General features: G+C 57.7%; 43 protein-coding genes and 4 tRNA genes (1 of these 47 cut by a window edge). 20 read left to right on the forward strand and 27 right to left on the reverse strand.

Annotated elements, in window-relative coordinates; genetic code table 11:
- From ACP7EW_RS03340 to ACP7EW_RS03350, 3 genes are all read left to right on the forward strand, one after another.
- Positions 1–591 carry the 3' portion of a heavy metal response regulator transcription factor gene (locus tag ACP7EW_RS03340; RefSeq protein WP_033901736.1) on the forward strand. 81 nt of this gene lie to the left of the window's left edge, so only the last 591 of its 672 coding nucleotides appear in the window; the start codon falls outside the window, past its left edge; its stop codon occupies positions 589–591.
- Entirely contained in the window at positions 588–1,988 is a 1,401-nt protein-coding gene (locus tag ACP7EW_RS03345; protein WP_426215286.1) for a heavy metal sensor histidine kinase, read from the forward strand. Before ACP7EW_RS03340 ends, ACP7EW_RS03345 begins: the two co-directional genes overlap by 4 nt.
- 125 nt (positions 1,989–2,113) lie before the next feature.
- Complete coding sequence (locus ACP7EW_RS03350) at positions 2,114–2,338, forward strand: hypothetical protein (protein WP_033901738.1); 225 nt, start codon at positions 2,114–2,116, stop codon at positions 2,336–2,338.
- Positions 2,339–2,353: 15 nt separating this feature from the next.
- On the opposite strand, the gene pcp is transcribed toward ACP7EW_RS03350, so the two are convergent.
- The 3 genes from pcp to ACP7EW_RS03365 are packed head-to-tail and all read right to left on the reverse strand — an operon-like array spanning position 2,354 to position 4,666.
- Complete coding sequence (gene pcp / locus ACP7EW_RS03355) at positions 2,354–2,995, reverse strand: pyroglutamyl-peptidase I (protein ID WP_426215288.1); 642 nt, start codon at positions 2,993–2,995, stop codon at positions 2,354–2,356.
- A 7-nt stretch (positions 2,996–3,002) separates the two neighbouring features.
- Positions 3,003–3,953 (reverse strand): DUF979 domain-containing protein, encoded by a 951-nt coding sequence (locus ACP7EW_RS03360; RefSeq protein ID WP_033901740.1) that lies wholly within the window; start codon positions 3,951–3,953, stop codon positions 3,003–3,005.
- Positions 3,950–4,666: a DUF969 domain-containing protein gene (locus ACP7EW_RS03365; RefSeq protein ID WP_426215290.1), complete on the reverse strand. Its 717-nt coding sequence runs from the start codon at positions 4,664–4,666 to the stop codon at positions 3,950–3,952. Before ACP7EW_RS03365 ends, ACP7EW_RS03360 begins: the two co-directional genes overlap by 4 nt.
- Positions 4,667–4,990: 324 nt before the next feature.
- On the opposite strand from ACP7EW_RS03365, the gene ACP7EW_RS03370 reads away from it, so the two are divergent.
- The 9 genes from ACP7EW_RS03370 (at position 4,991) to ACP7EW_RS03410 (ending at position 12,602) form a co-directional block, all read left to right on the forward strand.
- Positions 4,991–5,536 carry a hypothetical protein gene (locus tag ACP7EW_RS03370; protein ID WP_426215292.1) on the forward strand — a complete coding sequence of 182 codons (546 nt, stop codon included), beginning with the start codon at positions 4,991–4,993 and terminating at the stop codon, positions 5,534–5,536.
- Between the two features lie 9 nt (positions 5,537–5,545).
- Complete coding sequence (locus tag ACP7EW_RS03375; protein ID WP_426215294.1) at positions 5,546–5,731, forward strand: hypothetical protein; 186 nt, start codon at positions 5,546–5,548, stop codon at positions 5,729–5,731.
- Between the two features lie 207 nt (positions 5,732–5,938).
- Positions 5,939–6,895, forward strand: a complete 957-nt coding sequence (locus ACP7EW_RS03380; RefSeq protein WP_426215296.1) for a tyrosine-type recombinase/integrase — start codon at positions 5,939–5,941, stop codon at positions 6,893–6,895.
- Positions 6,896–7,589: 694 nt separating this feature from the next.
- A complete protein-coding gene (locus tag ACP7EW_RS03385; RefSeq protein WP_426215298.1) occupies positions 7,590–8,135 on the forward strand; it encodes a hypothetical protein in 546 nt (181 codons plus the stop codon).
- Entirely contained in the window at positions 8,132–8,539 is a 408-nt protein-coding gene (locus ACP7EW_RS03390) for a hypothetical protein (RefSeq protein ID WP_426215300.1), read from the forward strand. Before ACP7EW_RS03385 ends, ACP7EW_RS03390 begins: the two co-directional genes overlap by 4 nt.
- Positions 8,536–10,761 (forward strand): hypothetical protein, encoded by a 2,226-nt coding sequence (locus ACP7EW_RS03395; RefSeq protein ID WP_426215302.1) that lies wholly within the window; start codon positions 8,536–8,538, stop codon positions 10,759–10,761. The genes ACP7EW_RS03390 and ACP7EW_RS03395 overlap by 4 nt, the downstream gene beginning before the upstream one ends.
- A 56-nt stretch (positions 10,762–10,817) precedes the next feature.
- Complete coding sequence (locus ACP7EW_RS03400) at positions 10,818–11,144, forward strand: hypothetical protein (protein ID WP_426215304.1); 327 nt, start codon at positions 10,818–10,820, stop codon at positions 11,142–11,144.
- Between the two features lie 638 nt (positions 11,145–11,782).
- Positions 11,783–11,950: a hypothetical protein gene (locus ACP7EW_RS03405; protein ID WP_426215306.1), complete on the forward strand. Its 168-nt coding sequence runs from the start codon at positions 11,783–11,785 to the stop codon at positions 11,948–11,950.
- 22 nt (positions 11,951–11,972) lie between these two features.
- Positions 11,973–12,602: a DUF6945 domain-containing protein gene (locus tag ACP7EW_RS03410; protein WP_426215308.1), complete on the forward strand. Its 630-nt coding sequence runs from the start codon at positions 11,973–11,975 to the stop codon at positions 12,600–12,602.
- A 52-nt stretch (positions 12,603–12,654) separates the two neighbouring features.
- Here ACP7EW_RS03410 and ACP7EW_RS03415 read toward each other — a convergent pair whose 3' ends face one another.
- Positions 12,655–13,524, reverse strand: a complete 870-nt coding sequence (locus tag ACP7EW_RS03415; protein ID WP_426215310.1) for a HEPN domain-containing protein — start codon at positions 13,522–13,524, stop codon at positions 12,655–12,657.
- Between the two features lie 147 nt (positions 13,525–13,671).
- On the opposite strand from ACP7EW_RS03415, the gene ACP7EW_RS03420 reads away from it, so the two are divergent.
- From ACP7EW_RS03420 to ACP7EW_RS03440, 5 genes are all read left to right on the forward strand, one after another.
- Complete coding sequence (locus ACP7EW_RS03420; RefSeq protein WP_426215312.1) at positions 13,672–13,998, forward strand: hypothetical protein; 327 nt, start codon at positions 13,672–13,674, stop codon at positions 13,996–13,998.
- A 314-nt stretch (positions 13,999–14,312) separates the two neighbouring features.
- The gene (locus ACP7EW_RS03425) at positions 14,313–14,690 is read left to right on the forward strand and encodes a hypothetical protein (protein WP_426215314.1); all 378 of its coding nucleotides are present in this window, start codon (positions 14,313–14,315) and stop codon (positions 14,688–14,690) included.
- A gap of 154 nt (positions 14,691–14,844) precedes the next feature.
- Positions 14,845–15,384 carry a recombinase family protein gene (locus tag ACP7EW_RS03430; RefSeq protein ID WP_426215316.1) on the forward strand — a complete coding sequence of 180 codons (540 nt, stop codon included), beginning with the start codon at positions 14,845–14,847 and terminating at the stop codon, positions 15,382–15,384.
- A 282-nt stretch (positions 15,385–15,666) separates the two neighbouring features.
- A complete protein-coding gene (locus ACP7EW_RS03435; protein WP_426215318.1) occupies positions 15,667–16,491 on the forward strand; it encodes a metal-binding protein in 825 nt (274 codons plus the stop codon).
- Between the two features lie 75 nt (positions 16,492–16,566).
- Entirely contained in the window at positions 16,567–17,271 is a 705-nt protein-coding gene (locus ACP7EW_RS03440; protein ID WP_426215320.1) for a hypothetical protein, read from the forward strand.
- 284 nt (positions 17,272–17,555) lie between these two features.
- Here ACP7EW_RS03440 and ACP7EW_RS03445 read toward each other — a convergent pair.
- Positions 17,556–17,632 (reverse strand) — tRNA-Val (locus ACP7EW_RS03445).
- A 184-nt stretch (positions 17,633–17,816) separates the two neighbouring features.
- Between ACP7EW_RS03445 and ACP7EW_RS03450 the strand changes: the two genes are divergently transcribed.
- Positions 17,817–19,100: an NAD(P)/FAD-dependent oxidoreductase gene (locus ACP7EW_RS03450; protein ID WP_426215322.1), complete on the forward strand. Its 1,284-nt coding sequence runs from the start codon at positions 17,817–17,819 to the stop codon at positions 19,098–19,100.
- A gap of 157 nt (positions 19,101–19,257) precedes the next feature.
- Here ACP7EW_RS03450 and ACP7EW_RS03455 read toward each other — a convergent pair.
- From ACP7EW_RS03455 to leuC, 19 genes are all read right to left on the reverse strand, one after another.
- A tRNA-Asp gene (locus ACP7EW_RS03455) sits at positions 19,258–19,334 on the reverse strand.
- 106 nt (positions 19,335–19,440) lie between these two features.
- A tRNA-Asp gene (locus ACP7EW_RS03460) sits at positions 19,441–19,517 on the reverse strand.
- A gap of 55 nt (positions 19,518–19,572) precedes the next feature.
- Positions 19,573–19,648: transfer RNA gene (locus ACP7EW_RS03465), tRNA-Val, on the reverse strand.
- A 107-nt stretch (positions 19,649–19,755) separates the two neighbouring features.
- On the reverse strand, positions 19,756–20,520 hold the full coding sequence (locus ACP7EW_RS03470; protein WP_033901791.1) for an SDR family oxidoreductase: 765 nt from the start codon (positions 20,518–20,520) through the stop codon (positions 19,756–19,758).
- 11 nt (positions 20,521–20,531) lie between these two features.
- The gene (locus ACP7EW_RS03475) at positions 20,532–21,743 is read right to left on the reverse strand and encodes an O-succinylhomoserine sulfhydrylase (protein WP_033901792.1); all 1,212 of its coding nucleotides are present in this window, start codon (positions 21,741–21,743) and stop codon (positions 20,532–20,534) included.
- Positions 21,744–21,808: 65 nt separating this feature from the next.
- Positions 21,809–23,314 (reverse strand): amidophosphoribosyltransferase, encoded by a 1,506-nt coding sequence (gene purF / locus ACP7EW_RS03480; protein ID WP_015884965.1) that lies wholly within the window; start codon positions 23,312–23,314, stop codon positions 21,809–21,811.
- 41 nt (positions 23,315–23,355) lie between these two features.
- Positions 23,356–23,913 (reverse strand): CvpA family protein, encoded by a 558-nt coding sequence (locus ACP7EW_RS03485; RefSeq protein WP_426215324.1) that lies wholly within the window; start codon positions 23,911–23,913, stop codon positions 23,356–23,358.
- A gap of 159 nt (positions 23,914–24,072) precedes the next feature.
- Positions 24,073–24,732: an SPOR domain-containing protein gene (locus ACP7EW_RS03490; protein WP_426215326.1), complete on the reverse strand. Its 660-nt coding sequence runs from the start codon at positions 24,730–24,732 to the stop codon at positions 24,073–24,075.
- Positions 24,716–26,023 carry a bifunctional tetrahydrofolate synthase/dihydrofolate synthase gene (gene folC / locus ACP7EW_RS03495; RefSeq protein ID WP_426215328.1) on the reverse strand — a complete coding sequence of 436 codons (1,308 nt, stop codon included), beginning with the start codon at positions 26,021–26,023 and terminating at the stop codon, positions 24,716–24,718. The genes ACP7EW_RS03490 and folC overlap by 17 nt, the downstream gene beginning before the upstream one ends.
- Positions 26,020–26,940: an acetyl-CoA carboxylase, carboxyltransferase subunit beta gene (accD, locus tag ACP7EW_RS03500; protein WP_016976632.1), complete on the reverse strand. Its 921-nt coding sequence runs from the start codon at positions 26,938–26,940 to the stop codon at positions 26,020–26,022. The genes folC and accD overlap by 4 nt, the downstream gene beginning before the upstream one ends.
- Positions 26,941–27,184: 244 nt before the next feature.
- The gene (locus ACP7EW_RS03505; RefSeq protein ID WP_426215330.1) at positions 27,185–27,805 is read right to left on the reverse strand and encodes a phosphoribosylanthranilate isomerase; all 621 of its coding nucleotides are present in this window, start codon (positions 27,803–27,805) and stop codon (positions 27,185–27,187) included.
- A 64-nt stretch (positions 27,806–27,869) separates the two neighbouring features.
- Complete coding sequence (gene truA / locus ACP7EW_RS03510) at positions 27,870–28,694, reverse strand: tRNA pseudouridine(38-40) synthase TruA (RefSeq protein WP_177076726.1); 825 nt, start codon at positions 28,692–28,694, stop codon at positions 27,870–27,872.
- A 141-nt stretch (positions 28,695–28,835) separates the two neighbouring features.
- Positions 28,836–31,403: a FimV/HubP family polar landmark protein gene (locus ACP7EW_RS03515; RefSeq protein WP_426215332.1), complete on the reverse strand. Its 2,568-nt coding sequence runs from the start codon at positions 31,401–31,403 to the stop codon at positions 28,836–28,838.
- A 162-nt stretch (positions 31,404–31,565) separates the two neighbouring features.
- Positions 31,566–32,576 carry an aspartate-semialdehyde dehydrogenase gene (locus ACP7EW_RS03520; protein ID WP_426215334.1) on the reverse strand — a complete coding sequence of 337 codons (1,011 nt, stop codon included), beginning with the start codon at positions 32,574–32,576 and terminating at the stop codon, positions 31,566–31,568.
- A gap of 155 nt (positions 32,577–32,731) precedes the next feature.
- Positions 32,732–33,844, reverse strand: coding sequence for an aspartate-semialdehyde dehydrogenase (asd, locus tag ACP7EW_RS03525; RefSeq protein WP_016976627.1), 1,113 nt, complete (start codon positions 33,842–33,844; stop codon positions 32,732–32,734).
- A gap of 64 nt (positions 33,845–33,908) precedes the next feature.
- Complete coding sequence (gene leuB / locus ACP7EW_RS03530) at positions 33,909–34,991, reverse strand: 3-isopropylmalate dehydrogenase (protein WP_426215336.1); 1,083 nt, start codon at positions 34,989–34,991, stop codon at positions 33,909–33,911.
- 53 nt (positions 34,992–35,044) lie between these two features.
- Positions 35,045–35,809 (reverse strand): class I SAM-dependent methyltransferase, encoded by a 765-nt coding sequence (locus tag ACP7EW_RS03535; protein WP_426215338.1) that lies wholly within the window; start codon positions 35,807–35,809, stop codon positions 35,045–35,047.
- Between the two features lie 147 nt (positions 35,810–35,956).
- The gene (gene leuD / locus ACP7EW_RS03540; protein WP_033901804.1) at positions 35,957–36,601 is read right to left on the reverse strand and encodes a 3-isopropylmalate dehydratase small subunit; all 645 of its coding nucleotides are present in this window, start codon (positions 36,599–36,601) and stop codon (positions 35,957–35,959) included.
- Positions 36,602–36,611: 10 nt separating this feature from the next.
- Entirely contained in the window at positions 36,612–38,030 is a 1,419-nt protein-coding gene (gene leuC, locus ACP7EW_RS03545; protein ID WP_028617121.1) for a 3-isopropylmalate dehydratase large subunit, read from the reverse strand.
- Between the two features lie 140 nt (positions 38,031–38,170).
- On the opposite strand from leuC, the gene ACP7EW_RS03550 reads away from it, so the two are divergent.
- Together ACP7EW_RS03550 and ACP7EW_RS03555 are read left to right on the forward strand one after the other, a co-directional pair.
- Positions 38,171–39,061, forward strand: coding sequence for a LysR family transcriptional regulator (locus ACP7EW_RS03550; RefSeq protein ID WP_033901806.1), 891 nt, complete (start codon positions 38,171–38,173; stop codon positions 39,059–39,061).
- 66 nt (positions 39,062–39,127) lie between these two features.
- Positions 39,128–42,424 (forward strand): EAL domain-containing protein, encoded by a 3,297-nt coding sequence (locus ACP7EW_RS03555; protein WP_426215340.1) that lies wholly within the window; start codon positions 39,128–39,130, stop codon positions 42,422–42,424.
- On the opposite strand, the gene ACP7EW_RS03560 is transcribed toward ACP7EW_RS03555, so the two are convergent.
- The 3 genes from ACP7EW_RS03560 to ACP7EW_RS03570 form a co-directional block, all read right to left on the reverse strand.
- Positions 42,421–44,346 (reverse strand): hypothetical protein, encoded by a 1,926-nt coding sequence (locus ACP7EW_RS03560; protein WP_426215342.1) that lies wholly within the window; start codon positions 44,344–44,346, stop codon positions 42,421–42,423. The two genes, ACP7EW_RS03555 and ACP7EW_RS03560, sit on opposite strands and share 4 nt — an antisense overlap.
- A 65-nt stretch (positions 44,347–44,411) precedes the next feature.
- Complete coding sequence (locus ACP7EW_RS03565; RefSeq protein ID WP_426215344.1) at positions 44,412–45,368, reverse strand: hypothetical protein; 957 nt, start codon at positions 45,366–45,368, stop codon at positions 44,412–44,414.
- Positions 45,369–45,456: 88 nt separating this feature from the next.
- Positions 45,457–46,467 carry a hypothetical protein gene (locus tag ACP7EW_RS03570; protein WP_426215346.1) on the reverse strand — a complete coding sequence of 337 codons (1,011 nt, stop codon included), beginning with the start codon at positions 46,465–46,467 and terminating at the stop codon, positions 45,457–45,459.
- Positions 46,468–46,820: the final 353 nt, after the last annotated feature.

Here is a 46,820-nt window from a genome sequence, read left to right on the forward strand (position 1 = left end):
AGCCTCGCCCGTGATGGCGTGGACGGTTTGCATCAGGCCCTGGAAACGCCGTTCGACGTGATCGTGCTGGATGTGATGATGCCGAAAATGGACGGCTGGGAAGTGCTGCGCCGCCTGCGCAAGGAAGCCGACACACCGGTACTTTTTCTGACGGCCCGCGATGACATTGCTGACCGCATCAAGGGCCTGGAACTGGGCGCCGATGATTACCTGATCAAGCCGTTTTCCTTCGCCGAACTGGTAGCACGCTTGCGCACCCTGACCCGCCGTGGCCCGAGCCGGGACGAGGAACAACTACAAATCGCCGACCTGCAGATCGACGTGCTGAAGCGTCGCGTTACCCGCGCCGGCACGCGCATTACCCTGACCAATAAAGAGTTCGCCCTGCTGCACTTGTTCGCAACTCACCAGGATCAGGTGCTGTCTCGTTCGATGATCGCATCGCGGGTGTGGGACATGAATTTTGACAGCGACACCAATGTGGTAGACGTCGCCGTGCGGCGCCTGCGCTTGAAAATCGACGACCCGTTCCAGCTCAAGCTGATCCACAGCGTGCGCGGCATCGGCTACCGCTTCGATACCCAACCATGAACAAACGTCGCCACTATTCCCTGACGTTGCGCCTGGCGCTGATCTTCGCCCTGCTTGCCTTCGCCTTGCTTGCTACCCTGGGTGTGGCGCTGTACCGCGAGCTGGAGCGAGAGTTGATCAAGCGGGACGATGCGGCCTTGATTTCCCGCGTCGACCAACTGCGCAACTTGCTCAATGACAGCAACACGGTCGACCTGATCAAAACCAAGCCGGAGTTGTTCCAGAACATGCTGGGCAACCGTGAATCGGTACTGAGCATCGCCGCGCCTGGGCAAACACCCTTGCTGACGGTCAATCCCGGTAACATCGACCTGCCTTCCGTTCCCCCGGTGCCCAAGAACCACGAGCTGACGTTTGCTGATGTGCATCACTTCCCCAGCATTAAAGGTGTGCCGTTCGCAACCGTCGCCGCGTCCATCGACTCCGGCGACCTGGGTAGCCTGCAAGTCACCACGGGGCGCCTGATGACCGAGCGCACCGCCATGCTGGCCAGCTATCGCTTGAGCGTTTACATCCTGGCGAGCATCGCCGCAATTATTCTGGCGGTGGCCGGTTATCTGCTGGTGCATCGTGGACTTGTACCGTTACGTCGCCTGGCCCGGCACGCCCAAGGCATAGGCGTCGGCAATCTCGCCGAACGCCTCGACAGCCACGGCGCACCAAAAGAACTGCTACCGATGATTGATTCGTTCAACACCATGCTGGAGCGGCTGGCCAAGGGTTTTGTCCAGCTTGGCCAGGTGTCCACCGACATGGCCCACGAACTGCGCACGCCCATCAACAACCTGCTGGGCGAAACCCAGGTCGCCCTGCAACAACACCGCAGCATCGAGAGCTACCAGCAGTTGCTGGCCTCCAATGTCGAAGAGCTTGAAAGACTGGCACGCATGCTCGACAACATGCTGTTCCTGGCCCGCACCGATCCGGCCAGCGCCCTGCGCCAGCGCCAGGAACTCAATGCTGCAGATGAAGTGGAGCGCATCGCCGAGTACTTCGAAGGCTTGGCAGCGGATAGGGATATCAGCATTCGCGCTGAAGGTGACGGGGTGATCTGGGCGGAGCCGATGCTACTGCGCAGGGCCCTGGCGAACCTGTGTGCCAACGCCATCAAATATGGGGCGCCGAGCACTGAGCTGGTGATACAGGCTAACCCCAATAACGACGGCATTCATCTGAGTGTCAGCAACCACGGCGAGACCATCGCTGCCGAGCATCTGCCGCGACTGTTCGAACGTTTTTACCGGGTGGATGAATCACGAGAACGGTCAGCGCAATCCAATGGGTTGGGCTTGTCGATTGTGGCGACCATCATGCAGTTGCATAACGGGCAATACAGCGTGAGCAGTGAGGCAGGGGTGACGTGTTTTGATTTGTTCTTTCCGAAGCGGGAAGACTGAGCAGCCGCCCCCCGGTGTTATTTTGCAAAGGTTTGTCCCTTACCGCTGGACGAAAGCCACACTACTCTTGCTCCCCACGGGCTCAAGGTAGAGCCGGCAACGGTAAAAACAAGGGAGATTCGGGAATGGAACTACGATTAGGTTTACTGGAAAAGGGGCTGGCTGAAATGAACGAGAAGCTGATCACCGTTTCGAGCAAGGCAGACGCCATGGATAAGCACTTCGCTTCCAAGGCAGACCTGGCAACCACTGAACTCAATCTTATCAAGTGGTATGTGGCGACCGCATTTGCAATGACAGGCCTGGCCTGCGCCATTACCTTCGGGCTCACCCGATTGTTTGCAATGTGAGACTCGTGGGGCAGGTCAGCTGACCTGCCCACCCACTTCCGCTACATCCACAGGTGTTTGCCACGCCGTCAGTAAAGCTGCCTGCAATCCCGTGACCATTTTACCCAGCTCCATTGAAGGCCGCTGCGATCCCGTCACCTGCTCCGGCAGAAAAGGTACATGAATGAAACCACTGCGCACTTGCGACCCGGCGAGAGCATGCTGCAATAGATAAAACACCTGGTTACACACAAAGGTCCCCGCCGTCTGCGAAACGGAGGCCGCGACTCCCGCTTCACGCACGGCCTTGACCATTGCCTTGATCGGCAGCGTCGTGAAGTAGGCAGCTGGGCCATCAACGATGACCGCCGTATCGACAGGCTGCTCGCCCAGGTTATCGGGGATACGCGCATCGTTGACATTGATTGCCACCCGCTCGATGGAGATATCGCTACGACCCGGCCCCAGCCCTGTAGCGATCACCATCGCCGGGTGCAATTCGTCGACAAGCCGGGTCAGGCACTCACCCGCAGTGGCAAATGCGCAAGGCAATTGACGGGCAACAATCTGCACACCGGCCTCCAGTTGCACGCCGTCCAGTTGGCGCACGGCCTCCCAGGAAGGGTTCACCATGTCTTGATCAAAGGGCTCAAAACCCATCAGCAATACGATTTGCATCTATGCCTCACATCAACAAATACAGCAGCACAATATTGACCACCAACATCATCAACGCCGTGGGCAGTTGCGCCTTGATCACCGCGTTCTTGTCCGGCAGCTCCAGCAACGCAGCAGGCACGATATTGAAGTTGGCGGCCATCGGCGTCATCAATGTGCCGCAGTAGCCGGAGAACATGCCAATCGCCGCCATCACCGCTGGATTCCCGCCGTAGATACCCACCAGCACCGGCACGCCGACACCGCCCGTCATCACTGGGAATGCCGCAAAACCATTACCCATGATCACCGTAAACAAAGCCATGCCCAATACATAGACCATCACTGCCACCAACTTGAAATCGAGGTTGATGTAGGTGGTGGTGACATGCGCAACAGCCGTACCGACCCCGGCCTCATTAAACAGCAAGCCGAGCATCGCCAGCATTTGCGGAAGAACCATCGCCCAGCCAAGGGCTTCAGTGAGACGGCGGGATTCGCGCAAGGCTTGCACCGGCGTATCACGGGTGAGCCAGCAGGCCAGGCCAAGTGCGATCAAGCAGCCGATACCGAGGGAAACGAAGGTGGTGTTTTTCGGATCCAGCAGTGGCACGCCGCCAATCTCGGTGTGCTTGAGCAGCACCGAGCCAATGACCGTGGTCAGTGGGATGGCGAGCGCAGGAATGAACAGCTTGTGGCCCAGGCGACCGGCACTGGCGCGAGAGGCCTTGTCATGCAGCTCGACATGCTTGCCACGGCCGACTCCGCCCATGCCGGCAATCAATGCCATCACCACGACGCCAGCGCCGATGGCCACCGACGGCAGGCGTTCGCCGATCAGGAACGGAATAGCGAACAACAGCCAGAACAACGCACTGGACCAACGCTTGGGATGGCTCCGGTCCATCAGAATCATGCCCGCAGTGATCAGCAGCAGAACCCCCGCGAGCCAGTACAGGTATTGAATGGAAATGATCATTGCGCGGCCTCCACTGGCGTAGCAGTAGGCGCCATCTCACGAGTGAGCCTTCGATCAAACCGATGCAGGCGGATCGCATGAATGATGAAGGCACAGATCGCCGTAGGAATGCCCCACACCGCAATATGCAGCGGCTCCACATCTATCCCCGAGCCGAGCAGGAAGGTGTGCATCAACGCGATCGCGCCAAAGGCGACGAAAATATCTTCACCAAAAAACAAGCCGACGTTATCCGTCGCGGCGCACATGGCCAACACCTTGTGACGTAATTTGTCCGGCAGCTTGCCGTAGCGTTTTTCCGCCGCGCCTTCGGCCATCGGTGCGAGCAGCGGACGCACCATCTGTGGGTGCCCACCCAGGCTGGTCAACCCCATGGCGGCGGTGGATTCGCGTACAAACAGATAGATGATCAACAACCGCCCGACCGTGGCGCGCTCGAACCGTGCAATCCAGTTTTGCGCATGCAGGCGCAGCCCATGACGCTCCAGCAGGCCGATAACGGCAAGGGGCAACAACAGAATTAATTGCAAGGCACGGGTTTGAAGGAAGCCATCGCCCATGGTGGCGAGGATTTTTTCCAGCGGAAAGTGGGCTGCAAGCCCGGTGGCGATAGCGGCGGCGGTGACCACCAACAGTGGGTTGAAGCGCAAGGCAAAGCCAACCACGATCACAAGTACGCCGATCAACGGCCATAAGTTCACAACAGTTTGCATGGCGTGAGGTCCTTAAGTGCGCGCTGCGGCGCCATTACAGCAGGATGTGAACAAAGGGTTCACAGCAAGAAGTGGCGTGCAGTCGGCTCGGTTTTTTATTGTTGACCCGAAAGGTCGAGCGTCAGTGGCGGCAACTTTGCTGCCTGGGGGAGGGAGGTGTCCAACAAGAAAAATTGTTGCTGCGAACCAATAAATTTTGTGGGCACTTAGGCGCGGTACACGTAACAAGATGTGGACAGACCCGAAGGGATTCGCGCATCTTAGCGCCGCCCGTTTCTCAGGGCTTTGCAGCCCTCCCGTTAACGTTGTGGATATGGAAATTCAATGAAAACCCCAAAAATCCTGATCGCTATCTCCTGCGCCGTTGCGCTGTCCATGCTGGGTGGTTGCGCCGCCAAGGTGAAAAGTAATGGCAGCGCCACCCTGGCGATCCCGGACGCCGCCAAACACAACTTGGTGGTGAGCATCAAAGGCGAAGGCCAGGTTGAGCAAAACCCGGACTGGAACCTGCTCAAGCGCGACTGGAATAACGCGCTCCAGGTAGAAGCCCGCCAGGCCGGCTTCAATGTCACCGAAAGCTCCGCAGTGGCTCCAAGCGGCAAAGACGGTGTCGGCATCAACATCAAGGTGAGCAAGTTCCGTTACATTGAGCCGGGCTCGCGCTACGTCGCGGGTGCGCTGGTAGGGAACGCCTGGGTATTTTCCCGTGCCGACTACTCTGATCTGAAATCTGGCACGCCAATTGGCTCGCGCACCTATGACACCTCGTCGTCCGCCTGGGAAGGCATTGCCTCGGCCATGACACAGAAGCAGGTGCAGGCGATTGCCAAGCAGATGATCAGCGATATCAAGAACGCCAAGGCCAAGTAAATCGCTACCGTGAGTGAATTTCTGGAATTTATCTGGAGGCTCATCAGCGCGCTGTTCAACCTGCTTGACCTCGCGAGCGATTACACACCACCACGGCGAAAACGCGTGTTCTCATTCGGGTTCGTGATGTTTTTGCTGTTGGTGGCGCTGGTTGAACTGGTGTTGTTGCAGATGTTTCTTGGCGAGACCGGCTGAGGCGGGGCTTCACAAATCGCAGACAACAAAAAAGGGCCCACCTTTCGGTGAGCCCTTCTAGACCGCCCAGCAGAGCGGATTTTGTTTGGTAGGCGCGATTGGACTCGAACCAACGACCCCCACCATGTCAAGGTCTGCTTGAGCAAGCTGCAAGCCTTGCTGCTCTTGGTTTCCACAGAACGCCCATTCACATCATGAGGCGTCAAAATGGCCAACATCCGCTCCCTTCCCTCTGGTAACTGGAACGCCCAGGTACGGATCAAAGGTAAAGCCCCACAATCGAAAACCTTCAGCACCAAAGCTGATGCAGAGTCATGGGCGAACCAACTCGAAGCCGTAACGATGGACCGCAAGCATCACACCATTTACACGCTGGGCATGACCTACTGCGAAACCATGCTCAAGGGCAAAGGTAGCTACGATCATGCGTTGAAGATTGTGGAACATCTGGGCAAGCACTTCACCCAGCCTATTCACGAAATCACGCCGCAGATGATCAATGACTTCAAGATTATGCGATTGAAGAAGGTGAAGCCATCTACGTGCAGGACGCAGCTTGCATTCATGTCACGGTTCTTTCGATTCGCCAAACGTGGCCTGCTGATTAACATCCACAACCCTGTGAGTGATATCGCTCTACCCAAACCGGATCGCTCCTCCGACAAGGTGATTCATAAAAGTGAGCTTGACCGACTACTGGCGAAGATGTCCCCGACAATGCAGCTCATCGTTGAACTGGCCTATGAGACGGCCATGCGGCGATCTGAAATCCTGAAGCTGACGAAAGACTGTCTGCACCTCAGTGATCGTATAGCCGATGTGATCGACGGGAAGAACGGCACTCGTTCAGTCCCCCTAACCCACCGTGCTGTTGAAATTCTCCAACTTGCCCAACTTTGGGCCACTGTGGAGCGCCATCCAAATGGCATGATCTTCACCGTCACGCCACACGCCGTATCTCAGGCTGTGCGCCTAGCACGCGTAAAGGCTGGACTCGATAGCAGCGTCAGACTGCACCAACTGAGGCACACCCGAATTACCAACGTCGCGAAGAAAGGATTCAACAACGCCCAGATCATGATCGTCTCAGGACACAGAGATACTCGATCCGTAGCGCGTTACTCCCACCTGAACGTCAGGGATGTGCTGCACCTGATCGACTGATTGACCAAACGAGAGGAGCCGTTCGCCACACTTCTAACCGGGAGGCTTGGCGAACGGAAATTTAAGGCACGATTCATGCCAACTATTGACAAAATGACATTTCAGTGATATAATAAGATACAGAAGATAAGAAAAATCCTCCTCTGCCCCCCCCATTTCTCCTCTACTTCCCCAAGGGAGTCACTGGCCCGGTCTCCATGCCGTCCGAACGTTAGCAGTCGTCGAGCCACAACTGTTAGACAAGCTGGTTACTTGTCGCATCGCAGCCCCTCGATCTAGGAATGGGGCAACTAATTCAGCACCAACTGAAACCAAGCATCGGCTACAACTACGGCGGGGCGCCTTCAAGCTAACCCCGCCTTTTTTGTACCCGCGATTTATTCCCACACGTTACCACCTCAACTTTAAGGAAAGCCGAATATGGCCCACGTTACACGCACGTGCAAAAACCCTGCATGCAAGAAAGAGTACCAAAGTAGAACGAGCCGTTCTTTGTACTGTTCCCCCAAGTGCAACACCGAGTACCACCGTCGCAACAAGAACAAGACAGTCATCATTGGATTATTGTCTGTTGAGTTTCGCGATGTCGAAGATAAGACGCTGGAAGAGCTTACTGCGATTGTAGAGGGCTGCCTTACAGGCGACATGAGAAAAATCATTCATACACCCCCAACCCCCACAGGAGACACAACGCATGACATTATTTAAAGCTGTAGACGCAACCGAACTTCAAGCCCGAAAGGCAGCAGCAGAGGAACAATTCCGAGGCCGCAAGAGCGGGATTGACCACTTCGCCGGTAATGATCCCGTAACAGGGCGCCCAGTAGGTGGATATGTCGAGGGTGGCATTGAAGCCGTTCTCGTCAAGTATGCCGAAGACCTCATTCCGGTTTACATTGAATACACTGCAAAGGGCTATACACTTACATCAGTCGGTGTTGTCTCGATCAATTCCAGCACCTGGGAGGTCTACCTGAACCGTCCAGAAGATCAGATCAAGCCGCTACTGGATGCTATCTTGCAGAAAGTTGAAGATGACTACCAGGCCGAGGTGAAAGCCCATAACGAAGCCCTATTGGCAAAAGAAGTTGCCGCACAGATTGCCATCGAACAACGCCGTACTGAGCGGGAAGTAGCCGAGGCTGATCGAGTAAGGTATGCACGTATTGAAGCGGAAGTTAAGGCTGCACTTTCGGCGCCTGCTAAGGAAGCCAAACCAAGCACAAGGGAGAAGAAATGACGAAAGCTGTTGTACCGGAACAACTGGCGGCACGTATCGCCAAACTCGCAAAACCCGCTCCACGCCGCATCATCTTTAGAATCAAATCAGATAGTGCCATTGATATCCAGCACGTCCTTGGTAACTTCAAAACCACAGTAAGACGCATCTATGGTGAACAAGCTTACAGATTGGCTTGGTTCAACTGTTCGGATGGGTCGCATGTCATTGCAATCGCTGGCAGTCGTCCTGTGATCGCTCATGTGCCTCTGTTCTTGTTGGGCAATAATCGCTTGAAACTATTCAATATGAGTGAGGTGCTTTACGAGGGTATCGGCTCTTCTGTGTTTAGCTCCACCCTGGATAACTTGCTTGAGGATTACTCTCCTACATTGGTTCGACACTCCTTTGGGGGTAGCCAATGAGCCTTCAAGAAACGATTGCAGTTCTAACGGGCAAACTCGTCTTTGAAATTGACAGTGGTCCACTTCGCCGCTTTACCGATATGCTTGCCAGTTCACAGAAGCAAATGGCAATGATGGCGAAACAAGCAGATGCCTTTTCAGTCAAGTTGAACAGAGCATTTGGTGTTAAGCAGAATAGCGCACAGCGCACCAAGCTCGATGCTGATCTTAGACGTAGTTTGGATAAAGAACTCTCTGCTGAGTTGAAGCTGTCTCGCCTCAAGCGTTCAAATGTTGCTACTCAACTCGCTTCACAGAAGTTAGTTGCAACTGGTAAGCGAGAAGAAGTCTTTCTCCAAGGCGCAGCTTTAAAGCAGCAGGTTACTAGCGCTGTCTTGGCAGCTAAACAGTATCGCTCTCAGCAGGAGGCGCTTAAAGTTGATCTTGGTAAGCAGAAACTACAAGCGGGACTTGAGCAATCTAAACTTCGTGAAGCTCGCCTAGCTGATCTCTTGCAACGCCGTCAGGAGCGAACTTTACAACTCCAGCAACAACAATCCTTGCAGCAGAACAAGTTTCAACGTGCCGAACTAGCTCTAGTTGCTGCTAGAGAGCGCGGGGCGCGACTCGCTGAGCGTCACAACTTCTCGAAAGCGGCTTCGTCCTTGCGTGAGAGTCGCGCTGCCGCTAGAGCTGAACAAGTTGCAGGTAGATACACGATGGCGACGGAGCGTCATGAGGCTTGGAAGGCTCGTCAGGTTGAGCCGCAAAGCATGGGACTAGGCAGTCTCACCATCGGGCTAGGGACTGCTGGAGCCGCTCTGTACGGCCTTGTAGGTGCCGTCAGTTACTTGGGCGAACGTATCAAAGCACGTCAAGAGGGCGTTGTTGAAACTCAGAGCTTTGATAACTTGTTCAAGGGCATTTCTAAGAATCAGGAGATTGGTAAAAGCTACCGAGAGGCCTTCATTAAGGCACAGAACGATAACGGGTCGGCTATAGATATCGATACTGGAAAAGACTTCCGTACTCTGGCGATGAACATGGCGGCTGCTGGGAAAACGCAAAAGCAAATTCTCGATACTTGGAACACCCGCCAACAAGCTTTCACCGTGGCCGGTAACTCACGGCAAGACAACCAAGAACTCAACAAACAGATGGGTCAGATGGCCGCTGACGGAACAGGGGCGGCGAGCGACGCCAACATTATCAACAACCGTATGCCGATGTTGGTTCCGTACGTAGTGCGCGAGTTCATGAAAGAACACGGCATCAAGGATTATGCCAAGGGGTTGGCTCAATACAACAAAGACCTGAAAGGTGGCAAAGGCGTAAAGTCTGTTTGGTATGAAGAGGGTATGCGTAACCTAGTAGCTGATAACGCGGAAGCTCTTGAGCGTAACCGTAACAGCGTAGCAAGCCAGCAACAGCGTGCAGACAACCAGGTCTACCTCAATACAAACCAGATTAACGCAAGCGACGAACTCTCTAGAACTATCTCAGAAAGGATTCAAGCTGAGCGTGATTTAAATATGGCAATGGTTCCACTCCAGAATACTATTGCAACGCTTGAAGTGGGCCTGATCAAGTTGAACACTGTAATCCTTAGGCTTTTATCTGGGCGAGATGCTAACGGCGCTGAGAAGTCCCAAGCTCAACAACTTCAAGATCGAATGTCTACGAATGACATGGCAGTCGATACAAGCATGGTGGGTGTTGGCGACTACAGCAAGATCGATGGTGGCACCCAACATCAAGGCGGCTGGATTGGTGAGTTGTACAACAAGTTGTTTAATGTGAAGGACTACCGTGCAAATACTCCTGAGAGTCGAGATACTTGGAAAGATGTCGGCTTTGATCAGGAACATGCACCTTGGTCTATAACGCCACCCGCGCTAGATCTATCGAGGTTGAACACAAAGGGATTGCCGGACTTCAATAAACATCTTGAACAGTTGCTTAGTCAATCTGACCCAAGTAATGCGGTCGCCAGACTCGCCGCCGGAGCTGCTGCTACTGCAAGTCGTGCAGCGCCGGGATCACGTGGTGAAATGTCATCGGATGAACCACCTGTGAGGGGTGGAACAGTCGTGAACAATACGACTAACTCAACCGCTACTGCTCCTACTACAGTAACGAACAACATTAACGTCAATGTGCGAACAGACGCTGATGCTAATGAGATTGCAAAGGTAGTCACCGACAAGATCTTTGGCGAGTATCTCCCAAAGGAAAACAAGTAAGCCTGCTGACAACAGGCTTCACCCTCTCATATATCCAGAAAGATCAAGGAGGGCATGTGCCCGAACTAAAACCAATCAAGCAACTACTGGCAGCAACGATAATTGTAGCCCTGTTGAATCTCGGTATTACGGCGTACGGAATCACTCGCAACGAGAAGATGTACGCCCAGACGGCGGAACAAGTGACGAAATACGCCATCCATCGGGAGAGCATATTATCCACCCAGCTACGTGAATATATTGAGCATCAGGCAACTAGCCAAAGAAACAACTGGTACGACTGGCAACAGGAAGACCTTGCCCGCTCAAGGAAGTTTGCAGAGCTTGAAGTTGCACGCCAACTACACGGGCATACACGCCAATCATTCGGAGACCAACAATGAACCAAGTTTACCGTGATCCAAGTCTAGCGTTACATGCTGCTTATCAACTCTCGCAAAGGCTTCGCAAGCCCGTGTGGCGTCATCAGGGCGTCGATAGTCGTGGTGCCCCGGTATGGGTGGTAAGTCTTGAAGGTGACGCTGCAATCGCACTACAGGGGCTGCTAGCCTAGCCCCATACAGCAACTTGTATAGCTCGATACAACTTGACAAAACAGGGTCATCTGGCGTATATTCGCCAACTTCCCAGCAAACCAACACCGAACGTTTCCGACATGCCCTAGTGCAGCGTCAGGCGTCGGTTTTGTGCTGCCTGGAGATTGGTCGGCCACTTGTCAGTAGCTCACATAGGGCACGGTGCCCCCTGTACATAGGGCATTTTGCCCCCTGTGACAGAGGGCGTGCTGCCCCCTTAGTAAGATAGATCTATAACAAGAAAGAAAATAATAAGACTGATGCAGTCCCTGCACCCTTCGGGATTCTTGCAAGGTAAAGCAGAAGAGCTTTCTGATTGCTCAATCTTATGAATTGATCGTGCAAGGATCTTAGGTCAGCGGCTCTAGCACCCTAGTCAAGTTAGATAGAGTCCACATGGGGCATCCTGCCCTCTGTGAAGTTTCACCGTGCAAGGAGAAAATGAAATGAACATTCAATTCCGGCAACACAGTCGTGAATGGCTCAAGGCTTGTAATGGCAATGGTGGTCCAAGTGCAGCAGCTCGCGTTGCTCACATGATCGAAATGATAGCCCTCTTCAGAACTGGGTCTATGGAAGAATCCAAGTTCCTAGAACATATCAAGAATCTTTAAGAGTAAACATACGAGGAATACGATGACCGAAACATTTTGCAAGCTTACACACGAAATCATGAAGGCAACACACTGGACCAGCAGAACAACCGGCGAACAATTCAAGCTTACCGGCGATCAGAAAATAATGTGGGTATGGATGGAGAGTCGTTACCGGTTCTTCCAGTCAATCGGCAAGGATTGGTTTGATAACCAAGAGGACATTGCGCTGGCAACTGGATGTAATCCTAGCACAGTCAAACGCTTTATCACCAAGCTCACTCAACATGGCTACATCGAAGTGCAACGGCAGAAAGGTAGAGGTTTCATTAGCTCTAACAACTACAAGATTCTAGCTCCACTTCAAGTATGTGCCGGCAAGGCGTCTACAAGCTCCTCTAGAGTAATTGGCGAGATTGCTTTGCCTGATGTGGCGGATAGCTATAGCAATCCTGTGATCGCCTCTCAGGAGCTTGCAGGCGATATGAGTCCTGTTCTTGAAGATGTACCACTTGAGGCATACATAGACACACCGTCCCAAGCTCCTGTAGTCGTGCATAAGCACCTACAATTGTTCGTGGATACATTGGATGAAGTGGTAAATGTTACCGTCCCTGTAATCGGACAGGACAGGAAAATCGAATACGTATGTGACGACCCTCTGCCCTGGTAATGGCGGCAGAGGGTTGAAAGCAGCAATGTCGTTAATGCAGTGCATTCACGCCCTACAATGGTGGTCGAGATACTCTCTCGCTAGCTTCAACTTGTCCTGCTAGATTTCTGTCAGTGATCCTGCGGACTGCTTCAGCGGTAATGAATAACGCTCTCATTGCCAATGACATGAGTTGCAATCTGGTGAGACCGTGGTCTGAATACCGACTGTTTACGTAATTCGGAAAGCCCTTGCTCGCTTCAAGTAAGCGTTCATCGTTGCTGTTTGAGTAATATTTCACTAGGCTCTCTGCGAGCTCAACTAGGTTGTGATTGTGTTTCCTCACTTCTTTTTCATCTACCCCAAGGCGTAGTAGTGCACCTTTCATAGCCAGTTCGGCAGCCAAGCAACAAGTCTGGATTGCAGAGTCTGTGTCTGTAGCCTGAAAAAGCGTGCGTGCGGTTGATGAAATAGCTGACTTCGCATTGTTCAGGTGCTGAACTGCTGCGCTATCTTCAAATCGTAAGTCATCAACCCCATATGCCAAATCCCAAAGGTCACAGGCGCTGTAAAGTGCCTTCCAACCTAGTTCTGGGTAGTGCTTGAAGATGTTCTCAAGCTCAGCTTTGGTGATTTCAATTATATCCAGAGGTGTGACGCCGAAGGTTCCAAATCCGACATTCACCCTGGCAGGGTACATCGTGTCACGGATTGCAACCCCTGCATCTACAAGGCCGGGTATTGAAAAATCCCCGCTGGGGTATAGGGCTCGGTAGTCCTCCATGAGCGGGGTCCAGATACGCTCATCTAGAAAGTTACCTTCTATGTTGTTGCTCTTCATCCATTCCGCCACGACATGGAAAGGGCGCTGATGCAGGCTTAAGCCCTCGCCCATCAACTGGTCATCCAATCGCCTTAGGAACTCCTTGTCTATCCTTTCCATTTTCACTCTCCTTGATCTGTAGGGTGGCATGCGTGCCAAGACACGATCATTCGTCATCACGGCATTGCCCTAAGCCTAACCTCCCTGCCATGCTAATGGCGAACTGATTCCACATCCTGTGGACAGTCTCCTTAAAGGGAATTTCGAATGTTGTACGTGATGCTGTCTCTCGACCTTTCAGGCGCTGAAAACCAGCGGTATGCTTTCAATCAACAGCTAGAGGTCGAGGGCTTTCAGAAACTTACGAATGTGGACACGGTTTGGACAACCTCGATCGAGGGTTATGACGATAAGGAAGGCCTAGTCGCGCGGGGATTCAAAAAGTTCTTCAAAGATACAGCTGTCAAATTTGAAATCCCGAAACTTACCTACGTGGTACAGATTGGTAACAGTGAGGCTCTTGGTGTGTTGATCGAGCTGAGGTATGGCGCCTATGAAATTGAAGACTTCGACCCGACTCAGCCAGCTACGTAATCTACTGCTTCCCATGGCCGAGACTCAAAACCTCGGCCATATCCTCAATTATCCCAGGCTAAACCCACCCAATTCCCGTGGTCGCTGAGGTCATCCCTTCCAGACATAAGTCTTGTGGCACGTCTGTAGCTCAGTGTTTCCGTGGCTTGTAGGGGGGGCTTGGTTTAGTAGGTTGTGGTGGTTGTACTCGATTGAGGTTTTCGCAACAAAACGCTCGAAATGGGCCTGAATCGCTAGTTTTCAGCAAGATGGCAACACCCGGCCCTAGGGCGGAATGTTAGATACTGCACCAACCTCAATCAGAAGGAATAACCATGGATCTTAAGGACTTCATTGCCACTAGCCTCAGCCAAATTGCAGAGGGGATTTTGGTTGCAAGTGAAACGCTAGCTGATACGGATGCAGTTGTTAATCCAACTCACCTTGCGACTCACTCTCGCGACTCCCAAGGCTTCGGCCGAACTCTCCTTGATCAGTCGGAACGGGGACGCCTTGTCGAGCGCGTGAACTTTGACGTGGCCGTCACTACGGAAGACTCCACGGCAGGAAAGGCGGGTTTAAAGGTGGGCGCAGCTTCTTTCGGCCTTAATGCGGGCGGAGATATGAGCAGCAAAGCTGGACAAGCCTCAAGGATTCAATTCGGAATACCGATGGTGTTCCCGTCTAAGCGTGCCAGCACGTCAGGAAAGTAGTTCGGGCAATATTTTGGTTGTATGTGTTCATCTGGGTACACCCTGTTGACCACTGGTCGGATGAATACAGTTTCGTGGGCTCCAGCGTTGTTTTCACCGGGCATGAGGGCCAGAATGGCATGATCTAGACCCAGATGAACACAGGAACAAGGAAATGGCAGATGTTGGCTACAAGCGCGTTTCAACGGTAGACCAGACTACCGCTCGCCAACTGGATGGCATGACCTTCGCCCAGGTGTTTGAAGACAAGGTGTCAGGTTCCACAACTGAGCGTCCCGCCCTACAGGAAATGCTTCGCTACGTTCGTGAGGGTGACACGATTCATGTCCACTCGATTGACAGGCTTGCCCGTAGCTTGGTTGATTTGCTTGGTCTGGTGAGCGACCTCAAAGCCCGAGGCGTCAACGTCCATTTCCACAAAGAGAACTTGCTGTTCACCAACGAGCAGAACGCTAACCAAGACTTGATGTTGAGCATGATGGGCGCCGTCGCTCAGTTCGAACGCTCAATGATCAAAGAACGCCAACGTGAAGGCATTGCCGGGGCCAAGGCGAGAGGCGTCTACAAAGGTGGAGTGAAGACCACCAACGCCGATGCAATCCGTACACACGTCGCCAACGGGGCCTCCTACCGTGATACGGCCAAGGCACTTGGCGTCAGCCTTTCCACTGTGCAGCGGGCAATGAAGGAATGACATCCTGTTGACTGCACCCAATGCCCGCCAGGAGCGGGCTCAGCGGCACCCAGCCCAACACTTATTTTGGAATCAAGAACGGTTTGTATTTGACCTGTTGCGGGTTGTTAAGCCGTTCTGCTGGATATCTGACTCCACCAACTTACTTTTTGGATGAAGAATTCGAACGCCTTTCGAGCTGCCTTCTTTTTTGGCGGCGGGGCAAAAGCCCGTCCACAGATAGATAGAACATCAAGCTCGTGCTACAAACAAAACACACAAGGATTTGAGAGAGAGGTCGTCATGGGTGACTTTGCGAAATCGCTATCTGAACGAAGCAAACACACCAAGATCACAACCGGTCATTGCCTGATCTGCGGCACATATGGAACTCTCTCCCAGGATCATGTCCCTCCACAAGGGAGCATCACGGTAACTGCGGTGGAACAGGTCCACCTCACCGAAGCTTTCGACCTTCAACTCCCAAAAGTAAAAGGCGTACGATCTCCGAATGGCAGCAAATTCCGCACAATCTGCCGAAACTGCAATATGACGGCACTGGGTCAGAATGACGGAGAAATCGCCGAAGCCTGCAAGTCTTTCACCCGCAAAATCAACCATTTCTTCAAGTATGCGAACAGCCCCGTTTCGAGCGTTCACACGCCGGTAAACGCCCTGAAGTACGCACGCGCCATGGTTGGTCACGTCCTATCTGCCACGTCGGTACAGGAATGTGTTAAACCCGGCCAATCCACACCCTACTTCGATCCACTGAAGAAGTTTGTGCTAGGCGATGATCACGCCATGAGCGATACACACGACATCTTCTACTGGTTCTTTCCACACAAGTATCATCAAAGCATCAAGCTCTTCAGCGTGAAAAACGGGCAGAACATATGCTGCATGAGCCTCCTTTCCTTCTTTCCACTGGCGTTCCTTGTCACAGAGAAAGAAAAGGGAATATATCCGGTAGGAGCGGTGAAGCTGGAGCTAACTGACAAGTCGCTGTTTTTGGATCTTTCAGGCCGAAATGTTCAATTCTCCAGTTTCCCTGCGGTCGAGTTGCAAGGGGATCAGATGGTCGCACTGACTGCCCAGATGTCTATTGTTAGCTATCCAATCAGGTAGAGATGCTGGGCATGACACCTTGTCCCTAGAATCCACCCACCCAGTCATCACATTGCCACATACCAAGGAACTTACATGAGTATTCCACAGGATATTTTGAATACGGTTGGGGACAATCCGATTGAGGGCGCAATCGCTATCTGCCGCTTCGCTCTCGATTATTCTAAAGAGTCATCTGACTGGACAGAGGAGATTCATGGCGCTCTTCTAGAAGCCACTGCCGCGATAATGAGCCTACAGGAGCACAACCTTATCGCTAACAGCAACCCAAACCCCGACGTGGAGGGGCATATGGGTTATGTGTGCAACAACATGGCCCGATTCCTTCGTGACAGCTTGGCTGATTTTGTCGGGCAGTCCTCCGCCAAGAAGCTAGAGGCACTAAAGAAGAGCTTCGGCATCTCGCTCGCCAATGGTTTTGCGTATGAGTTCACCGACGGCGACCTGAACAGAATCCAGGAAATCATCAACGAGCTGCGAGACTTACTGAAAAAAGACTCCGCGCTAGATGACGGCCATAAGAGACGCCTGTTGAAGCGCCTGGAAGAACTGCAAAAAGAACTGAACAAGAAAGTCTCCAACCTCAGCCATTTCTACACCCTAATGGGAGATTTTGGCGTCGCTATTGGAAAGCTGGGCAAAGATGCCAAGCCATTCACAGATCGCATTGGTGAGCTGCTTGGCTTCGCCTGGAAGGCCCAAGCTCGCGCGGAACAACTACCGAGCAGCGCTGAGAATCCGATGCTGGATCATGACGTCAAAACTCCACGCCTGGATTGATACTCTTATTTCCTTGCCCTGTAGACCACCAAGCTTTTGCTGATTTGGTGGCTTTACAGGCCGCCACTACCCGCTGACATCACGTGATACGCTCGCTCGACACAACGATTACCAACCCGGCCCATCTCCAAATCCTTTCAAAGCTAGAGCGCAAACCGGTGTTCACATTGCCCAGTGTGAACGAACCAGATATTTTGTGAATGTTCTGAAAAATTCCAAGACAACAAAAAAGGGCCCACCTTTCGGTGAGCCCTTCTAGACCGCCCAGCAGAGCGGATTATGTTTGGTAGGCGCGATTGGACTCGAACCAACGACCCCCACCATGTCAAGGTGGTGCTCTAACCAACTGAGCTACGTGCCTGCTGTGAGGCGGCATTCTACGGAATTCCGGAGGGGTGTCAACATCTTTTTTGCAGCTAACCCTATGAATATGCGAATTTTTTATTTGCGCGGAGCACGCCCGTGGATTTCGGGTGGCTGGCAGGCAATTTTCAACTCAGGTAGGATCGACGCACTCGTAAAAAATATAAAACAGAGGTTCCAGGATGGCGAACACCCCCTACCCCCAGTCGTATTACGCCGCGTCCGCGAATGCCGTTCCACCTCGCCCGGTGCTGCAAGGTGAGGTCGAAACCGATGTATGCGTGATTGGTGCCGGCTACACCGGCCTCTCCAGCGCGCTGTTCCTGCTGGAGAACGGTTTTCGCGTGACGGTGCTGGAAGCCGCCAAGGTGGGGTTTGGCGCCTCGGGCCGCAACGGTGGGCAGATCGTCAACAGCTACAGCCGTGATATCGATGTGATCGAGCGCAGCGTCGGGCCCAAACAGGCACAACTGCTGGGAGAGATGGCGTTCGAAGGCGGCAGGATCATCCGCGAGCGCGTCGCCAAGTACCAGATCCAGTGCGACCTGAAGGACGGCGGTGTATTCGCCGCGCTCAACAGCAAGCACATGGGCCACCTGGAGTCGCAGAAGCGCCTGTGGGAGCGCTACGGTCATACGCAGCTGGAGTTGCTGGACGAGCGCCGTATCCGCGAAGTGGTTGCCTGCGACAACTATGTGGGCGGTTTGCTGGACATGAGCGGCGGCCACATCCACCCGCTCAACCTGGCGCTCGGCGAAGCGGCGGCCGTGGAATCTTTGGGCGGCACAATCTATGAGCAATCGGCAGCCGTGCGAATCGAGCGCGGCGCCAACCCAGTGGTGCATACCGCTGAGGGCAAGGTCAGGGCTAAGTTCGTTATCGTCGCGGGCAATGCCTATCTGGGCAATCTGGTGCCGGAACTGGCAGCCAAGTCGATGCCCTGTGGCACGCAAGTGATCACCACAGCGCCTCTGGGTGACGATCTCGCAAAGACGCTGCTGCCGCAGGATTACTGCGTCGAAGACTGTAACTATTTGCTCGACTACTATCGACTCACCAGCGACAAGCGCCTGATCTTTGGTGGTGGCGTGGTGTATGGCGCGCGTGACCCGGCGAACATCGAAGCGATCATCCGTCCGAAGATGCTCAAGGCCTTCCCGCAGCTCAAGGACGTGAAGATCGACTACGCCTGGACCGGTAATTTCCTGCTGACCCTGTCGCGCCTGCCGCAGGTGGGACGCCTGGGCGAAAACATCTACTACTCACAGGGCTGCAGTGGCCATGGCGTGACGTATACGCACCTGGCCGGCAAGGTACTGGCGGAGGCGCTCAGAGGTCAGGCAGAGCGTTTTGACGCGTTTGCCGACCTGCCGCACTACCCGTTCCCGGGCGGGCAACTGTTGCGCACGCCGTTCGCGGCAATGGGCGCCTGGTACTACGGGTTGCGGGACAAGCTGGGTTTCTGACAGCGCGATGGGTGCCGGCAAGTCGGCGCCCATCATGAACCACCAAATCGCAGACACAAAAAACCCCGGTCTTTCGACCGGGGTCTTTGCTATCGGATCAAAGTAGCCAGAGGCTTGCTTTGTGCTTCAAGGCGTTCAGCGGGCCTTGAGACAGATATGGCGCAGCGGACGGGACTCGAACCCGCGACCCCCGGCGTGACAGGCCGGTATTCTAACCGACTGAACTACCGCTGCGTATCGCTTGACCGGATGAGCATAAAACCCTCAACCGTCTTTAAACATCTGATTGATCAGTCTAGGCTGTTCAATCTCAAGCCCGACGAATCAGACTTGGAAAATATGGCGCAGCGGACGGGACTCGAACCCGCGACCCCCGGCGTGACAGGCCGGTATTCTAACCGACTGAACTACCGCTGCGCGTCGGTGCAACCTTTAACGTTGCGTCTTGCCCTGGGGCAAAACTCTCAGGAAGTGGTGGGTGATGACGGGATCGAACCGCCGACCCTCTGCTTGTAAGGCAGATGCTCTCCCAGCTGAGCTAATCACCCTTTGCTTCGTTGAGGCCGCGAAATTTACGCAGGTATCGGACCTAAGTCAATAGCCTGCTTGAAGTTTTTCTGAAAAAGACAAAATTGCTTCAAGACGGCTACCCGCCCTACTCGCTGTAAATCATCTTCTTGCTCATGCCACCGTCCACGACAAACTCTTGCCCGGTGACAAACCCCGCCTGGCGCGACAGCAGCCACGCCACCATCGCCGCCACGTCTTCTACAGTGCCTACCCTGCCCGCCGGATGTTGCGCATGATCAGCATCACTCAACGGCTCGGCGCGACGAGCGGCCGGATCACGCGCATCGATCCAGCCAGGGCTGACCGCATTGACCCGCACTTCCGGGCCCAAGCTCATTGCCAGGGCGTGCGTAAGGGCCAGCAGGCCACCCTTGCTCGCCGCGTAGGCTTCGGTGTCCGGCTCAGACTGTCGAGCCCGGGTGGATGCCAGGTTGACGATAGCACCGCCATGGGCGCGCAGATAAGGCGCACAGTGCTTGGCCAGCAACATCGGCCCACTGAGATTCACCGCAAGCACCCGATTCCAGTACGCCAGATCGAGGCTTTCCAGGGTGATATTGCGCGGGTCAGCCACCGCCGCATTGCAGACCAATGCGTCCAGGCGCCCAAACTGCCCCAACACCTCGGCAACACCTTGGGCCACCTGCTTCTCGTCGGCCACGTCCATGCTGATAAACCAGGCGTTATCACCCAGCACCTTGGATACCTTGGAGCCACGCTCACGGTCCAGGTCGGTCAACACCACCTGCCAACCTTCGCTGATCAACCACGCAGCAATCCCAAGGCCAATGCCCCGCGCCGCACCCGTCACCAGCGCGACGCGCCCGTTACTGGCTGCCGCAGCCTCCATGGACCACTCGATCACAAGGCCGCCAGCCCGCGAGCCAGGTCAGCTTGCAAGTCAGCAACATCCTCAAGGCCGACCGCAATGCGGATCAGGCTGTCACGGATACCGGCCGCTTCACGTTCCTGCGGCGCCAGGCGACCATGGGAGGTGGTGCTCGGATGGGTGATAGTGGTCTTGCTGTCACCCAGGTTGGCGGTGATGGAGATCAGACGGGTCGCATCGATAAAGCGCCATGCGCCCTCTTTGCCACCCTTCACCTCAAAGCTCACCACCGCTCCGAAACCACGCTGCTGACGCTGGGCCAACTCGTGTTGCGGGTGGCTCTTGAGACCGGCGTAATGCACCTTTTCGATACCGTCCTGCTGCTCCAGCCACTCGGCCAAAGCCTGGGCGTTGGCGCAGTGGGCCTTCATCCGCAGGTTGAGGGTCTCAAGCCCCTTGAGGAAGATCCACGCGTTGAACGGGCTCAAGGTCGGGCCAGCGGTACGCAGGAAGCCGACGACTTCTTTCATCTGCTCGCTGCGACCCGCAACCACACCGCCCATGCAACGACCTTGGCCGTCGATGAACTTGGTCGCCGAGTGCACGACAATGTCCGCACCCAGCTTCAACGGCTGTTGCAGCGCCGGGGTACAGAAGCAGTTGTCTACGACCAGCATCGCGCCTTTGGCATGCGCCACCTCGGACAACGCAGCGATATCCACCAGCTCGGCCAATGGATTGGACGGCGACTCGACGAACAGCAATTTGGTGTTGGCCTTGATCGCCGCATCCCAACCGGAAAGATCCGCCAGGGGCACGTAGTCCACTTCGATGCCGAAGCGCTTGAAGTACTTCTCGAACAGGCTGATGGTCGAACCGAACACACTGCGCGATACCAATACATGGTCGCCCGCACTGCACAGGCTCATCACCACCGCGAGGATGGCCGCCATGCCGGTAGCCGTGGCCACTGCCTGCTCAGCGCCTTCCAGTGCCGCGAGACGCTCTTCGAACGCGCGCACCGTCGGGTTGGTATAGCGCGAATACACGTTACCCGGCACTTCGCCAGCAAAGCGCGCAGCAGCATCGGCCGCCGTGCGGAACACATAGCTGGAGGTGAAGAACATCGGGTCACCGTGCTCAGCTTCCGGGGTGCGGTGCTGGCCGGCGCGCACAGCCAGGGTATCGAAAGCTACGCCATCGAGGTCGCTGTCCAACCGACCGGCATCCCATTCCTGACTCATGCTGCGACTCCTTACTCAATTCTTTATTTAAGATACAAAACCGGCCCCTCAGGGCCGGTTGTCACTCAGTTGTTGTACAGGTCGATGATCGCGCTGACCGCCTGGGTCTTGATCTTCGACGAATCGTTACGCGCCTGCTCAATCTTGTTCAGGTAGGCCTCGTCGACATCACCGGTCACATACTTGCCGTCGAACACGGCGCAGTCGAACTGGTCGATCTTGATTTTGCCACCACCCACCGCCTCGATCAGGTCCGGCAGGTCCTGGTAGATCAGCCAATCAGCGCCGATCAGGTCGGCCACGTCCTGGGTCGAACGGTTGTGAGCGATCAGCTCATGGGCGCTCGGCATGTCGATGCCGTAGACGTTCGGGTAACGCACGGCAGGCGCTGCGGAACAGAAGTACACGTTCTTCGCGCCGGCTTCGCGGGCCATCTGGATGATCTGCTTGCAGGTAGTCCCGCGCACGATGGAGTCATCCACCAGCATTACGTTCTTGCCGCGAAACTCCAGCTCGATGGCGTTGAGCTTCTGACGCACCGACTTCTTGCGTGCAGCCTGGCCGGGCATGATGAAGGTACGGCCGATGTAGCGGTTCTTCACGAAGCCTTCGCGGAACTTGACGCCCAAGTGGTTCGCCAGCTCAAGCGCAGCGGTGCGGCTGGTGTCCGGGATCGGGATCACCACGTCGATGTCGTGCTCAGGACGCTCGCGCAGGATCTTCTCGGCCAGCTTCTCGCCCATGCGCAGACGCGCCTTGTAGACCGAAACACCGTCGATGATCGAATCCGGACGCGCCAGGTAGACGTGTTCGAAGATGCACGGGGTGAGTTTAGGTGCCACGGCGCACTGACGGGTGTGCAGCTTGCCGTCTTCGGTGATGTACACCGCTTCGCCCGGCGCGAGGTCGCGGATCAGGGTGAAGCCCAGCACGTCCAGGGACACGCTTTCGGACGCGATCATGTATTCGACGCCTTCGTCGGTGTGACGCTGGCCGAACACGATCGGACGGATGCCATGCGGGTCACGGAAGCCGACGATGCCATAACCGGTAACCATGGCCACCACGGCGTAACCACCGACGCAACGGTTGTGCACGTCAGTGACGGCGGCGAACACGTCTTCTTCGGTCGGCTGCAGCTTGCCGCGCTGGGCCAGCTCATGAGCGAACACGTTGAGCAGCACTTCCGAGTCGGAGCTGGTGTTGACGTGGCGCAGGTCAGATTCGTAAATCTCCTTGGCCAGTTGTTCAACGTTGGTCAGGTTACCGTTATGCGCCAGGGTGATGCCGTAAGGCGAGTTGACGTAAAACGGTTGAGCTTCGGCCGATGTCGAGCTACCGGCGGTCGGGTAACGCACATGGCCAATGCCCATGTGCCCGACCAGGCGCTGCATGTGACGCTGATGGAACACGTCACGCACCAGGCCATTGTCCTTGCGCAGGAATAACCGGCCGTCGTGGCTGGTCACAATACCGGCAGCGTCCTGGCCGCGGTGCTGGAGGACGGTTAGCGCGTCATACAGCGCCTGATTGACGTTCGACTTACCGACGATACCGACGATGCCACACATGCGACGCAACCCCTACTTAATGAATCTTGACTGAACACAGCTTACTGAGGCGTTTTGGCCGGCAAGAGGTGTTCCTTGAACGGAAGATCAGCGGGTACGCTGATTCCGCTGGCCAGCCACTGACTGCTCCACCCCAAAATGAGGTTCTTGGACCAATCTGCAACCAATAGAAATTTTGGCACGAGTACCGACTCCTGCCACCACGAATCCTGCTGTACCGGCCCCAGGCTCAACAGCCCGACCGCCACGACCACCAGCAACGCGCCACGCGCGGCGCCGAAGGCCATGCCGAGAAATCGATCGGTCCCGGAGAGGCCGGTGACACGTATCAACTCGCCGATAAGATAATTGACCATTGCTCCCACCAGCAGCGTGGCGATGAACATGATGGCGCAGCCCGCGATGACGCGAGCCGAAGGTGTCTCGATGTATACGGCCAGGTAGACCGACAATGAACCGCCGAACATCCAGGCTACGACTCCTGCGATGATCCAGGTCAGCAACGACAGTGCTTCTTTTACGAAGCCGCGGCTTAGACTGATCAAAGCGGAGATGGCGACGATTGCGACGATCGCCCAATCAACCCAGGTAAATGGCACAGTTCAGCCTACGGACAGATGAGGCGGCGCATTTTAGCAGAGCGTCGGGCTGTCGGTAAGCTGTGATTGTCAGTGCCTTGCAAATCAGTAGTTTGGGGCGAGCGAATCCGATCTCAACCCCACATTTGACCCGCATTTCCAACCGGAATCGGCAGTTACTCAGCCGCGCTCAGGCTGGAAACGGGTGACAAACCCCTTGAGGTTCTGCTGGCGATCCAGCAAGTCTCGCAGGCGATCCGCTTCAGCACGCTCGATCAGCGGCCCGATAAACACACGGTTCTTGCCATCGGCGCTGCGGATATAGGCGTTATAACCCTGGCTGCGCAGTTTCTTCTGCAAAGCGTCAGCACCTTCGCGATTGCCCAGGCTGGCCACTTGAATCGACCAACTGATCGGCAGGCCATTCGGATCAATACGGCTCTGCCCCACATCCGGCTTGCCCGGTGCAGCCGGTTGCGGCGCTACTGGCTTAGGTGCGGGCGCAGGCGCGGCAGGCTTGGCCGCCACGATCGGCGCAGGTGCCGGCTTGACCACCGGCACGCTCGGCTGAACCGGCATCGATGGAGCTTGCTGGGCGGCAACCTCCGCATCGCTCGGCACCGGCTCTTCTTCCGGCAAGGCCTGGGGCTCAGGCACCACCACCGGTTCAACCTGCACTTGCGGCACCGCCGGCGCCTGTGGCGCAGACGGCGCTTCGACGACCACTTGGCGCTCTTCGTCCTGACGCGAGAACAGCATCGGCAGGAAAATCACCGCCAACGCCACCAACACCAGGGCTCCGACCATTCGCTGCTTGTATGCGCTATCCAGTAATGCCATGTGCAGCTTCCTCCGTGGAGCGCCGGGCCAACCACTCAAGCGCCTCGGCAACACAATAAAATGACCCGAACAACAGAATCTCATCATCGGGGGTGGCAAGGGCGCACTGTGCTTCAAGGGCAGCGGTCACGCTTGCATACGACGCCACCGACGCACCAAGGTTCTGCAAGGCCACTTCCAGCTCGGCGGCCGGACGGCTGCGCGAGGTATCAAGTGGCGCCACGGCCCATGCCTGGACATTGCCCAGCAAGGGTGCAACCACACCCCCCAGGTCCTTATCGGCCAGCAAGCCAAAGACTGCAAGGCGACGACCGACCGGCGGCGTGCGCGACAGGCGCTGCGCCAGGTACTCGGCCGCATGGGGGTTATGCCCCACGTCCAGCAACAGGTTCAGGCGCTTGCCTTGCCATTGGAACTCACGACGATCCAATCGCCCGACTACACGTGTCGCCAGCAAGGTGGCAGCAATCTGCTCAGCATTCCACGGCAGATCCAGCAGTAGATAGGCCTGCAGTGCGAGCGCGGCGTTTTCCATTGGCAGGTTCAGCAGCGGCAGGTCGCACAGCTCTACGGCCTGGCCGCGAGCATCGTGCCCACGCCATTGCCAGTGCTGCGCACCGATTTCCAGATTGAAGTCGCGACCGCGCAGGAAAAACGGGCAATCCAGCTCGCGCACCTTGTCGAGCAAGGTATGCGGCGGATCCAGATCACCGCACAGCGCAGGCTTGCCCTGACGGAAAATCCCGGCCTTTTCATAGGCCACGGATTCGCGGGTATTGCCCAGGTAGTCGGCATGATCCACACCAATGCTGGTGACCAACGCCAGGTCGGCATCCACCACGTTGACCGTGTCAAGGCGCCCGCCCAGGCCGACTTCCAGCACCACCACATCGAGTTGCGCACGCTCGAACAGCCAGAACGCTGCCAGAGTGCCCATTTCGAAGTAGGTCAGGGAAATCTCGCCCCGACCGGCATCGAGCGCGGCGAAGGCTTCGCAGAGTTGCTCATCGGTGGCTTCGACACCATTGAGCTGCACCCGCTCGTTGTAACGCAGCAGGTGCGGGGAATTGTAGACGCCGACTTTCAGCCCTTGGGCCTGTAGCAACGACGCGACAAAGGCACAGGTAGAGCCTTTGCCGTTGGTGCCGGTCACCGTGATCACACGGGGTGCCGGCCGGCCCAACCCGAGGCGGGCCGCTACCTGTTGCGAGCGCTCCAGGCCCATGTCGATGGCGGACGGATGCAACTGCTCAAGGTAGGCGAGCCATTCGCCCAGGGTACGTTGGGTCATAGGTTTGCAGGCACCGGCGGCACGACGATTGGTTCAACTTTAGGCGCGACGTACACAGGCGTCGGCAGGCCCATCATTTGTGCAAGCAGATTGCCCAAGCGCGGACGCAGCTCACCGCGCGGGATGATCAGGTCAATCGCACCGTGCTCCAGCAGGAATTCGCTGCGCTGGAAGCCCTCAGGCAGTTTTTCACGTACGGTCTGCTCGATCACACGCGGGCCGGCAAAGCCGATCAGCGCCTTTGGCTCGCCGACGATCACGTCACCCAGCATCGCCAGGCTGGCGGAAACGCCGCCGTAGACAGGGTCGGTCAGCACGGAGATGAACGGGATGCCTTCTTCACGCAGACGCGCCAGCACCGCAGAGGTCTTGGCCATTTGCATCAGGGAGATCAGGGCTTCCTGCATGCGCGCACCACCGGAGGCGGCGAAGCAGATCATCGGGCAACGGTTTTCCAGGGCATAGTTGGCGGCGCGGACAAAGCGCTCACCGACGATGGCACCCATGGAGCCGCCCATGAAGGAGAACTCGAACGCCGACACCACGACAGGCATGCCCAGCAGTTTGCCGCTGACGGAAATCAGCGCGTCCTTCTCGCCGGTCTGCTTCTGCGCGCCGACCAGACGGTCCTTGTACTTCTTGCTGTCGCGGAACTTGAGGCGGTCAACTGGCTCCAGGTCGGCACCCAGCTCGTTGCGGCCTTCGGCGTCCAGGAAAATGTCGATGCGGGCGCGGGCGCCGATACGCATGTGGTGGTTGCACTTGGGGCAAACGTCCAGGGTCTTTTCCAGCTCCGGACGGTACAACACCGCGTCGCAGGATGGGCACTTGTGCCACAGACCTTCAGGAACCGAGCTTTTTTTCACCTCGGAACGCATGATCGAAGGGATCAGTTTGTCTACTAACCAGTTGCTCATGCTTTCTTTCTCCAGTACCGGTGGCTTGAACACAGCCCCGCGTATGCCCTTGAGCTAAATTCATATGTGGCGATGACACATGCTGGACGGGGTCAGACTTTCGACCGGCCTTTTCCCGCATGCCTCCTCAGCCTTCCAGACAACCTGCCAGTGCAGGGTTGCCACTTCGTTTCCAGGCCACCCTCAGGCGGCGCCGGGCTGTTTTACACAGTGGTAGTTATGGACGGCGGCAGACTGCCAGCCGTCACATCCCGCGCACAGCTTGCATAAATGCGCGAATCTTGTCGTGATCCTTGATGCCCTTGCCCTGCTCCACGCCGCCGCTGACATCCACGGCATAAGGCCGCACCTGCTCTATCGCTGCCCGGACATTGCCGGGGTTGAGCCCGCCAGCCAGGATGATCGGCTTGCTCAAGCCAGCAGGGATCAGCGACCAATCGAACGCTTCGCCGGTGCCACCGGGCACGCCTTCGACATAGGTATCGAGCAGAATCCCGCGAGCGCTACCATAGGCCGCACACGCTGCCGCGATGTCATCCCCGGCCTTCACGCGCAACGCCTTGATATACGGACGTTGGTAGCTCTCACATTCGTCCGGCGTTTCGTCGCCGTGGAACTGCAGCATATCCAGCGGTACGGCATCCAGGGTTTCGTTGAGCTCGCAACGACTGGCGTTGACGAACAACCCCACGGTGGTCACGAACGGCGGCAAGGCGGCGATGATCGCCCGCGCCTGCAACACGTTCACCGCCCGCGGGCTCTTGGCATAGAACACGAAACCGATGGCGTCCGCCCCTGCCTCGACTGCCGCCAGCGCGTCTTCTATGCGGGTAATCCCGCAAATCTTGCTGCGAACGGCTGACATGTCGTGGAAACCCCAGGGATTGGACCGAGAAAGTCCCGGATGGTAACAAAAGCTTTTCCGGGCGTCAGCCGCCAAGTTCGCTGAAACCTGTGAGGAAGTGTGGCCCGATGAAACGTTCCGGTAATTGGAACTCGTCGCGGTACTCCACATCCACCAGGTAAAGGCCGAACGGATGCGCCGTGACCCCGCCCGTACGGCGGACACGGCTTTCCAGCACTTCCTTGGCCCACTCCACCGGACGCTCGCCGGTGCCGATGGTCATCAGCACCCCGGCAATGTTTCGAACCATATGGTGCAGGAACGCACCGGCGCGAATATCCAGCACGATCATCTTGCCGTGACGGGTCACCCGCAGATGATGGACTTCCTTGATCGGCGACTTCGCCTGGCACTGGCCGGCACGGAAGGCGCTGAAATCGTGCACACCCACCAGATGCTGCGCGGCCTCGGCCATGCGCTCGGCGTCGAGCGGGCGATGGTTCCAGGTAATTTCTTCGTTGAGGTGCGCCGGACGGATCTGGTCGTTGTAGATCACATAGCGATAACGCCGGGCGATGGCCTTGAAGCGCGCATGAAAATGCGCCGGCATGACCTTGGCCCAACTGACGCTGACGTCATGGGGCAAATTGATATTAGCGCCCATCACCCAGGCCTTCATGGACCGTTCAGCCTGGGTGTCGAAGTGCACCACCTGACCACAGGCATGCACGCCCGCATCGGTACGCCCGGCGCACATCAGCGACACCGGCGAATCGGCGACTTTCGACAGTGCTTTCTCCAGGGTTTCCTGCACCGTCAGTACACCAGACGCCTGACGCTGCCAGCCGCGATAGCGCGAGCCTTTGTATTCCACGCCCAGGGCGATGCGGTAAAAGCCTGCGGCCGCCATTTCGGCGGCCGCGTTATCTATATTTGCCAAGAACTGAGAGCCTGATGAGTTGCGCAAAGGCGGCCATTATGCCGATTTGTGCGGGTGCCCACAAAAGCAAAACGGCGACCCGAAGGTCGCCGCTGCATTGACGTATGACGGTCAGGCCAACCGGCCGAGCATTTCCTTGGCCTCGCCGCGCTGAGTTTCGTCGCCTTCGGTCAGCACTTCGCTGAGGATGTCCCGTGCACCGTCCGCATCGCCCATGTCGATGTAGGCCTGGGCCAGGTCGAGCTTGGTGGCCACTTCGTCTGTGCCAGAGAGGAAGTCGAACTCCGGCTCATCGTCGCCCTTCGCCGCATCTTCTGCGGTGAAGGAAGGCTCGATGGACGGATGTTCCAGACTCTGGGACAAACGGTCCAGCTCGGCGTTGACATCATCCAGTTCAGACGCAAATGCATCAGGTTTGGCGGCAGCTTCCGGCTCATCGGACAGGGACAGGTCGAAGTCTTCCGGCAGGTCGAAGTCATCCAGGGCCGCCGGGGTCAGGGTGGGCGGCTCGACGGCCGGCACATCCTTCATCTGCTCTTCCAGGCCAGAGAGGAAGTCGTCATCCGATTGCGCCGACGCCGGTGCATCCAGCTGCAGGTCCAAGTCGAAGTCCGACAGGTCATCCGCCGTAGCTTGGGCTTCGGTCTGCTGTTGCAGCAGCGATTCGAAGGTCTGCTGATCGTCCTTCACCACGGCTGGGGAGGCTTCTTCCAGTTCATCCAGGCTCAGGTCGAAATCGGTGTCGAAGGCTTCAGGCTCCGCAGGGGCCGGGGTCGGCTTGTCTTCCAGCAGATCCTTGACGTACTGAGCGTCCAAGGCAGCCGCGGCCACCGCAGCACTGACGCCCGCCGCCAGCACGGCCATGGCCGGGAAGCGACTCTTGAGCTGCTCGACCTGGGCATGGTTTTCACCATTGGCCACCAATTGGCGCTCCTGGGTCACGAAACCGTCCTTGTCGTTTTGCAGGCCGTAGACTTCCATCAGCTTCAAACGCAGGTCGCTGCGCTTGGGCTCCTGTTTGATGGCCTGTTCCAGTACGTCGGCGGCCTGGTTCAGGTGGCCACGGTCAACAAGGGATTGGGCTTGGGCCAGTGCATCGGTGGAGTTCACCGGCGCAACGGCAACCGCCAATGGCGCCAGTACGGAGGCGACGGTCGGCACGGCGACTGCCGGTTCAACCGCTGGGGCTGGCGCTGGTGCAGCGGCCAGCTTGACGTTTGGCGGCGGCACTTCCAGACCTTCGAAACTGTCTGGCGGCAAGTCCTGATCGATGTTCGAGGTGAACACCGGCTCTTCAGCCAGGGCACGCGCCATGCGCAGGTGTTTTTCTTCTTCGCGACGGGCATTGCGATGGCGCGCCCACAACAGCAGGAGCAGCAGCACCAGCAGGCCGGCGGCACCACCGATCACGCCAAGCACGATCGGATTGGTCAGCAGGTCGTTGAATTTACCTTCGACGCTGGCAGGCGCGGAATCGGCCTTGGCCGGCCCAGGCGTGGCGGGCGCAGGTGTTGCAACGGCGGCATCGGGAGCGGCATCGGGAGCAGCCGGAGCAGGAGCCGGCTCACCTGCCAACTGCGCAGGCATTGCCGCTGTGGCCGGCGTTGCTGGAGCGCCCTTCTCAGCTTGCAGACGCGCGAGCTGATCGTTTTTCAGTTGAATCAGCTTTTGCAGCTTGTCCAACTGACTTTGCAGGTCGGCCGCGCGGCTTTTCAGCTCTTCGTTGTCGCGACGGGTGGTGTCCAGTTGCTCCTGGGTCATCGCCAGTTTGTCGCTCAACCCCGCACTATCGCCGGCCTTGCCCTTGGCGCCCTTTTTGGCCGCTTCGGCGGAAACCAGGCTCAGGTTGTCCTTGGCGTTAGTGCTCGCCGGGGCATTGCCGGCCTGGGTGCGTTTGGTGGCATCCAGTTGCTGCTTGCCCGCTGCCGGATTGGTGGCAGCGCGTCGGCCCTGGCGCCAGGCGGCATTCTGCGCGCTGACTTCGGCGATCGCCTGGGGTTGCGGCAGCGCGGTGCTTTGTACGGGATCGGGCAGACGCAGGACCTGGCCGGTTTTCAAACGGTTGATGTTGCCGTCGATAAACGCGTCGGGATTCAGCGCCTGGATCGCCAACATGGTCTGCTGTACCGAGCCGCCATTGCGGTTCTTCGCGGCAATTTCCCACAAGGTGTCGCGGGAGGTGGTGGTGTGCTGTGCCGGTTTGCTTGCAGCTGGCGCGCTGCTGGCCGGTGCCGCCAGACGCGGCGCAGGCGCGGCGGTCGTCGGTGCCGGCTGGTCGAACTTGGCCGGGTCGAGCAACACGCTGTAGTCGCGCATCAACCGGCCATTGGGCCATTGCACCTGCAACAAGAAGCGTACGTAGGAATCGGGTAACGGCTTGCTGGAGGTGACGCGCACCACGCTGCGGCCGTTGGGGTTGATAACCGGGGTAAACGTCAGGTCATCAAGGAACGCCTGGCGATCCACGCCCGCATCCACAAAGGCTTGGGACGACGCCAGGCTTGGCGTGATCTCGGAAGCGGTGAGGCCACCGACATCGAGCAATTCGATTTCCACCGCCAATGGCTGGTTCAACTTCGACTTGAGGGTCATCTCCCCCAGCTGCAGCGCCTGCGCCATACCGGAGGACAGCGCCGAGGCGGCCGCTATTGCTAACACCAGTTTGCGAACTTGAACCATAGCCTCATCCTTTGTTTGAACACTCCCCGGCCTGCGAGAAGGTTGGTAACCGCTGCCATAAGGCATGGCGAGCCGATAGGTCACCGACGCGCAACTTTTCCTGCCTGGGGCCAAGCATAGCGCCTGGCTAGAATCAATCTACAAATTGCCGCCAAGTATCTTTTACGCAAGGCCTTTTATCAACAACTGCGCCAGCTGCACGGCGTTCAGTGCGGCGCCTTTGCGTACGTTATCTGACGTCAGCCACAGATTTAGTTCCGCCGGGTCATCCACACCTGCGCGAACCCGTCCTACATAGACCACATCCTGACCGACCGCGTCGCCCACGGCTGTAGGGTAGTCACCCTCCTCAACCCGCTCTATTCCTGGCGCTGTGTCGAGGATGCGATTCACGGCGGCGAGGTCGACCGGTGCACCGAGTTGCAGAGACACTGTCAGGCTATCGCCAAAAAACACCGGGGCTTGAACGCAGGTTGCGGAAATCTTTAGCAATGGAGTTTCCAACACTGCACGCAATTCGTGTATCAGCCTTTTCTCCAGGTCGGTATGGCCTTGGTCGTCCGGCTTGCCGACTTGTGCCAATAGATTGAAGGCAACCTGCCGATCAAACAGTTTCGGCTCCAGCGGGCGCATGTTCAGCAGCTCGGCGGTTTGCCGGGCCAATTCGCTGACGGCTTCACGCCCCTGGGACGACATCGCCAGGTTGGCGGTAACGCTCACACGCTGGATATCCAACAGGCTGCGCAAAGGCGCGAGGACGACCGCCAGGTTGGTCGCAGAGGGGCTTGGACTGCCGAGCTGGAACGGTTTTTTCAAGCCATCAAGCACATGGGCATTGGCTTCCGGCACCACTTGCGGCGCCTGCTCAGCGGGCAAGGCGCCAGACAAGTCAATCACCGCGCAACCCGCCGCCGTAGCACGCGGGGCGAAACTCAAGGTCACCGCCGGCCCCGCCGCAAAGAACGCGAGTTGCGCCTTATTGAAGTCGAATTCATCGACCTCCTTGACCCGCACGTTCTTGCCACGAAACGGCACCGAGGCACCCGCCGAGTTGTTGCCCGCCAGCAAATACAGGGTGCCCACCGGGAAGTTCAACTCTTCGAGGATCTGCACCAGGGTTTCGCCAACGGTGCCGGTAGCGCCGATCACGGCGATTTCAAAGGTCTGGGTCATGGGGGCTGCCTCGGGCATTGCGGGGGGAGCGGCACTTTACCGGGTGGTGGGGCAATTGGGCCAGTTTTTGTGGTGGGGCTGATGGCGGCCTCAAGGCCAACAAAAAAAACCCGCGCCTGTCACCAGAGCGCGGGTTTCTTCATTGCTTCAAGCGATCAACGCTCCAGCAAGATCCGCAGCATGCGGCGCAGCGGTTCGGCAGCGCCCCACAGCAGTTGGTCGCCCACGGTGAACGCGCCCAGGAACTGGCTGCCCATGTTCAGCTTGCGCAGGCGGCCCACCGGGACATTCAGAGTGCCGGTGACCTTGGTCGGGCTCAGCTCCTGCATGCTGATGTCGCGGTTGTTCGGCACCAGCTTGACCCACGGGTTGTGCTGGCTGATCAAGGCTTCGATATCGCTGATCGGCACGTCTTTGTTCAGCTTGATGGTCAGCGCCTGGCTGTGGCAGCGCATCGCGCCGATACGCACGCAGATGCCATCCACCGGGATCGGGCTCTTGAAGCGGCCGAGGATCTTGTTGGTCTCGGCCTGGGCCTTCCACTCTTCACGGCTCTGGCCGTTCGGCAGTTCCTTGTCGATCCACGGGATCAGGCTGCCGGCCAATGGCACACCGAAGTTCTCGGTCGGGTAGGCGTCGCTGCGCATGGCTTCGGCCACACGGCGGTCGATGTCGAGGATCGCGCTGGCCGGGTCGGCCAGTTGATCGGCAACGGCGGCGTGGGTAGCGCCCATCTGCTTGATCAGTTCACGCATGTTCTGCGCGCCGGCACCGGAAGCCGCCTGATAGGTCATCGCACTCATCCACTCGACCAGGCCAGCTTCGAACAGGCCACCCAGCCCCATCAGCATCAGGCTGACGGTGCAGTTGCCACCGACGTAGTTCTTGGTGCCCGCGTCCAGCTGCTGGTCGATGACCTTGCGGTTCACCGGGTCGAGGATGATCACGGCATCGTCCTGCATGCGCAGGCTCGACGCGGCGTCGATCCAGTAACCCTGCCAGCCGGCTTCACGCAGCTTGGGGAAGACTTCGCTGGTGTAGTCGCCACCCTGACAGGTCAGAATCACGTCGAGGGTTTTCAGCTCTTCAATGTTGTAGGCGTCCTTGAGCGGGGCAATATCCTTGCCCACGGACGGCCCTTGGCCACCAACGTTCGAAGTGGTGAAAAACACCGGCTCAATAAGATCGAAATCCTGCTCTTCCAGCATCCGCTGCATGAGCACGGAACCGACCATACCGCGCCAACCGATCAGACCTACACGTTTCATCGCAACTACACCTTGTTAAAAAGTGGGCCGCCTGCAGCAAACTTCTGCAAGGGGGCCCGAGAGATTACAGATTCCGCAGCGCGGCGACTACTGCGTCGCCCATTTCTTGCGTACCGACCTTGGTGCAACCCTGCGACCAGATGTCGCCAGTGCGCAAGCCCTGGTCCAGCACCAGGCTCACGGCCTTCTCGATCGCGTCCGCCGCGTCCGCCAGGTTGAAGCTGTAACGCAGCATCATCGAGAGCGACAGAATCGTCGCCAACGGGTTGGCAATGCCCTGGCCCGCGATGTCCGGCGCCGAACCGTGGCACGGCTCGTACATGCCCTTGTTGTTGGTATCCAGGGAGGCCGACGGCAGCATGCCGATGGAACCGGTGAGCATCGACGCCTGGTCGGACAGGATGTCGCCGAACAGGTTGTCGGTGACGATCACGTCGAACTGCTTCGGCGCACGCACCAGCTGCATGGCGGCGTTATCGACGTACATGTGGCTCAATTCGACGTCCGGGTAGTCCTTGGCCACTTCTTCGACGATTTCACGCCAGAGCTGGCTGGAGGCCAGCACGTTGGCTTTATCCACCGAGCAGACCTTCTTGCCACGCACGCGGGCCATGTCGAAACCGACACGGGCGATACGGCGGATTTCGCTCTCGCTGTACGGCAGGGTGTCGTAGGCCTGGCGCTCGCCGTTTTCCAGCTCGCGCACGCCGCGTGGCGAGCCGAAGTAGATACCGCCGGTCAGCTCGCGCACGATGAGGATATCCAGGCCCGCGACCACTTCCGGCTTGAGGCTCGACGCGTCAGCCAGTTGCGGGTAGAGGATCGCCGGGCGCAGGTTGCCGAACAGGCCCAGTTGCGCACGGATCTTCAGCAGGCCGCGCTCAGGGCGGATGTCACGTTCGATCTTGTCCCATTTCGGGCCGCCCACAGCGCCGAGCAATACGGCGTCGGCCGCACGGGCGCGGTCCAGGGTTTCGTCGGCCAGGGGCACGCCGTGCTTGTCGATGGCCGCGCCGCCGATCACGTCGTGGCTCAGCTCGAAGCCCAGGCTGTACTTGCTGTTGGCGAGTTCCAGGACCTTGACCGCTTCGGCCATGATTTCCGGACCAATACCGTCGCCAGGGAGAATCAGAATCTGCTTGCTCATGCGTTCCTCATTTCATCAAGCGACCCGCCCGTGGGCAGGTCGGGAAAAATCAATCAGCGTTCGGCAAAGACCACCAGCACGTCGGTGCTGAAGGTGCCGTCGACCTGAATTTCGTAATAATCGCGCACTTCCTGGCCCATCGCCTTCTGCAACTCAAGGATGGCAGCGCGCAGTACTTCTGGCGTGCGCATGCGCTCGACCCACGAGGTGTATTCCAGGCGCAGACGCTGGCGACTGCTGGTGCGCACATGCAAGCCGGACTCGCTGAGCTGCTGCATCCATTCGGCGGCGGAATAATCACGCACGTGGCTGGTGTCACGCAGCACTTCGACGGTTTGCAGGTAAGTGTCCAACAGCGGGCTGCCCGGTGACAAGACGTCGACGAACGCCGCCACACCGCCCGGTTTGAGTACGCGGCGCACTTCGCGCAGGGCCAGGCCGAGGTCGCTCCAGTGGTGGGCTGAATAACGGCTGAACACGAAGTCGAACTCGCCATCGGCGAACGGCAGGCGTTCGGCGGCGCCGTGAACGGTGCGGATGTTGTCCAGACCGCGATCTGTCGCCGCAGCGGCAACCACGTCGAGCATCTGCTGGGACAGGTCGTAGGCGACCACTTCCTTGACCAGTGGCGCTACGTGGAAACTCACATGCCCGGCACCGCAGCCCAGATCCAGCAGTCGTGCACTGCCCTGCCCGGCCAGTTCGGCCTGCAGCAGTGCGAACTCGGTGCCTTGGGCGTGCACGGCACTGCTCAGGTAGGCCGAGGCTTGCTCGCCGAATTGTTTTTGCACGACTTGGGTGTGGGCGGTGCTGGTCATGGTGGTTTTCCTTGGGACTTGTGTTGTTTGTGCTGCCGCCTTCGCGAGCAAGCCCGCTCCCACATTTGACTGCATTTCAACTGAAGGAACTCGGTCGAATGTGGGAGCGGGCTTGCTCGCGAAGGGGCCAGTCCTGCTTACATCAAATCAGGCATCGCGAAACAACCACGGCTGGCTCGCCCGGTGCTTGGCTTCAAACGCTGCAATCGCATCGCCGTCCTGCAAGGTCAGGCCGATGTCGTCCAGGCCGTTGATCAGGCAGTGCTTACGGAACGCATCCACTTCAAAGTGATACACCTTGCCATCCGGACGGGTCACGGTTTGCGCGGCCAGGTCAACGGTCAGCTGGTAGCCCTCTTCGGCTTCCACCTGCTTGAACAACTCGTCGACTTCTGCGTCGGTCAAGATGATCGGCAACAGGCCGTTCTTGAAGCTGTTGTTGAAGAAGATGTCGGCATAGCTCGGCGCGATGATGCTGCGAAAGCCATATTCTTCCAGGGCCCACGGCGCGTGTTCACGGCTGGAGCCGCAACCGAAGTTCTCGCGGGCCAGCAGCACGCTGGCGCCCTGGTAACGTTCGGCGTTGAGCACGAAGTCCTTGTTCAGCGGGCGCTTGGAGTTGTCCTGGTAGGCGTAGCCCACGTCCAGGTAGCGCCACTCGTCGAACAGGTTCGGGCCGAAACCGGTGCGTTTGATCGACTTCAAGAACTGCTTGGGGATGATCTGGTCGGTGTCGACGTTGGCGCGATCCAAAGGGGCGACAAGGCCGGTGTGTTGGGTAAAAGCACGCATCGGGTATTCCTCAGATCAATTCGCGAACGTCGATGAAACGACCGTTGACGGCCGCCGCAGCGGCCATGGCCGGGCTGACCAGATGGGTACGCCCACCGGCGCCCTGACGCCCTTCGAAGTTACGGTTGGACGTAGACGCGCAATGCTCGCCCGATTCCAAACGGTCCGGGTTCATCGCCAGGCACATCGAGCAGCCTGGCTCACGCCATTCAAAACCGGCTTCGAGGAAGATCTTGTCGAGGCCCTCGGCTTCTGCCTGTGCTTTGACCAGACCGGAGCCTGGCACCACGATGGCTTGCTTGATGGTCGACGCCACTTTGCGGCCTTTGGCGATTACTGCGGCAGCGCGCAGGTCTTCGATCCGCGAGTTGGTGCAGGAACCGATGAACACGCGGTCCAACTGAATGTCGGTGATCGCCTGGTTGGCCTGCAAACCCATGTACTTCAAGGCGCGCTCGATGGAACCACGCTTGACCAGGTCGGCCTCTTTGGCCGGGTCCGGCACATTCTGGTCAACGGCCAGGACCATTTCCGGCGAAGTGCCCCAGCTGACCTGTGGCTTGATCTGGGCCGCGTCGAGTTCAACCACGGTGTCAAACACCGCATCGGCATCGGAGACCAGGTCTTTCCAGGCTTCTACCGCAGCGTCCCAATCCGCGCCTGCCGGAGCGAAGGGGCGACCCTTAACGTATTCAACAGTCTTTTCGTCCGCCGCCACCATGCCCACACGGGCACCGGCTTCAATGGACATGTTGCAGATGGTCATGCGGCCTTCGATGGACAAGTCGCGAATGGCGCTGCCGGCGAACTCGATGGCATGGCCGTTACCGCCGGCGGTGCCGATCTTGCCGATCACGGCGAGGACGATGTCTTTGGCGGTCACGCCGAACGGCAATTTGCCCTCAACGCGAACCAACATATTCTTCATCTTCTTGGCGACCAGACACTGGGTGGCGAACACATGTTCCACCTCGGAAGTGCCGATGCCATGGGCCAGGGCGCCAAAAGCACCGTGGGTCGACGTGTGGGAGTCACCGCAGACCACGGTCATGCCCGGCAAGGTCGCGCCCTGCTCCGGGCCGATCACGTGCACGATGCCTTGACGTACGTCATTCATCTTGAATTCGGTAATGCCATATTCGTCGCAGTAGTCGTCGAGGGTCTGCACCTGCAAACGCGACACCTGGTCGGCAATGGCTTCGATGCCGCCCTTGCGCTCAGGGGTGGTCGGCACGTTGTGGTCAGGTGTGGCGATGATGGAGTCGACGCGCCAAGGCTTGCGCCCGGCCAGACGCAGGCCTTCGAACGCTTGGGGCGAGGTCACTTCATGGATGATGTGACGGTCGATATAGATCAACGACGAGCCATCGTCGCGCCGTTTCACTTCATGGGAATCCCAAAGCTTGTCGTAAAGCGTTTTGCCGGCCATCAGTCGGTCCTCATCAGCGGTGTTTCTCTATGCCGGGCTTTTCAATAACCCTTTGGCTTGTGAGGCTGATGGTATGGCGCTACATTAAATAACTCAAATTCATATTTTTTATGCTTTGGATTACCAACTGGAATACCACAATGGACCTGGCTAACCTCAACGCCTTTATAGCCATCGCCGAGACCGGCAGTTTCTCCGGCGCCGGTGAACGCCTGCACCTGACCCAACCGGCCATCAGCAAGCGCATTGCTGGCCTGGAGCAACAATTGAAGGTGCGCCTGTTCGATCGCCTGGGTCGCGAAGTCGGTTTGACCGAGGCTGGACGGGCCTTGCTGCCGCGCGCTTATCAGATCCTCAACGTGCTGGACGACACCCGCCGCGCCCTGACCAACCTGACTGGCGAAGTCAGCGGCCGCCTGACCCTGGCCACCAGTCACCACATCGGCCTGCATCGCTTGCCGCCGGTGCTGCGCACGTTTACCCGGGAATACCCGAATGTGGCGCTGGATATTCAGTTCCTCGATTCGGAAGTGGCCTACGAAGAAATCCTCCATGGCCGTGCCGAAGTGGCAGTGATCACCCTGGCGCCCGATCCTCACAACCTGGTACGTGCCACCCCGGTCTGGGATGACCCGCTGGATTTTGTGGTCGCGCCGGAACACAGCTTGATCAGCAACGGCGGCATCAGCCTGGCCGATATTGCCGGCCACCCCGCCGTTTTCCCCGGCGGCAATACCTTTACCCACCATATTGTCAGCCGATTGTTCGAGGCCCAGGGCCTCACGCCAAACATTGCGATGAGCACTAACTATCTGGAAACCATCAAGATGATGGTGTCGATCGGCCTGGCCTGGAGCGTGCTGCCACGCACCATGCTTGATGATCAGGTGGCAAGTATCGCTTTGCCGGGCATACAGCTCAGTCGCCAGCTAGGCTATATCGTGCACACCGAAAGGACGCTGTCGAACGCTGCGCGGGCTTTCATGAGCCTATTGGATGCACAGGTCGATCTGCCAGGGATACCGGCATGAAGCTGTGCGGCCTAAAGGCCTGAATAAAGCCGCGCCGAACGCCCATTGAGCCAAGGCCCTTTGATAATGCGCAACCCCGTCGATTCCGTGCCACCCCTGCCCCGCATCTACGCCCTTGACCCTCAAGCGGCGGAACAAAGCTGGGACAGCGCCCCGCAATTGCTGGCAGCGCTCAATGCTGCCCGACTAGGGGCATGGTGCTGGGAAATCGACACCGGCCGCATCAGTTGGTCACGGGGCACCCAGGCGTTGTTTGGCTTTGACCCACGCCAGCCGCTGCCCAAGGATCTGGATTACCTCGACCTGCTGGCCCCCGAAGACAGCGCCCGTGTCGTGCGGGCGTTCCATGCGGTGCTGGCGGGCGAGCCGTTCGAACAGGCCATGCATCACCGTATCCAATGGCCGGATGGCAGCCTGCATTGGCTGGAAATCAACGGCAGCCTGGCGCCGGACAAGGCCGGACGGCGCCGTATGATCGGAGTGATCCGCGAGATCACCCACCAACGCGACCGCGAAGCCGCCCTCAGCCACTCCGAAAAACGCTTTGCCACGCTGTTCCACCTGTGCCCGAACATGGTCCTGCTGACCCGCCAGGCCGACGGCCTGATCAGCGAGGCCAACCAGTACTTCGAAATGCTGTTCGGCTGGCCGGTGGCCGACGCCATTGGCCGCACCACCCTGGACCTCGGTCTGTGGCGTCACCCGGAGCAACGCGCGCAGTTGGTCAAAGCCACCCAGCGCAAGGGCGAGCCGATCACCATGGAAGTGCAGTTTTGCGCGAGCAACGGCCAGATCCACGACGGCACCCTCAGCGCGCAGAAGGTCGAGCTGGAAGGCGAGGCCTACCTGATCAGTACCTTTCTGGACACCACCGAACGCAAAAACGCCGAACAAGCCCTCAAGGACAGCCAGGAACGCCTCGACCTGGCCCTGGACTCGGCGCAACTGGGCACCTGGGACTGGCACATCCCCACCGGCATGCTTTATGGCTCGGCCCGCGCCGCCCAATTGCACGGCCTGCCGCCGGAACCGTTCCATGAATCCTTCGACGCTTTCTTCGAGGGCATGCCCGATGACGAGCGCGAGAGCATGCGCAACGCCTACCGCACCCTGCGCGAAGGCCCGGCGGGCAACTATCAACTGACGTATCGCGTGCCCATGGAGGACGGCAGCTCGCGCTACCTCGAAAGTCGTGCGCGCCTGTACCGCGACGAGCACGGCGCACCGCTGCGCATGGCCGGCACCTTGCTCGACATCACCGACCAGGTCGAACGCGAACAACGCCTGACCGCCTCCGAAGAAAAATTCGCCAGCCTGTTCCAGGCCAGCCCCGACCCGATCTGCGTCACCTGCCTGGACAGCGGCGCGTTTATCGAGATCAACCCCGCGTTTACCCAGACCTTTGGCTGGACGGCCGCCGAAGTGATCGACAAGAGTGCCGAGCAGATCGGCCTGTGGGACGAATCCAGCAAGCGCTTGCAACGGATCGAACGAGTGATCCGCGAGCAGGCACTGAGCAATGTGGCAATTGTGGTGCATCACAAAAATGGCCAGGCGCTGACCTGTGTGATTTCCAGCCGGCTGATCAAAGTGGGGGACCAACCGTGTATCGTCACCACCTTGCGCGACATCACCCAGCAACAACGCTCGGAAGCCGCGCTCAAGGCCAGCGAAGAGAAATTCGCCAAGGCCTTCCATTCCAGCCCTGATGCGATTTCCATCACCGAGCGCGACACCGGCCGTTATGTGGAGGTCAACGACGGTTTCTGCCGGTTGACCGGTTATCGCGCCGAGGAAGCCATTGGCCTGACCCTCTGCCAGATCGGCATCTGGGCCGACGAGAACCAGCGTGCCGCGCTGCTGGCCGAATTGCAGATCAAGGGTCGCATCCATCACCTGGAAATGCTCTGGCACAACAAACGCGGCGAGTTACTGGCGGTAGAAGTCTCGGTTGAACCCATCACCCTCAACGAAACCCCGTGCCTGCTGCTGACCGCACGGGACGTGAGCCTGCTGAAAAACGCCCAGGCGCAGATCCGTCACCTGGCCTATCACGACCCGCTGACCAACCTGCCCAACCGCGCCCTGTTGATGGACCGCCTGAGCCAGCAGATCGCCCTGCTCAAGCGGCACAACCTGCGCGGCGCGCTGCTGTTCCTCGACCTCGACCACTTCAAGCACATCAACGACTCCCTCGGCCATCCGGTGGGCGACACCGTACTCAAGATAGTCACCGCCCGCCTGGAAGCCAGCGTGCGCATGGAAGACACCGTGGCGCGCCTGGGTGGCGATGAGTTCGTGGTGCTGCTCAGCGGCCTGGATGGCACGCGCACGGAAGTCAGCCGCCAGGTCCAGGAACTGGCCGACACCTTGCGCGAGCTGCTTTCGGAGCCGATGTTTCTGGATGGCCATCGCTTGCAGGTCACGCCGAGCATTGGCGTGGCGTTGATTCCCGATCACGGTTCCACGCCCGCGGACTTGCTCAAGCGTGCCGATATCGCCCTTTACCGCGCCAAAGACTCAGGGCGTAACACCACGCAGATGTTCCACAACAGCATGCAGAAAACCGCCAGCGAACGCCTGCGCATGGAGACCGACCTGCGCCTGGCCCTGTCGCGCGGCGAGTTCAGCGTGCATTACCAACCGCAGGTGGACGCGCGTGGTAACCGCATCGTCGGCGCCGAGGCCCTGGTTCGCTGGCAGCACCCACAACTGGGTGCGCAGTCGCCTTCCGAATTCATCAAGGTGCTGGAGGACAGCGGCCTGATCCTTGAAGTCGGCACATGGATCCTCGATGAAGCCTGCGCCGCCTTCCAACAGTTGATCGCCGAAGGCCTGGTCGACCCACTGAATTTCAGCCTGTGCGTGAATATCAGTCCGCGGCAGTTTCGCCAGAACGACTTCGTGGAGCGGGTGGAGCGCAGCCTCAAGCAGCACGAACTGCCATTCAGCCTGTTGAAACTGGAAATCACCGAAGGCATTGTGATCCAGAACCTGGACGACACCATCAGCAAAATGCGCCGCCTGAAAAAACTCGGCGTGAGCTTTGCGATGGATGACTTCGGCACCGGCTATTCATCGCTGACCTACCTCAAGCGCCTGCCGGTGGACGCGCTGAAGATTGACCAATCCTTCGTGCGTGACGCCACCCATGACCCCAACGACGCCGAGATCATCCGCGCTATTGTCGCCATGGCCCGCAGCCTGAACCTGGAGGTGATTGCCGAAGGCGTGGAAACCCAGGACCAACTCGCCTTCCTGCAGGGCCTGGGCTGCCATTTGTACCAAGGGTATTTGCACAGCCGACCGCTGCCCATGATCGGATTCAGGGAACGCTTGCTCGCGGGAGATGGGCGGGGTTAAACCAGCTTCAAGGCGTGACCGTCCTCTCGCATCCAGTGCGAACGGTTCAAGTCACGCTTGTCCCCATAAGCATCAAGGGCACCGTTTACCACGACAACGGAATGCCCGAAGTTCGCCAGGGTGCCTGGCACGCCTGACGCCAGTTCCTCCACGCTGCTTGCGCGAGTGAATGCATACAAGCCAAGGCGTCGCAACGCATCGCCCGGGACTTCCCCATCATTCAACGTTTTGAGGGCGGCATTGAAGCCAGCGCCGGCGCGAAACTCATGGTTCTCCAGTTGGGCACGCTTGGCACTTGCGGCATACAGGAACACCGCATCCTCAATCAGGCCTTTATCCGTTCCATGGAAGTTGGCAGCCTCTCGTGCCTGGCTCAGCTCGGCATGGGTGAGGCGCACCGTGCAACCATCCCGCATGGCGATGCTGAAACCTTCTGGCGTTTCAGTGACACGCTTGAAGATCCCCAGCGGGTTTTGTCCATACTTCATCATCGCGGCCTTGATTGCGGATACCGTGACACAGTTACCCTCAACACCTTGATAGAAACCGCGCCAGATATCCGCAGGCTTGACCCCCACAGGCACCGTCGACAACTGCGCAGGCTTACCGTGGGGGTCGACCGGGGCGTCTGCGGCAAGTTGGTAGCCATAATCCTTGCTGACGGACGCTTGTTCACCGTTGCTATGCTTGATGCCATCCACGACGAGCGCGCCTGAATAGTTGAAGGTAGGGGTGACGCCGACGCTGTGGGGTTCTCGTAGTTTTTCGGGCGGCACAACCCGCAAAAAGCCGGTCAGCCCCATGCCCTTCAAGACATTGTAAATGTGCTCTCCGCACAAAGTGCTCGAGAGCACGGCATCAAACTCAGCATTGCCTTCAACCTGTTTGCGCTTGGCGAAGGCCGCCAGCATGAAATTGGCATCGGCGACCTTTTGCACATCTGGACCGGAAAACCTTGACGCTGCGCCAGTGCGCTGCAACTCCTGCTTTGACAGCGTCACTTCAAACCCGTCTTTCATCGTGACGCTGTACCCCGTAGCGGTCGCCTCGACCCGATCAAACATATCGGAGGGCGACGGGCCGAACCTGAGCATCATCAGCTTGATGACCGCGGTATGGCTGCTCAGATCAAAGACTTCGCCGAATTTTCGCGAGCCCTCAATGAAGCCCTGCATAACGCCTGCGGCCTCGGGTCGGACCTTCGAGGTGGCCGGGTCAACCTTGGGTACGACGATAGGCGCAACGGGGGCCGGGACCCTGGGAGGCTTCGGCGCGTTGTCGCTCATCAAGGTATACAGGTAGGCTCGATCCGGTGAGCGCTCCCCGCCAAATTGATGCGCCTTGCCGGCATAAATCAGGGATGAACCTGCGTCATAGCTATCTGCTATGCCTTCCCCGCCCTCAGCCACAACCGTTGCGGTGGCTACATGCTGAAGATGACGGGATAAACCCATACCTTTGAGCATATTAAAGGTCGTTTCACCTTGCAGAGACTCCGTCAGCATCGACTGAAAATCGGGTAGATCCGGCGTACTGCCGCGCTCGAGTTGTTTACGCTTGATGAACACTGCCAGCGCAAAATGGGCACTGTCCAACACATCGCCATCACTGCCGGTAAAACGCGATGCAGACGCTGCCTGTTGCAGCTCCTGTTGGGATAGATGCAGCCGGTAACCATCTTTCATGGTCACGTCGTAAGCCTCACCGTTGCTCCGTACATCGGTGAACATATCGCCAGGGCTTGGGCCGAACCTGAGCATCATCAACTTGATGACGGCGCTGTGTGAACTCGCGTTGAAATGCTCGCCAAAGCCCCTCTCCGGCACATCAAAAGCTGGAATGCGAGACGCTTCAGGGTGGTTTGATAATTGCGGCGCAAGGGGATTTGAGCGCGCGAAAGATCCAATTGCAAACGTACTCATATCGTTCACTCTTTTCTGAAAAAGTGGGAGAGTTCGAGCCCGGAAACCCGGATCAGACGAGGAGATCAGATCAACGCAACGGCCTGTCCATCCCTGGGTCGATTGCCTTTGCGCCCGTATAACTCCTCGCAACCCTCCACGACGGCAACCGAATGTCCGCGCCTGTTGACCATACCGATCAAAGACGGGTCAGCGAATTCACTCACCTTGACCCTCTTCATGTGGTCCTTCAACCCTAGCCTCAGGAAGCCTTCGCCAGGCTTGTTCCTGTCTTCGTCTTCACCATTATTGAGCGTCGTGATCGCCGCATTGAAACTTCTGCTCGCCCATCCGTCGTTGTTCTCCATCTGCGCACGCTTGGCGGAACAGGCAAACAGGAAGTGGGCATCCTTGAGCATTTCTGGATCACTCATGCCGACAAAGTTGGAACCGCGAATAGCCGCCTGCAACTCGGCCTTGCTCAGCGTCAATTCAAACCCGTCACGCATAACAACTTTATAACCCTGCTCACTGGCCTCCACAGACTTATAAATATCCTTTGGGCTTTGACCAAACTTCGCCATCGCCGCCTTGATGGCGGAAACCGTTACGCAATTACCATTACTTCCCTGGCGAAAACCAGTCCAGATGTTGTTGGGCTTTTCACCTTTGCGTTTGTTGGAGAGCCCGGGAATATATTCGTTTCGCTTGTCTGTCAGTGTCGCGTCGTCAGCGGGTTTCACGTGGGGTTGCGGAATGGGTACATCGTTGTTTTTCGGCACCGGCGGGCGTGCGCCTTTATCCAAGATGGCCTGCAACTGGTTGAAGAACTGTATGAACAAGTCCTTAAGCATACCCAACACGGCCTCGGGGTCTGCGGTATTCCCGATATTCCTAGGCTGCGACGCTGCGGGTGAGGCCTGTGGCGCAGTGCGCACACTGTTTCGGCTGGCAGAATCGAGTGAAGCGCTACCTGAAAAACCTGACGCGCCATAAGGATCAATAGTGGGACGTGTAATAGGAAGATGTTTGATCGACAACATGACTTCATACCTCATTGAGGAGGCTCCCTGACCGCATCGGCCAGGGAACGATCATTACAGTGGTGTTTAACGCTTCAAGGCAGCAGGCTCAGAAGCGTGAGCGGAGGCTGGACCTGGAGAACCGGCTATGGGAGTGACTGGCGAAGTCGTCCGCCAAGTTATGGGGTGCGGGGGATGTAATCTCCGGCGTGGGTTGTGCGTTGACCTTTGGCGTTACCACCGACGGCGGCGTGGGTTGTGTTTCAACCTTTGGCGTCACCACCAGCGGCGGCGTGGGTTGAGCATCGACCTTTGGTGCCACCACTGACGGCGGCGTGGGCTGCGCGTCGACTTTCGAGGTGAGCCGGGGTTGTGGCGGGTTTTTTTCGTCCGTATGTGGGCAATGACAGTTCTGCACCTGCACAGTCACGTTGATATCAGACGAAAGCTTATTCTGCTGTGCAACGTCGGTGGGGGTAGTCGTTACCTGCTTGGCATTGGGCTTACCGTCCGGCGTGATAGTGACTTGCGCAGGCCTATCTGGCGTGACGCGTGTATCTGGATTGGGCTCCACCTTTGCCTTGGCGTCTGCTTGCGGCATGACCTTGGGTTGCACTCCCGTATCCGTGGCAACCTTGGTATTGGCACCAGGCATCACTTTTGGCTTGGTATCGACTTCGGCTGTGACCTTGGGTTGGACGCCTGCATCCGTGGCAACCTTATTATCAGCAGCTGGCATCACTTTTGGCTTGATATCCGCTGCTGGTGCTCTCTTGCTCTGCGCCGCCGTATCTGCAACGACTTTGGCGTCCGGGCCTGGCTTCACCTGGGGCTGAGCATCCGACTCACCGGGCAACTTGGGCAGCACCCCCATACCGGCGAGCATGCTACGCATCGCCTTGACCGCGAACTCAAACATGGCAAACAACTTTTCCAACGACTCCTTATTCATCGGCACATGAGTGTCTTTAGAGGCGGGATTAGTATCCCTCAGAAACTTATTTACACTGTCCATCGAAGGAGACAACTCAGGTGTTTTATCCGTCTGCACAGAGGACTGATTAAGTTGAGCGTAACCTGTATTCATTGGCATGAACTGTTGGGTTGAGACATTAGACATTTTCTTATTCCTATGACTTTGCCCAACTCCTGCAGCGGCAGGAGAAAGACTTATTGACAGGGTGTGTTAAACAACGGCGAGTTCGACAAACTCGTAAGATTCGTGGGGCGTAACGACAATGAGTTCCGAAAAAACGCGGCTTATATAAGGAAACCAATTGACTGCCAGGGGTGTTTACCTATGGACAAACCGAGAAAACCCAGGCTGTGTAAGCCCAAAGCGCTTCCTGGAGTGGAAACTTAAGGCAACACCCTCTGAGCAAAGTAACTTAAAGAAAACAACACGTTCGCCTTACAAGCGAAACCTATGTTAATTGACGCGCACACAAGTACTTTATTGCACACCAAAAAATG

It is taken from the genome of Pseudomonas sp. DWRC2-2 (genome assembly GCF_049897885.1).
GTDB lineage: Bacteria > Pseudomonadota > Gammaproteobacteria > Pseudomonadales > Pseudomonadaceae > Aquipseudomonas > Aquipseudomonas azotoformans_A.

Coding starts and splice junctions, on each gene's coding strand:
- ACP7EW_RS03345 (WP_426215286.1), top strand. CDS start 588: ATGAACAAACGTCGCCACTATTCCCTGACGTTGCGCCTGGCGCTGATC.
- ACP7EW_RS03350 (WP_033901738.1), top strand. CDS start 2,114: ATGGAACTACGATTAGGTTTACTGGAAAAGGGGCTGGCTGAAATGAAC.
- pcp (WP_426215288.1), bottom strand. CDS start 2,995: ATGCAAATCGTATTGCTGATGGGTTTTGAGCCCTTTGATCAAGACATG.
- ACP7EW_RS03360 (WP_033901740.1), bottom strand. CDS start 3,953: ATGATCATTTCCATTCAATACCTGTACTGGCTCGCGGGGGTTCTGCTG.
- ACP7EW_RS03365 (WP_426215290.1), bottom strand. CDS start 4,666: ATGCAAACTGTTGTGAACTTATGGCCGTTGATCGGCGTACTTGTGATC.
- ACP7EW_RS03370 (WP_426215292.1), top strand. CDS start 4,991: ATGAAAACCCCAAAAATCCTGATCGCTATCTCCTGCGCCGTTGCGCTG.
- ACP7EW_RS03380 (WP_426215296.1), top strand. CDS start 5,939: ATGGCCAACATCCGCTCCCTTCCCTCTGGTAACTGGAACGCCCAGGTA.
- ACP7EW_RS03385 (WP_426215298.1), top strand. CDS start 7,590: ATGACATTATTTAAAGCTGTAGACGCAACCGAACTTCAAGCCCGAAAG.
- ACP7EW_RS03390 (WP_426215300.1), top strand. CDS start 8,132: ATGACGAAAGCTGTTGTACCGGAACAACTGGCGGCACGTATCGCCAAA.
- ACP7EW_RS03395 (WP_426215302.1), top strand. CDS start 8,536: ATGAGCCTTCAAGAAACGATTGCAGTTCTAACGGGCAAACTCGTCTTT.
- ACP7EW_RS03405 (WP_426215306.1), top strand. CDS start 11,783: ATGAACATTCAATTCCGGCAACACAGTCGTGAATGGCTCAAGGCTTGT.
- ACP7EW_RS03410 (WP_426215308.1), top strand. CDS start 11,973: ATGACCGAAACATTTTGCAAGCTTACACACGAAATCATGAAGGCAACA.
- ACP7EW_RS03415 (WP_426215310.1), bottom strand. CDS start 13,524: ATGGAAAGGATAGACAAGGAGTTCCTAAGGCGATTGGATGACCAGTTG.
- ACP7EW_RS03420 (WP_426215312.1), top strand. CDS start 13,672: ATGTTGTACGTGATGCTGTCTCTCGACCTTTCAGGCGCTGAAAACCAG.
- ACP7EW_RS03425 (WP_426215314.1), top strand. CDS start 14,313: ATGGATCTTAAGGACTTCATTGCCACTAGCCTCAGCCAAATTGCAGAG.
- ACP7EW_RS03430 (WP_426215316.1), top strand. CDS start 14,845: ATGGCAGATGTTGGCTACAAGCGCGTTTCAACGGTAGACCAGACTACC.
- ACP7EW_RS03435 (WP_426215318.1), top strand. CDS start 15,667: ATGGGTGACTTTGCGAAATCGCTATCTGAACGAAGCAAACACACCAAG.
- ACP7EW_RS03440 (WP_426215320.1), top strand. CDS start 16,567: ATGAGTATTCCACAGGATATTTTGAATACGGTTGGGGACAATCCGATT.
- ACP7EW_RS03450 (WP_426215322.1), top strand. CDS start 17,817: ATGGCGAACACCCCCTACCCCCAGTCGTATTACGCCGCGTCCGCGAAT.
- ACP7EW_RS03470 (WP_033901791.1), bottom strand. CDS start 20,520: ATGGAGGCTGCGGCAGCCAGTAACGGGCGCGTCGCGCTGGTGACGGGT.
- ACP7EW_RS03475 (WP_033901792.1), bottom strand. CDS start 21,743: ATGAGTCAGGAATGGGATGCCGGTCGGTTGGACAGCGACCTCGATGGC.
- purF (WP_015884965.1), bottom strand. CDS start 23,314: ATGTGTGGCATCGTCGGTATCGTCGGTAAGTCGAACGTCAATCAGGCG.
- ACP7EW_RS03490 (WP_426215326.1), bottom strand. CDS start 24,732: ATGGCATTACTGGATAGCGCATACAAGCAGCGAATGGTCGGAGCCCTG.
- folC (WP_426215328.1), bottom strand. CDS start 26,023: ATGACCCAACGTACCCTGGGCGAATGGCTCGCCTACCTTGAGCAGTTG.
- accD (WP_016976632.1), bottom strand. CDS start 26,940: ATGAGCAACTGGTTAGTAGACAAACTGATCCCTTCGATCATGCGTTCC.
- ACP7EW_RS03505 (WP_426215330.1), bottom strand. CDS start 27,805: ATGTCAGCCGTTCGCAGCAAGATTTGCGGGATTACCCGCATAGAAGAC.
- truA (WP_177076726.1), bottom strand. CDS start 28,694: ATGGCGGCCGCAGGCTTTTACCGCATCGCCCTGGGCGTGGAATACAAA.
- ACP7EW_RS03515 (WP_426215332.1), bottom strand. CDS start 31,403: ATGGTTCAAGTTCGCAAACTGGTGTTAGCAATAGCGGCCGCCTCGGCG.
- ACP7EW_RS03520 (WP_426215334.1), bottom strand. CDS start 32,576: ATGACCCAGACCTTTGAAATCGCCGTGATCGGCGCTACCGGCACCGTT.
- asd (WP_016976627.1), bottom strand. CDS start 33,844: ATGAAACGTGTAGGTCTGATCGGTTGGCGCGGTATGGTCGGTTCCGTG.
- leuB (WP_426215336.1), bottom strand. CDS start 34,991: ATGAGCAAGCAGATTCTGATTCTCCCTGGCGACGGTATTGGTCCGGAA.
- ACP7EW_RS03535 (WP_426215338.1), bottom strand. CDS start 35,809: ATGACCAGCACCGCCCACACCCAAGTCGTGCAAAAACAATTCGGCGAG.
- leuD (WP_033901804.1), bottom strand. CDS start 36,601: ATGCGTGCTTTTACCCAACACACCGGCCTTGTCGCCCCTTTGGATCGC.
- leuC (WP_028617121.1), bottom strand. CDS start 38,030: ATGGCCGGCAAAACGCTTTACGACAAGCTTTGGGATTCCCATGAAGTG.
- ACP7EW_RS03550 (WP_033901806.1), top strand. CDS start 38,171: ATGGACCTGGCTAACCTCAACGCCTTTATAGCCATCGCCGAGACCGGC.
- ACP7EW_RS03555 (WP_426215340.1), top strand. CDS start 39,128: ATGCGCAACCCCGTCGATTCCGTGCCACCCCTGCCCCGCATCTACGCC.
- ACP7EW_RS03560 (WP_426215342.1), bottom strand. CDS start 44,346: ATGAGTACGTTTGCAATTGGATCTTTCGCGCGCTCAAATCCCCTTGCG.
- ACP7EW_RS03565 (WP_426215344.1), bottom strand. CDS start 45,368: ATGTTGTCGATCAAACATCTTCCTATTACACGTCCCACTATTGATCCT.
- ACP7EW_RS03570 (WP_426215346.1), bottom strand. CDS start 46,467: ATGTCTAATGTCTCAACCCAACAGTTCATGCCAATGAATACAGGTTAC.